This is a genomic window from Veillonella sp. ACP1 (assembly GCF_000286635.1).
In the GTDB taxonomy this organism is placed as follows: domain Bacteria; phylum Bacillota; class Negativicutes; order Veillonellales; family Veillonellaceae; genus Veillonella; species Veillonella atypica.
The window spans coordinates 115,344-173,014 of sequence record NZ_ALKL01000024.1; the positions used below are offsets into that span (position 1 = coordinate 115,344).

The window sequence follows — 57,671 nt, forward strand, 5'->3', positions numbered from 1 at the left end:
CTATACGCCTGCACTAGGGCTCATGTATGATGACCTCATCGATGGGGCGCGCCTCATGTATAAACATGGTAAGCTAGATGTATCCGCTAGCTATGGTTACTGGTGGGGTGGTGCAGGTACGTACCAAAATAAGGAAAACACTATCTCTGCAGCTATGCTAGAAGTGAAAGGTAAACTTAACAAACATGTTACCCTTGGCGGTATGTATGGCCGATTCCATAATGGTAAATTATACCAAGGTCAAGACATTGATGCGGTTACAGGTAAACAAGTTAAATCCTTTATCGATTCCCCGTACAAAAATATTTGGGGCCTTAACGCGAATATGAACTTCAACCGTTGGAACGTATTCGGCGAATGGCTTACAGCACCAGGCATATCCAATTCCCAAGCTTGGATGGCTAGTGTAGGTTATGGTAATTACAATATTAGTAAAGCGCGTACTTATAGCGTACGTGGTCAATATTACTATGAAGAAGCTAACTCGCCTGTCTTCAGTAGTGCCTTTGCACCGGCCTATAGCTTCTACAATCAACACTATGTGGATACTAAGGGCGTTGCTCATGTACGTAATGGTTTTAAAGGCTTTGTAGCTAATGTAAACTACGTACCATTCCAAAATGTATCCATCGGTGCTTACTATGGCTTCGGCAATAAAGACATGGACGGTAATAAATTAGGTGATTACTGGCGTACAGACGTGAACTTTATGTTCTAATCTCAGAACGTCCTATATATGTGGTTCCAAAATTAGTACAGGCTTGTAGTAATCTAAGAATGCCTATATATGTACTTCTAGAATTAGAACAGGCCTGTACTAATTCTAAGAAAGGATATATAGGGGTACTAAAAAATAGAACAGGCCTGTTCTATTTTTTAGAAGGGGTTGTACAAAATGTAATAAGAGGCTGTCATTATTGACAGCCTCTTTTGCTATTGTTGAGGTATATTAGGATGCATGAAATTGATGTATTTTTCGTCGAGTAAACGTATGAAATAAGCAGATCGTTGTTGGATATAGGATTCTAAAATATCTAATTTTGCATCTGTTAGTATATCTGATGGGATACGATTAAATTTAAATTCTAATAATGGTGTTAACATGGCACGGTGCGAATCGTGAAGATATAATTTTGCCAATGTATCAAAGGAGAGTCCCCAAAAACTGATGTCTTTTACAGCATCTAAATCTGAGTATTCATCATCAGTTACATTGTAGAATAATGAGTTGCCATGATCAAAGAGAGGGGCAGGTCCTAGAATACGGCTGCTTTCATTATCGATGAGGACACCAAAATTATTGAGATGTCGGTCTGTGTTATGAATGAGTGCATCAAATACCATCATATCAGAAAATGGGATAATACCGTACAAGCTAGCTATATCGTGCTGCTTATCATATAACATGAGTTCATCCCGAGAAATTGGTTCATTTAAGAGCCCAGATATAGGCATATATCCAATCTGTTCTGATGTGAATAGAGGACAAGCACTGACTAGTTGATTATGGAATGTAGTGAGTTTATATTCCACATGTGCTAAGCCCATAGCTGCTGCAATTTGACTAGCATATACTTCGTTGAGTGCCTCAAGCCCTCCATTGGCATAGCGTGGTGTTGAACCTTTATATAAATAAATGACATCATTTTCACGATGCCAACACTTACGGAGCATGCCGTTTGTTGTGTATTCTGGGGTCGTCACAATCCCTTGTATATGACTATCTTTGCCTGTGAAAGCGATGACTGCCACAATTTCGCTAAATGGATTGTCGTATAAATTAACATCTGACCATGAAATAGTGGAATGAGTCGGTTTGACCCAATATGTATCATTTAGAGATAGACCATAGGTTACATCTAAATATCGATATGGATTTTCTGTATCTGAAATGGCATCTAATAAATTCTCAACAAATGCACGATTATTTGGAATCTTACGTTGTAATAACCAATTTTTTAGTCCTTTTATGGTAGGTTGCATATTTATTGGCAATGTCGCATTATCTATGATTGTTAAATCAGAAATATCCATGCGAACCAATGTGGTTAAGTTGACAACATCTTCGTGCCTCTCTATGCAAAACTGCACGAGATGGGTATCCTTGTTGAGTAATACATACTCCATATGAATCCTCCTTTCCTTTGAGTTTTATATATGCTCATTATAGCATAAGAAAAAACCTTTCTATGGATGTAGTTACAACTCAGATTATCTGAGTTTATTAGCTTTTAGATTGGATGCTATAATAAACAATATAAAGTTGTTTACGGAGAGTAATGATAATGTATGAAATTGTAAATGAATCTAATTTAACAATAGCATTTGATATGGATACACAACTATCTCCTTTTGGAGCCTTTTGTATTTATATCAAACAAGGGAATCATTGTTGCTCAGCTATCATTGATACCGGTGATTGGTGGGGGATACATAGAGGTTATAATGAGCTTGTCGACATGAATCAAACTTGTAAAGGAAAAGCTAGTTTTCGCCATTATCTGAGTAACGGTGGCAATAAACTTATATTTACATTAGATTTCAAAGGTGGTCTTAATATCAATGTTGTTATATGTGAGTATAATTACGAGTGTAAGATGACTATTGAAAGCTTAGACCAAACGTATTTACCCAAGTTTATTGAGTTTTTCAAAGTTTTTCTTGAGCGAGAACCTAAAGAAATTTAGTTTATATTGCATAAATCAAAAAAATTATTGAAGTAGGCATATAATAGCTATATATTTTATAAATTAGTACACGCCTGTACCAATTTCAAAGTAGCTTATATATGTGGTTTCAGAATTAGAACAGGCCTGTTCTATTTTGTAGAAGGGGATGTATTCGAGCCCCTATCTCCTAATGTTCTATAATTTAGCAATTAAAAAGAGTCGCACCATATGATGCGACTCTTTTTCTGTACCCAGTTTCTATATACAATTATTTTGTAACAACTTTAAGATCTACAGGGATTTTAGCATCTACAGCTTCGCCTTTGATAACTTTTTGAGCTGTATCGATAGCGATTTTACCCATTTGGTCTGGTTGTTGAGCAATTGTTGCAGCCAATGTGCCGTCTTTAACAGCTTTGTCTGCATCAGCAGTACCGTCAAAGCCTACGATGAAGATTGTTTTGCCTGCGGATTTAGCTGCTTGGATAGCGCCCAATGCCATTTCGTCGTTATGAGCGAAGATAGCTTGTACGTCTGGGTTAGCTTGCAAGATATTTGTTGCTACGTTCAAACCTTTTGTGCGGTCGAAGTCAGCACTTTGTTTTGCTACTACTGTTAAGTCTTTGTCAGCTACGTTGTGGAAACCTTGGCCACGTTCACGAGTTGCGGAAGCACCAGGGATACCTTCGATTTCAGCTACTTTTGCAGCTTTGCCAACTTTATCAACGATTAGTTGAGCTGCCATTTCGCCGCCTTTTACGTTATCGGAAGCGATGTGAGCAACGACTTTGCCTTTGTCAGCAGAGCGGTCAACAGTGATTACAGGAATGTTTTTAGCATTTGCTGCTTCTACAGAAGTAGAGATCGCTGCAGAGTCTACAGGGTTGATGATCAATACGGATACGCCGCTTTCAATTAAGTCGGAAATATCATTTGCTTGTTTTGCAGGGTCATTTTGAGCATCAACGATTTTAACTTTAAGACCAAGCGCTTTAGCTTGAGCCTCAACGCCTTCTTTCATAGATACGAAGAATGGGTTGTTCAATGTGGAAACAGAGAAGCCGATAGTGCCGGATTTTTTGTCGCCGCCGTTATCAGCGCTTTTACCACAGCCTGCTACAAGACCGATAACCATAACGGCCATCGCCAACAGTAACAATAGTTTTTTCATAGGAACCTCCTAGGCTTTCTTACGGTCTGCAAGAACAGCCAGTAAAATAACAATACCTTTTACAACTTGTTGATAGAAACTGGAAACGTCGAGAATATTTAACCCATTGTTGAGGGTACCAATAATTAGGGCACCAATTAATGTGCCAACGATATGACCACGACCACCAGCAAGGCTTGTGCCGCCAAGAACTACTGCTGCGATAGCGTCAAGTTCGTAGCCTGCACCTGCTGTAGGTTGTGCAGAGTTAAGACGAGAAGTGATGATTGCACCAGCGATAGCACAGAGCATACCAGTCAAGGCATACACGAAGATTTTAATGCGGTCAATCTTGATACCAGCAATGTAACTAACCTTTTCGCTACCACCTACGGCGTATGTTTTACGGCCTAAGGATGTGCGGCTCAATACGAACCAGAGGATGATGAAAGCAAGGAACATTGTGATAGCTGGAACTGGAAGGCCTGCAATATCCCCTTGGCCAAAGCCGTGGAATAGAGGATCTTGTGTAAGACCAGAGATTGGGTTACCGTCTGTGAATACTAGTGTCGCACCACGGTAGATTGTCATGGTCGCCAAGGTAGCGATAAATGGAGCTACGCGGCCATAAGTAATAACGAGACCGTTAATACCGCCCAATACAAGGCCTGCACCGGCGGCTAATACAATAGCTAATACAGGGTCAGTACCAGTTACGATGAGGTTGGCCATTACTGCACTAGAGAGGGCAAGGATGGAACCAACGGATAAGTCGATACCGCCAGTTAAGATGACGAAGGTCATACCAAAGGCGATGATCGCATTGATGGATACTTGGCGCAACAAGTTACGCAAGTTAGAGAATTCAAGGAAACTGTCGTTCATGACAGAGATAATGATAAATAATAGGATAAGGCCGATGAGGGGGCCTAATTTTTTTACATATTGTAGAGCTTTGCTGTCCATTATTGTCCTCCTGTGGCTAATGTCATAATCGATTCTGGTGTTGCATCGCAGCGGTCCAAGATACCTGCTACGCGACCTTCATGAATGACCATAACGCGGTCGCTCATGCCTAGCACTTCCGGTAACTCAGAGGACACCATGATAATGGACACACCATCGTTCGTTAATTCGTTCATTAAATCATAAATATCACGTTTCGCACCGATATCGATACCACGTGTCGGTTCGTCCATGATGATGATGGATGGCTTTTTACCAACCCATTTCGCGATAACCACTTTTTGTTGGTTACCACCAGATAGGGACGATGCCGGTTCATGAATAGATTGTGTTTTAACGCCTAGCTTTTTAGATAATTCGTCAGCAAAGGAATTGAGCTTGCCCTTATCCAGCACATGAGATGGACAAATGTCGCCAAGGTTCGGCAATGTAATATTGGAACCGATGGAGAAATCGAGGATCAAGCCTTCGCTCTTTCTATTTTCTGTGATGAAAGCAATGCCAGCTTTAATGGCATCTTCTGGTTTTTTACAGTTGAGAATGGAACCGTTAACTGTTACGGTACCGCCATTATGTTTATCTACGCCGAAGATAGCGCGCATAATTTCTGTACGGCCCGCGCCCATAAGGCCTGCGACGCCGAGGATTTCGCCTTTGCGCAAGGAGAAGGAGATTTCGTTGTCGAAACCTTCTGGTTTGAGGTTATCGACGCTCATCACAACTTCGCCTGGTGTAGTTGTACGAGCAGGATAGAACTCGTCGATAGAACGACCTACCATGTGGCGTACTACTTCGTCTACAGAAATCTCAGCCGTTGGTTTTGTAATGATGGTGTGACCATCACGCATAACCGTGATGGTATCGCATTCGCTAAATACCTCTTCCATACGGTGAGAGATATATACGATAGCCACGCCGCGGGCTTTCATTTTGCGCATCATTTTGAACAATGTCGCCGTTTCACGCTCTGTTAGGGCTGCTGTCGGTTCGTCCATGATGACAACCTTTGCATCTAACATCAAGATACGAAGAATTTCCGTCATCTGTTGGTGACCGACGGAGCAAAGACCTGCTTCTGTTGTGAGCGGCAATTCGATACCTAGTTCGCGGCACGTATTTTGTGCTTCTTCGAGCATCGCTTTTTTATCGAGCATACCGAATTTATTGCGCTTTGGTCTCATTAAATATAGATTTTCTAACAATGTTAGATTTGGCCAAATGTTGAGCTCTTGGTGGATGAAAGCTACACCGTTTAGCTCGGCTTCTCTCGGGTTCGAGAAGGTCCGCTCTACGCCGTCGATGGTGATTTTACCAGCATCTGCCTTGTGAATGCCCGTAAGGATATTCATAAGGGTGGACTTGCCGGCGCCGTTTTCTCCCATCAAGGCGTGAACCTCGCCCTCCTTGAGGGTAATACTTACATCGCGCAGTACTTGGTTTGTACCAAATGCCTTTGCAATGCCTGACATAACAATTTCCATAACTACTCCTATATGACTTGTGAAAGTATCTCTTAATTTATTGCTCTAGGGACGATCGCTAAAAATACAATCGGCGCGCAAGATAATGTTCGCATAGGGAGATGCTTCACCAGTTCTAATAATGCATTTGCATTGTTTTGTTGCTTCTTTGAAAGCTTCATGGCTCGTTTCAACCCATTCGTATTGATTGGATGGGAAGGTAGACTCCAAGAAGTCATAAGCTTCAGGATTATGTTCTTTAATTTCCTTTGCCACATAAACAGCTTCGGATTTCATATGCTTAGCGATGATGGATACCACTTGCTCAAAGCTTGGTACACCAAAATCTAAGGCTAAGTCAATCTTTTGAACCCCTTCAGGTACGGGTAGACCACAATCAGAAATACAAATCGTATCGGTATGACCAAGATCTGCAAGAACCTTGGCAATATGACTATTTAAAATACCGTGTCGTTGCATATAAATTCCTTTCATTCCAATGAATGAGGCTGCTAAAGCCTCGTTCATTGTTCCTTTTATTATATAGAGGTCGAAAGTATTCGTTATTAGGTAAATGTTTGTTGGAGCTGACTAGGACTTTCAAAGCGACTTTGGCCCTGCGAAGGCCGTAGGCCGTAGTCAGACCCGGCCGGTGGAGCTTTTAAAGTCCTAGTCAGCTCCCCACTATTTATCTGATAAGAATGCGTCGACCTCATCCTTCGTAGGCATGCCACCTTGGGCGCCTAAACGTTGGATGGAGAGGGCCGCAGCTGCGTTACCGTAGTGCAATGCGTCGGCTAAGCTTTTACCATTAACGATAGCTGTTGCGAAGGCACCGTTGAAAGTATCGCCTGCACCGGTTGTATCTACTGGTTTAACCTTGAAGCCGGATACGGTGTGGATTTCGCCGTTGTCAGCATAGCCTACACCTTTACTGCCAAGAGTAACGATAATCTTGTTTTCATTAGCTAATAATGTTTCCTCTGTAGTTTTGTTAGGGTAGAGTGCCGATAATTCGTGCTCGTTTGGTGTAATATAGGTTGCTAGTTCCAACCATTCAGGATTGAGATCAGCTGCCGGAGCCGGATTTAAGAGGACTTTCACATTAGCCTCGTGACAACGACGAACGATGTATTCAATAGTTGGAATAGGAATCTCATTTTGCACCATTACGAGATCTGCTTGCTCGATAGCAGGCCAAGCATTATCGACTACAGACTGGTCTACCTTAGCATTAGCACCAGCGATGACAATAATGCTATTGTCGCCTTCAGCTAACGTGATATGAGCAGTACCTGTTGTCGTATCTGGGACAGTGACGATATAGTCCGTATTGATATGATTTTCTTTGAGGTTATCCAAAATCATTTGTCCATATGCATCTTGACCGATGCAGCCTACCATGGTAACCTCTGCGCCTAGGCGAGCGGCAGCAACCGCTTGGTTTGCACCTTTGCCACCGTGAGCGATGTGCAATTCGTTGCCCATAATTGTTTCGCCTGCTGCGGGACGTTTATCCGCGAGGACCACAATATCCATGTTGCAACTACCTATAACAACAATGCGATTCATGATATCTCCTTACCTGTTTATTAGTGTATCTTAATTCTGTTATTAGTATAGCGTAAATAACGTTGTTTATCTACATAAATAACCATAAATTTTGGGAATAAAAAAACGGTATACACTTTCTAAAAAGAAAAATGTATACCGAAGTTATTATATGTAATTATAGACCATTTATAATATTAATATTAGGTTAGTCTAATTGATGTATCCTTTTATCAATACTATTAAAAGTTTCCTCTATGGTTGTTGTACGTCCTTGAATGATATCATTTTGTCCTTCTACTAGAGCGGTTAATATTTCTAACTGGGCTTTTAATTTATTATATGTTTTACTTTCTAGGATGATTGTATCATTTGAATTTCCCATAGATATCTCCTAATATATGGTAGTTTATAAAAATGATGGTTTATCGTAGTGTGTACCCGGTTCACCCACACCAATGCTGGCACGGCTGAATGGCGTTTCATCTTCAACGTGTAGGATATCATACACGGCTTTTACCACAGCTTCTCGTGTAACTTGTGCATCATTGAAAGGAGCCCCTTCAGGGATTAATTCATAATTCGTATTTTCCATGTCATTATAAAGCCAAGGTAGACGTAAAATCGTGTAGTTTAAGTTGGATTCGCGTAATACGTTGCGCGCCTGACGTTCGCCTTGCACATAGCTAATTGGTAGACTATCGAAGGTAAATTTTTCTAAAGCTGTTGGAAATTCACCAGATAAGCCAGCCATGGATAAGCCGATGATACGACGAATGTTTTGGCGAGCAAGTGCTTTCACAATCGCTGCCATATCACTGCCCGTTTCCATAGCACTAAGGAATACGACTTCTGTATTCTTAACGGCTTCCTCTAATTTTTTAGGATTTTGAAAGGATCCTTCGATAACGGTTATCCGTTCGTGTTCTAAAATTTCCGGATGAATGCGTGTGCTCAATTGACGTCCATATAAAGTAATGTGCATATCTGTATATGTTAATAACGTCGCCGTTAAGCGTTGTGCAATTTGGCCTGCAGCGCCTAAGATTGTAATATATTTGTACATGTAGACCTCCTATGTCCTAGGCATAAGTATTTATATGCATTATATCACAACTATATGACGAGAAAGTGAGAATAACAATTTAATTAATAGCTAGAATTTCTTTTGTTGTTCTTAGTTGCGCAAATCGATTTCTCCAAATTTTTTCTTTGTAAAAGGATAAGATTTGATCGGCAGATAGATGGATGTTGTCAAAGGTTGAAATCGCATCTTCGACGATGGTGATTTTATAACCATATTCAAAGCCTACTTTCACAGATGTATCAATGCAAAATTCCACTTGCATTCCTACAAATGTTAAATCGGTAATATTTTTTCGGTTTAAATATTCCTTTAATTCAGTGTCCTTGAAGATGCTATTGTAATATTTATTGAAAATCTTTTCGTTTTCTTGAGGCTTTAATTCGTGATAGACTTGCCAATTATCGCTACCTGTTGCTAATAAACCTTCAGCTTCAGAGTGTCTGATAAAAATGACTTCTATATTTTGATCTCTGAAATGTTGAATGATTGCTTTTGTATTTATGATAAAATTTTTTGTATTGAAAGGATTTTCTTTAACTAAGCCTTCTTGTATGTCGATTACGATTAATGCTTGTGCCATGATGGATTTCCTTTATTAAAGATAAATTATATGTATTACATGGATGTAATTAGAATTTATTATATTAGTTATTAAATTATTGTCGATTTCTTCGTATATAAGTATCTATGCGCATTATATCACAAGTATATAACAAGAAAAGGAAGAAAGCAGTATCATATATGTTGATAGTAATTTGGGAAAAGCTGTAAAATTTGATGTTGAATTTACATGATAATTTAACTACAATAATAATAAGATATTTGAAAAATGAGTGTTATATTACTAAAGTTTTTTTGAGGTGATGGTATGCCGAATATAAAACCGATTTCAGATTTACGTAATTATTCTGAAGTATTGCGTGATGTTGCTATAGATAGTCCTGTATTCTTAACTAAAAATGGTAGAGGCCGATATGCAATTATGGATATTCAAGATTATGAACGTGTAATGGCTACGATAAAACTTATGGGCGCTTTAGAGACAGGTCGCAAATCTGGTGAAGAACAAGGGTGGATTTCATCAGAGCAACTAAAGAGTGAATTGGGGATTTAACTATGGATCATCAAATTAGTTATGCACCAAAAGCACGAGAAGATTTGCTTAAAATAAAATCCTTTATAGAAGAAGAAACCGGGGATATTGAGTTAGCTAAGAAAACTATTTCGGATATAGTGACTACGAATGATTCTTTAAGAGCTTTTCCAGAAATGGGACAGCGATTATTGATAAACATGGGAAGTAAAATTGAATATAGATATTTGCTTTGTCATAATTATTTAAGTTTTTACCGTTATTTAGATCGGACTATTTATATTGATAGAATATTAAATAGTAGACGTGATTATCTTAAAATACTATTGGATGAAGTACATTAGTTTTTAAAGGCACCATCATTAATAGATGGTGCTATAAAATGATTTTAATAGTAACATGAAGATGCGTGAACACTCTTTATAATTTGAATGCATTGTGATTTAATGATATAAAAGTAAGATTTTATTTAATTTTAATCTGTAATTGAAAGAGAGAAGGCATTCATTATAAAATTATTTGGAGGGAACTAACATGAAATTTCTAGATCAATTGGGAGATGCGGTAAAGGACGTAAAAGAATTAGCTAAATCCAAGGCTAGTGTTGTGAAAGATTTAACTGCTGACGCAGCGCAAGAAGTAAAGGTATTGGCTAAAGAAAAGGCGGCAGATGTAAAGGCTAAATCCGCTGATGCGGCGCAAGAAGTAAAGGGCTTAGTTAAGGAAAAGGCGGCGGATGTAAAGGCGAAATCGGCTGATGCAGCACATGATGTAAATGAATTGGTAAAAGCAAAGTCTGCAGATGTGGCAAAAGATTTAGAAGCTACCCTTAAGGTAAAGGCTGAAGAGCTAAAACAAAAGGCTAGAGAAGTAAAAGATATAACTGCTGATGCGGCTAAAGATATTACTGAAACCGTTAAAGAAAAATCTGCAGGGGCGGCAAAAGATATTAGAGCGAAAGTTGCTGAAACAACTAGCGAAGATAAAACTTCAGGAAAATAAAAATGAGAATGACTTAATATTTCTTAGTTGGGTATTAAGCCATTCTTATTCTATTTTTAACACCAAGAGAACAGGTAGATCTAGATTTTAGCTATTTAATTGATTTAGCATGTATTGATAATAGATTAAGACGAATCAGGCTATACTTGATTTGGGTATTAAGAAATCTTTCTAGGAGGACATCATGGATTTAAAAGAAGTAAACTTACTTTCAAAAGAAATAAGAAATAAATATTTTGAACTAGAAAAAGAGATACATGGTTCTGTTTGGTCGGTAGAAGAAGATGCGTTGGCATTTTTAACTGATGCGGGCTTAGTGGGGCGATTGACTATGGATAATCAAGGTCGTTGGCCTAGTGCAGACAAAGAATTGTTACCATCTAAAATCGGTGAATGTGTATGGTGGTTAGCAATCCTTGCGGAACGCATGGATCTAAGCTTTGAGGAATGTGTAGAAACGTTTCTCACTGAAAGATTAAAAAATCTGAAGTGAGTTTATATAAGTCGAGATATTACTTTTAACCGTCATGCGTGCAAAAGTCCTCGAAGAGTGATAAAATATAGATTATATATTCATTTTTAGAAAAGAGGCTATTATGGAACGGATAAAGGATCTCGTGTACACCCATGATCAGGGTGGACAGTTTAGATGGGTAACGGTGAGCACCTTAATGCTTGCGTTGGGTACAATTTTGCACTTGGTGAGCCCTAGTTTTGCAGGAATTACACCAAACTGGATGATTGCAGCGTATTGCGTAGCGATTTTGCTGACAAAGCCAAGTGTTTCTCAAACATTAGGGATTGGTTTAGTAGCGGCCTTGATTGAGGTGTTGACATCAAAATCTGGTTTCCCATATGGTAACTTGTTATCCGAACCAGCTGGTGCATTGGTGATAACATTTATTTCTCGTACCATGACATCTATGAAAATCGGTAAAATTGGTTCCTTTGAAATCACGCCGATTGTAGGTTCATTCTTTACGACTGTTGTATCTGGTGGTATTTTTGTTACGTTATTATGGCAAATTGCAGGCTTGCCTAATAATGTATATCTTTATGCTATGTGGCCTCTTGTGTTAGTGGTAGCGGCTGTAAATGCAGCGATTACACCAGTGTTGTACATTCCGGCTCAAAAGATGTTCGCTAAGCGAGGCATGTTGCCTACCGGTAATTCAGAATCTAGTAATCATAGTCATTTGGTGATCAATCCTGAACGAGAAGCGAAGATTTCCATTGAGCATTTGAACTATTACCATCCTAAGGCGACTGCGCCTACGTTAAAGAACATTAACCTCGATGTGCATGATGGTGATTTCCTTGTTGTAACAGGTCCTGCCGGTTGTGGTAAAAGTACGCTTTGCATGGCCATGGTTGGGGCGGTGCCAAAATTTTATGGCGGTCGTCTAGAAGGTATGGTATTCGTAGATGGTAAGGCTACAACGCAATTATCGATTCCTGAGTTAGCAAATCATGTTGGCGTTGTTCTTGCCGATTATGATACACAACTCGTAACGATGACGGTTCGCGAAGAAGTAGCCTTCGCTATGGAAAACCGTGGTTACGATCGAGCAACCATCGATGCTCGTTGTGCAGAGGTGTTTAAACAAGTTGGTATTGAAGGCCTTGAGGATCGTAAAATTACGAGTTTGTCAGGCGGTCAACGTCAACGTTTGGCGATTGCTTCTGTGTTGGCAACCAATCCCTCTGTCCTCATTCTTGATGAACCAACGAGTTCTCTTGACCCAGATGGGACAGCCGAACTATATCGCCTCGTTGGTGATTTAAACCGCAATCATGGTATCACTGTTGTGGTTATCGACCATGATTTGCATGCCGTATTGCCATATGCTAATCGCATGGCGCTTATGGTGGATGGTGAAATCGTATGTGATAGCGATGTGGCTACAACATTGGAATACATGTACAATCATAATATTTATGTAGAAGCATTGCCATCCGTATTTACAACGTATATGGAATTGGAAAAGGCTGGTTATCATAGCGATGAACCTTGGCTTAGTATCGAATCGGCTATTAAGGGCCTTCATCACATCGAAATGGCTAAGGCCATCGATCGTTCTCGTTATGAACATACAAGTGATGCTGGTGAAAGCCAAGTCCAATATAGTAATCATGTAGGTGAAAGTACAGGAGGTGGCGCACATGCTTAAGGTAGAAAACTTACGATTTGGCTATGTGCCTACCGTAGATATTTTTAGAAATGTAAACTTTACCATTCGTGAAGGCGAATTTATTGCCGTTGGTGGTAAAAATGGTTGTGGTAAAACGACGATTACCCGTCTCTTAGTAGGCCTCGAAAAGGCTGCTGAAGGCCACATCCGTTATAACGGCAAGGATATTACATCTATGCCACCATCTAAACGCGGCCAATTTATTGGGTATGTATTCCAACAACCAGATCGCCAAATGTTTAGACCTACTGTGGCTACAGAGGTGGCGTTTGGTCCTGAATCCTTGGGACGTTCTAAAGACGAGGTTACACACATTGTGGACGAAGTGTTAGATCGCTGTGGTATCAGTCATTTGCGTGACGAGTATCCGCCTACATTGCGTCGCGGTGAAAAGCAACGCGTTGCTATTGCATCGGCGTTGGCGATGCAGTCCAAAATCCTCATCCTCGATGAACCTACAAGTGGTCAAGATGGGAAGGAAACAAAAGAATTGTTAGCCTTGCTCCGTCAGTTGAATAGTGAAGGCATTACGATTTTATTGATTACTCATGACATGGAAATCATGGCGGCTGAATGTTCTCGTGCCATCATCATGGGCCATCGGACTGTGTCCTTTGATGGTACACCAGAAGAATTATTTTCAAAATCTACCGATGAATTACATGATCTTGGTCTTACAAAACCACCAAGTGTAGAGCTTTCACAAGCGGTACCAGGACTAGGCTACTGCAAATCGATGGATGAATTACGGACGCGCCTTATCGCGCAATTGGCAGAATAGGAGGGGACCATGGAACGATTAGTACCATTAACAAAAATTTTGATGACCCTCGCTGTATCCGTATGGGCCATTTTCTTAAGAGACTGGATGTCATTGATGGCATTGGTTGTTGTAGAATTAGTAGCGCTCTTGTTGATCGGCTTATTATGGAAACAATACAAGGCCGTATTTGCTTTAATCGTATTCGCCATATTCTTAGGCGTTGTTCAATACTTAGGTAGCGGAGACGTTGTATCTGCTGTTGTATCCGGCCTTCGCATGTTAGCCATGACGCTTGTATTTATTGCACTCTTGGCAACGACGAAGTTACAAGATTTAACAGCGGCCCTCGTAACACAATGTAAAATTCCTTATGAATATGCATTTATGTTTACTGCAGCTCTTCGCTTTGTACCTGATTTTATTGGTGAAAGCAAGGCTGTACAAGAGGCGCAATCCTGCCGAGGTCTTTCTTTAGAAGGCAATATCTTTAAACGCATGAAATCCTATGGTTCTGTTATCCAACCATTGCTGCTAAAATCCTTAGGCCGTTCTGAAACGATGGCATTGTCCTTGGAACTTAGAGGCTTTGGTGGCAAGACACATAGCTTTGCCGCATCCGTAGGCCTTAAACTATTAGACTATATAGTCATTGTTGCGTTAGTTGTAGTTACGCTTATTCTATTTGGTGTACTGTAGAGATATAATTGACTATCTTCTATTACTAGTCAGTGTTTTATATTTATGATATACTACAAATAGGTAGTGAAGCGTACAAAATTACCTACAATATAACAAAAAAAGGACGAGTTGCAGCTCGTCCTTTTTCTTGCTTATTTTTTTGTCTTATTGTTGAGCCAATAGTTATAGGTAGTTACAACTAAAGCTACAATAAGCGGGGCAAGCAAGGTACCCCAAAGCGTACAAAATAACGCCTCCAATATAACACCTCCTTTCTTCTGGAGGTTCTTTTATTATATCATTTTATAGACATAAACTGATAATTTATATAATAATATAAATTATTTTAGAGGAATATATGAGTGAATTAATAATTCGATCAATTACAAAAGATGATGTGTTTGCTTGTTTATCTATTTACAACTACGAGGTTGAACATGGCGTAGCCACCTTAGACCTCGAAGCACGCACACTAGAAGAGTGGCATGAGTGGTATAATGCTCACAGCGATGAGCATCATCCTATCATTGTAGGCACCATTGATGATGTAGTAGTAGGGTATGCATCGCTTTCACCATATCGATTAAAGGATGCTTTCAAAAGTACTGTAGAATTATCCATATATATTCACAAAGATTACCGTGGCCAAGGTGTGGCAACACAGTTGATGGAACGTATTTTAGAGACGGCCAAAGCGGATACGATGATTCATAATGTAGTATCTGTTATTACAGCAGGCAATGAAGAAAGCACAAAATTACACAATCGATTCGGCTTTACCTATTGTGGGCTTACCCCTGAAGTTGGTTTTAAACATGGAAAATATCAGGATACCGAAACTTACGCATTATTGGTATAATAATAGATATTAAATCATTCATATATTCGTGGGGTTGCGGATTATATGTTACGCATAGACAGGGGTTAAGTAAGTTATGATAAATATGAAAGCAGAACGGCAATTCATAGGCAATAGTACGTATCGTAGCCGATTGGTGGATGGTCATTTTCATACTGAATTATGTCCACATGGTAGCGGTGATAGAACGGCATTGATGATTGAAAAAGCCATTGAATTGCGCATCGAAAAGGTGTGTTTAACAGAGCATGCTCCGTTACCAAAGGCCTTTGAGGCAGAGTACGGTGGTGACAAGGTTGCTTATGACACGGCGTCTCTTAAACTCAATCAAGTGGATTCCTATCTCGAATTAGGACGTGAATTACAACGTGCCTATGGTACGCATATCGATATTTCCCTTGGCTTTGAGGTGGATTATATCCCTGGTTTTGAAAGCGACATTCAAGACTTTCTTGATCGCTATGGTCCATTAACAGATGATAATATTTTGTCTGTTCACTTTATGGATGGCGTAGGTGGCAAATACTACTGTGTTGACTATAATACAGAGGAATTTGAAAAGGGCTTTGGTCCTTGGATTTCTAATCAAAGTGAATTGTACTATAAATACTTTAGTATCATTCGCCAAGCGGTGCGTGCTGATTTGGGTGCCTATACGCCAAAACGAATCGGTCATTTTGATTTAATTAAGAAATACCAACACCATTTCGGTTTTGAACACCATTTAGATAAACGAAATGCTCAATTAGTGAGCGATATATTACATATTATGCGCGTTCAAGGTAGAGAACTAGACTATAATATGAGTGGATTCTTTAAACCTGATTGCGGTGAAATGTATCCAAGCCGTTTTATTCAAGGGATAGCTGCCATTATTGGTGTGCCCTTTGTGCTAGGATCTGATGCGCATAGCGTAGCAGATGTAGCAAAGGTTTGGGACTAGATATATTATTTGATTATGATATAATAAAGACAAGAAGAGCCAATTAACGTTGTGGAATGCGTTAGGCTCATCTCCAAAAAATAGAAAAATGAGAAATGGCCTAATGTCCCTTACGGGGTGTTAGGTCATTCTTTTTAGTAATTTATACTTCAGTATAAGTAGTAAAATATGAATATTTTATTGACTTTTTTTTCTATAAGTATTATTATAATTTCATGCTTTAGCGTGATAAAGTGATAAAATCAAAAAGAATCTATATATTTTAAATAGTAATATTAGCATGGTTTATAGAAAGGATGATCCTCATGGTACAGAAACAGTTGCCTACAGGTTTTCGTGATGATATAGGTGCTGTGGCGGAGCGCAAGGATGATGTGAGTCAATACTTACTAAGTCTTTGCCGCAATCGTCAGTATACAAAAATTTCTACACCCCTTGTAGAATACAAAGATGTGTTTAATGGTTACACATTAGGCCGTGGTCAACATATGTACGAATTCTTTGGTAGTTCTGATGCATCCGTGGTTATCCGCCCTGATTTAACCATGCCAATCGGTCGTTTCTTGGCGACTACGAATATTGAATTGCCTCGCAAGTTCTACTATCTTGGCGATGTGTTGATGAAAAATAAGCAACATCGCGGCGATATCAACCAAGTTACACAAGGTGGCATCGAAATGGTCGGCTATGAAGGTATTGATGCCGAGCTAGAATGCTTTGCCATCATTAAAGAGGTGAATGAATCACAGCTCAATAATACCTTATTATTAGAAATTGGTGATGCTCGTTTCTCCCGTGCTATCACCGATGCATTGGGCTTGACCGATGGGGAACGGGCAGATTTGCTCGATGCGTTATTTACAAAGTATTTGCCACGCTATAACGAATTGATTAGTGAATTTAAAAATAATGCATTGTATCCATTCCTTACGATTTGGCCTCGCTTATTCGGCACTGTAAATGATATTAAAAATGAGCTTAGTCAAGTCATCTTGCCTGCAGGGGCACAACGTATTTTAGATAGCCTTATGGATCTAGCGGGACAAATTGAAGCGACTGGTCAACAAGTTCGCATTGATGTGTCTACAGAACCACTTCAATCCTATTACACAGGCCTTACCTTTAGAGGTTATGTAGATGGCGTATCTCAATACATCGTCAGCGGTGGTCGCTATGATGGTCTCTTATCTGGATTTGATGGCACACCGATGCCATCCGTTGGTATGGCTTTCAACATCGATGTCCTTACAGATGTGCTTATGCAAGGTGAAAGCAACATTCAAGATAATGGTAAATTGCGAATCGCCTTGACAAAGGGGCGCGTTGAAAAGGATTTTATTCCACTCTTAGAGTCCTGTGGTATTGACTGCGAACCATTACGCAACAAAGCGCGCAAGTTGATTATTCCATTGGGGGATTCGGTAGAGGTTATCTTAGCGAAGGGCCCTGATGTAACGACATATTTGAATAATGGTGTCGTTGATTTAGGCATCGTTGGTAGTGATGTACTGGATGAACAAGACAATACATCTTATGAAATGCTAGATTTGAAAACGGGCCAATGCCAATTTATCTTGGCCTCCTTAGAAGGGTATAATCCGAAGGAAGGCCGTCGTCAACGGATTGGTACAAAATATCCAACCATTACAAAACAATATTTCGGATCCCAAGATGTAGAAATCATTAAAATCGAAGGTTCCGTTGAATTGGCGCCCCTCGTAGGTCTGGCCGATGCCATTGTAGATATTACGGAAACGGGTACAACGCTACGAGAAAATAATCTTAAAATCTATGATTGGCTCCAACCAATCTCAACGCGCCTTGTGGCGAATCCATTGGCATTAAAACAAAAAAGAAATACCATCTTTGCTTTAATTGACCAATTACAAGCTGCTATCGGTAAGAAATAAATGTACTGTATCGATAAGAAATAAATATACTATATCGAGAAAGAAATAGAAATATACTCTATCGTGATATAATGAGAAACGTTTACAATAGAAGTATAGACATACATAGTTTGAAATGAGGACATACAATGAAAATTTACAAAGAATCTCTTGATGCAATGCTTAGCATTGTCCGCCAATATACACAACAAACAACAGATATGGAAATTGAACGCCGCGTGTACGATATTATCGAAAACGTGCGTGCTAATGGCGATGCAGCACTCCGTGAATATTCTGAAAAATTCGATGGCGTAAAACTAGATGATTTCAAAGTGGATCAATCTATCATCGATGCGGCATGGGACAATTTACCAGAAGACTTGAAACACGCTTTATTGGTAGCAAAGAAAAATATTACCGAATTTCACAGCCGTGAAATAGAACAAGGCTTTGTAGATATGGATACACCGGGCATTACACGTGGTCAAAAGGTAACGCCATTGGCTCGTGTTGGTCTCTATGTTCCAGGTGGCACAGCGGCATATCCATCTACCATTATGATGACTGCATTGCCTGCAAAAATCGCTGGTGTTAAGGAAATTATCATGGTAACACCTCCTCAAAAGGATGGCATTAATCCTGCTGTGCTAGGCGCTGCAAAACTTGCTGGTATTGATGCGGTATACCAAGTGGGTGGTGCTCAAGGTGTTGCGGCTCTTGCGTATGGTACTGAACAAATTCCAAAGGTAGATAAAATCGTAGGTCCTGGTAACATTTATGTGGCCACTGCCAAGCGCCAAGTATTTGGTCAAGTTGATATCGACATGATTGCAGGTCCTAGTGAAATCGGTATCATCGCTGATGAAAGTGCTAATCCAGTACATCTTGCTGCGGATTTATTATCTCAAGCAGAACATGATCCACGAGCTCGTGCCATCATGGTTACCAATAGTGAAAAACTAGCTAACCTCGTATCTGATGAGGTAGAACGCCAACTTTCACAATTACCTCGTGAAAGCATTGCTCGTCCAGCTATCGAAAACAATAGCTATATTGCTGTTATGGATAGCGTAGAAGATATGTTTACCGTGATGAACGAAGTAGCGCCAGAACATTTGGAAATTCAATTACCGGACCCTATGGAATATATGAGTATGGTAGAAAATGCGGGCTCCGTATTCCTTGGCAGATATGCCTCTGAGCCATTGGGCGACTATGTAGGCGGTACAAATCACGTATTACCTACGAGTGGTACTGCAAAATTCTCGTCCCCACTTGGTGTGTACGATTTCGTAAAACGCATTTCCTTTACTCAATTTAGCCGTGAACGCTTACAAGAGGTGGCGAAGGATATTACTACTTTGGCTCGTACAGAAGGTCTTGAAGCACATGCTCGTGCTATTGAAGTGCGCTTTGAAAAATAATTGTATGGATGGGAACGCCTTAAAGGGCTTCCTTAATGATAAGAGGATACTATGATGAGAACAAATCGGTCAGCTACGGTAACTCGTAAAACGGGTGAAACAGATATTACAATTACACTTACCCTAGATGGAAATCAGGACATTCACATCGATACAGGCATCGGTTTTCTTGATCATATGCTCCATTTGTTGGCTAAGCATGGTCGTTTTGGCCTTGCTGTAAAAGCCGTAGGCGATACGTACGTGGATGCGCATCATACGGTAGAGGATATTGCATTGACCTTAGGGCAAGCATTGACACAGGCTCTTGGTGACAAGGCGGGTATCGAGCGTTATGGCGACGCGTGGGTGCCTATGGATGAAGCGTTGACACAGGTTGTTATCGACCTTAGTGGCCGTCCATACCTCGTGTTTAATGGTGAGTTTACGACTCCTGTATTGGGTGGTAATTTTGAAACAGAATTGGTAGAGGATTTCTTCCAAGCCTTGGCTGTGAGTGGTGCTATGAACTTACATGTGCGCAACGAATATGGTCGCAATACGCATCATATTATTGAAAGCATGTTTAAGGCTACGGGCCGTGCATTGCGTAAGGCGGTTACCATTAACCCAGACATTCAAGGTGTGAATTCTACAAAGGGTATGATTTAATAAAGCCCTTATGAATGGTGAAAGCAGGGCCACATAAGGCTCGTGAATAGAGGAGATACTATGATTTTTCCAGCTATAGATTTACAAGATGGTCGCAGTGTACGCCTATATAAGGGTGATTTTGCAAAGGAAACCATCATCAATCCAAATCCGGTTGACCAAGCATCTCAGTACGAGGCTGCTGGCGTTGGCGCTTTGCACCTCGTCGACTTAGATGGCGCAAAGGCGGGGAAACCAGTTAATGTGGATATCGTTAAACGCGTGCGCGCTGCATTTACAGGTGTGTTAGAAATCGGTGGCGGTATTCGTGATAAAGATGCGGTAGACTTATATTTAGAAATGGGTGTCAATCGCGTTATTCTCGGTTCCGTAGCCCTTAAGAATCCTGAATTGACGAAACAGGTTATCGCAGAATACGGCCCAGAACGCATCGTTATCGGTGTAGATGGTAAGAATGGTAAGGTCGCTGCGGAAGGTTGGCTCGACCAATCTGATGTACCTATGACCGACCTTATCGGTGCTATGGTGGCAGCCGGTGCTAAGTATTTTATCGTTACCGATGTGGACCGAGATGGCACTATGCAAGGTGCTAATGAAGACCTATTGGGTTCCTTACAAGATCAATTCCCTACGGCCCGTATTGTTGCATCCGGTGGTGTCCGCAATTTAGAGGATATTAAAAACCTTGAACAACGCGGTGTAGTAGACAGTATTGTAGGCAAGGCCTTGTATGAAGGCACTATTACATTAGAGGAAATTGCTGCGTTTAATAAGGAGAATGCATCATGTTAGCAAAACGGATTATTCCTTGTTTAGACGTAGATAATGGTCGCGTAAAAAAAGGTGTTAACTTTGTAAACCTCGTTGATGTAGGGAGCCCTGTTGATATTGCTGCTACCTATGAGGAGCAGGGCGCCGATGAGCTCGTATTTCTCGATATTACGGCTACGGTGGATAGACGTACGACAATGCGCGATGTGGTGACAGATATTTCAAAACATGTGTTCATGCCCCTCACCGTAGGTGGTGGCATTAAAACGGTGGATGATATGAGCGCGCTATTGAAAGCTGGCGCCGATAAGGTATCGCTTAATTCAGCGGCTTTAGCGCGTCCAGAACTCATTAGTGAAGGCGCTCAAAAGTTTGGCAACCAATGTATGGTAGTAGCCATTGATGTAAAAACGGATCCAGAGACGGGTAAATGGTATGTGTATACCCATGGTGGTCGCAAGCGTAGCGATTGGGAAGCCCTTGCGTGGGCTAAAGAAGCTGTGAGCCGTGGCGCTGGTGAGTTACTTGTAACGAGCATGGATAAGGACGGCACTAAATCCGGCTTTGATATTAAACTATATAAAGCCTTGGAAGAGGTCGTAGATGTACCAATTATCGCCTCCGGTGGTGCAGGTACGGTACAGCATTTTATCGATGTATTCACCGAAACTGGTGTTACCGGTGCGCTAGCAGCGTCTATATTCCACTTTGGTGAAATTAGCATTCCCGATTTAAAATCACAATTGAAGGCAGCGGGCATTGCTGTTAGATAGGGTAGGAGATTGTAGCATACATGAAACCAGACTTTAATAAGGGTGGCGGCCTATTACCGACGGTCGTTCAAGATAATACAACAAAAGCAGTGCTCATGGTGGCGTGGATGAACGAAGAGAGCTTTCACAAAACATTGGAGACAAAGGAAACTTGGTTCTGGTCTCGTTCTCGCCAAGAACTTTGGCATAAAGGCGGTACCAGTGGCAATGTGCAACACGTGGTGGATATGAAGCTCGATTGCGATGGCGATACATTACTGGTTCTCGTCAATGCGGAAGGGCCTGCATGTCATACAGGAGCGGTGAGCTGCTTTTTTTACGATGTAGAAGCGTAGAAATATACAAAATATGAGGTGAGATGACGCATAGGCGTTAGCTTTCACAAAGGAGAAGAACAATGGCCAATCAACAAACATTAGAAGAATTATACGCCATTATCAAAGGGCGCAAGGAAACTCCAAAGGAAGGATCCTATACGAATTACTTGTTCGACAAGGGACTCGATAAAATCTTGAAGAAGGTGGGCGAAGAAGCAACAGAAGTTGTCATCGCTGCTAAGAACGAAGACCCACAAGAACTAGTCTATGAAACAGCAGACGTACTCTATCATTTGCTCGTGCTATTAGTAGAAAAGGGCGTTCCTTACGAAGCCATCTTAGAAGAGTTGGCAAGCCGTGAAGGCGTCATCAGCAAAACACAGGAACGCAAAGCGATTACAGATTTGTAAGGAGTAGAGTATGAAGAAGATTATTGGCCAATTAAAGCCGTATGTACCAGAAGAACCGGCAGAGTCCGTTAAAGCTCGCCTCGGCGTGGAGCGCCTTGTGCGATTGTCAGCCAATGAAAATCCTTATGGTACATCGCCAAAGGTTCGCGAAGCAGTATTAGATTATGTTACGAACAATGATGCCAATCTATACCCTGATGGCAATGCATCATCCTTGCGAAGCGTCCTAGCGGATTATTGGAAGGTAGCAGAAAATCAACTTGTTATTGGCGTCGGTCTTGATGAAGTGATTTCCATGGTAAATAAAACATTTATCAATGCCGGTGATTCTATCGTCATCAGCGTTCCTGCTTTTTCTGAATACGGCCTTAACGGCCTCGTAGAAGGGGCGGTCATTCGCGAGGTGCCATGCATCGAAGCCACAGGTCAATACGATTTTAAGGCGATGCGCCAAGCCGTAGATACTACGACGCGCCTCGTATGGATTTGCAATCCAAACAATCCAACAGGGACCTATGAAACTGTTGAAGATATTCGTAACTTTATCAGTACATTGTCAAAAGATGTGTTAGTCATCATCGACGAAGCTTATATCGATTTCGTAACCTCCGTAGAGGTACCAACGGCACGAGCTTTGCTTGATGAATTTCCTAATGTATTTATTATGCGCACCTTCTCTAAGGCCTATGGCCTTGCCAACTATCGCGTAGGCTATATGATGAGTAGCGCTGAATTAGCGAACTATATTCAAACCATTCGCTTGCCATATAATTTGAATACCTTGTCCCAAGTGGCTGCTGAGGCTGCCTTTGGCGATCGTGAATTTTTGCGCAGCACCATAGAGAAGAATGCTGCAGAACGCGCCTTATGGGAACAAACGTTGGATGAAGTGGGCGGCACTTATTATAAGAGCGGTGCTAATTTTATCTTTATGTCCGTACCTAATGCGGATAGCCTTGCTGATGAATGGCTCGCTAAGGGCTATCAAGTACGTCGTGGACAACGAGATAATTGGTTGCGTGTAACATTACCACCTGCTAGTGATGGTGCTATTATGCGCGCTATTTTGAAAGAGTATATGGCTCGTCAATAATGTAGGTCATTTATATAGCGATGTACATTGCGACGTATGTTGCTATTTACATAGGCGTAAAAGAAAGGATGTCACTATGATTGCCATAATTGATTATGATGCGGGCAATACATTTAATGTACAAAAAGCATTACAACATATCGGTCTTGATGCGGTATTGACCGCTGATCGAGATACCATATTGGCTGCTGATGGTGTGATTCTACCGGGTGTCGGCGCCTATGCATCGGCTGTTTCCGTCCTTCGTGAGCGCGGTCTTATCGATGTTATTCATGAGGTGGTGGAGCGCAACATACCCTTGCTTGGTATTTGTTTAGGGATGCAGCTTTTGTTTGATGAATCTGAAGAGTATGGACCGACTCCCGGATTAGGTATTATACCGGGCACTGTGAAAGCCATTCCTAATAACCTCGGCCTTCGTGTACCTCATATGGGGTGGAATCAAAATACACTATGTCGTAAAGACAGTGCTTTTTCTGATGTATCTGATAAATATACATATTTTGTGCACTCTTATTACGTGGATACCGATTCTCAATATATTACAACAACTGCAGACTATGGGATTAAGGTACCGGGCATTGTTGAGAAGGGGAATGTCTATGGCATGCAGTTTCATCCTGAGAAAAGCGGAGCTGTAGGGCTTAATCTGCTACGAACCTTTGGAAATATCATAGTAAAAAAATAAAATAGTCTTCGATATATGCTTTTAACGAATAATGAGTATCTAGAATGAGAAAGTGTAAATTGACATATTTTTGTTTAGATATACAATGAGTATGTAAGTACTCATCAATTTATAAGCTAAAGTGGCATTGGAGACCTAATTTTATTAGAAATGTTTATTCGGCACCTCCGATGTCACGTACATTGGAGGTGTTTTTATGGTTATGAATGGTATTTACTTAGTTATAGCCTCCGCGTGTATTCTAATTTTAGCGTACCGCTTTTATGGGGCTTTCATAGCGGCCAAGGTGCTGACACTTGATCAGTATCGTCCAACGCCGGCTATGGTCCACAATGATGGTCACGATTACGTGCCAACAAACAAATGGGTAACATTTGGTCATCACTTTGCAGCGATTGCTGGTGCAGGTCCTCTTGTAGGTCCTGTTATCGCAGCTCAATTCGGGTATTTGCCTGGCGCATTATGGATTCTCATTGGTTCCGTACTCGCCGGTGCTGTGCATGACATGGTTATCTTATTTGCGTCCGTTCGTTATGATGGCAAATCCATCGCGGATATTGCCCGCGAAGAAATCAGTAAATTTGCTGGTTTCGGTGCTATGCTTGCTACATTGTTCCTATTGATTATCACACTTGCTGGTATGGCCGTAGTAGTAGCCAACGCATTGCATAACTCCCCTTGGGGTTTCTTCTCCGTATTTGCTACAATCCCAATCGCTATTTTCATTGGTATTTATTTGAAATGGTTGCGTCCTGGTAAAATTCAAGAAGCAACTGTTATTGGTGTAGCATTGATCTTCGCAGCTATCATCTACGGTCCAAACGTAGCGGCTAGCGAATATGCTTCTTGGTTTACATATGATTTGCAAACCATCGAAATCATGCTTGCAGTCTATGGCTTCTTTGCAGCAGCATTGCCAGTATGGTTATTGCTTGCTCCTCGTGACTACTTGTCCACATACCTTAAAATCGGTACAATCGGCGCATTGGCTCTTGGTATTATCATCGTAATGCCTGAAATTCAAATGCCAGCTGTTACCCCTTACATCTGGGGCGGCGGTCCTGTATTGAAAGGTTCTGTATTCCCTTACATCTTCATTACTATCGCATGTGGTGCGTTATCTGGTTTCCATACAGTAATTGCTACAGGTACAACACCTAAAATGCTTACTAATGAAAGAGAAATCTTACCTATCGGTTATGGTGCGATGTTAACAGAAGGCTTCATCGCTATGATGGCGTTGATTGCAGCCACTGCATTACATCCAGACGATTACTTTGCTATTAACTCCACAGTAGAATCCTTTAAAGCGCTCGGCCTTCAAGTTCATGAATTACCAGCATTGTCTGCAATGGTTGGTGAAGACTTGATGCACCGTCCTGGTGGCGCTGTATCCCTTGCAGTAGGTATGGCTCATATCTTCTCTAAATTGCCTAATATGGATCACTTGTTGGGTTACTGGTATCACTTCTGTATCATGTTCGAAGCCTTGTTTATCATGACTTTGATCGATGCTGGTACTCGCGTAGGTCGTTATTTGCTTCAAGAACTATTAGGTCATTTCCATCCTAAATTCAACGACCAACACTGGGCTCCTGGCGTATATGGTTGTGCAGCTTTGATTTGTATTTTGTGGGGCTATCTAGTTCTACAAGGTAACATCGGTATTATCTGGCCTCTATTCGGCGTATCTAACCAATTATTAGGTACTATGACATTGGCCGTAAGTACTACCGTTATTATGCGACTTGGCCGCAAACGTTATGCATGGGTTACAGGTATTCCTTGTATTCTAATGGCTATCGTGGCTATCGCTGCAGACTTTGAAAACGTATTTAACAGCTACATTCCTGCTGGTAAATGGATCCTAGTAGCGTTCAGTGCTGCTATGTTCCTCATGATCCTCATTGTATTGGTAGAGGCTGTACGCAGCTGGATTCGCTTGTCTAGCATGCCTCAAGATTATCGTACACAAGCTGAAATTGAAGCTGAAAGCCTTGTGAAATACGGTAAAGAAGTAAAAGCATAATTCTGATTTGCTATACTATACGAACACGCACTCACATTAGTGGGTGCGTGTTCTATTTGTTTGAGTGTCAATTAAGATACATTTGTCATTTCATATATTCTATAGAATTTATTGACATATAGTTAGAAATGCTATAGGATGTAAGTAAAGATGTATTTCAACAATAAAATAGTTAGGTAACGGTGCCTAGTTTTCAGAATATTCTGAGACTAGGTGCTTTTTTTATGAAAGGAGTCTATTATGATAGGTATCGATACAGGTAATACAGCATGGATACTCATAGCGGCTGCTATGGTGTTTTTCATGACACCAGGGCTTGCCTTATTTTATGGAGGTATGGCACGGAGTAAAAACGTACTTAGCACTATCATGCAGAGCTTCTTTCTAATCGGTGTGATTTCTGTAGAATTTATGCTCATAGGCTACACATTGATCTTTGGTGACGATGTACATGGTATTATTGGTAGCCTCAATAAAATTGGTCTTATGGGCACAGAGAATAGCATCATGGAAGGTGCGAATATTCCAGAAATGGCATTTATTGCATTTCAATGTATGTTTGCTATTATCACACCAGCCATTATGAGCGGTTCTATTACGGGACGTATGCGTTTTGCACCCTTTGTTGTATTCGCTGTGATTTGGTCCGTACTCATTTATAATCCTATGGCTCATTGGGTATGGGGCGGTGGATTTCTCGCTAATTTAGGGGCACTCGACTTTGCAGGCGGTCTCGTTATCCATGTATTATCTGGTGTATCAGGTCTCGTACTTTGTTTGCTTTTAGGTCGTCGCCGTGGTTATGGGCGTATGCCAATGTTACCACATCACTTACCAATGACCGTCCTCGGCGGTGCCATGTTATGGTTTGGTTGGTTCGGCTTCAATGCCGGTTCTGCTCTAGGGGCTGGTCCGTTAGCGGCAAATGCAGTGTTGACGACGCAAATGTCTGCTGCTATCGGTATCGTTGGTTGGGTATTGGTAGAACGATATCACCGTGGTAAACCGACCGTGTTAGGCGCTGTATCTGGCGGCGTATCGGGCCTTGTTGCGATTACGCCAGCAGCTGGTTTTGTAACACCTGTAGCGGCGATTCCAATCGGCTTTATCGGCGCCATCTGTTGCTATGTGGCCGTCGCTATTTTAAAGAGCAAGTTTGGCTATGATGATTCTCTTGATGCCTTTGGTATCCACGGTGTAGGTGGTATGTGGGGGGCCATTGCTACCGGTTTATTTGCTACGGTTAGTGTAAATCCTGATGGCGCAGATGGATTGTTCTATGGTGGTAACTTGCTCATTCCTCAATTGATTTCTCTCGTCGTAGCCATTGCCCTTGCTATTATTGGCACAGTTGTCATCTTCAAGGTGGTTAGCTACTTTATGGATATGCGCGTTAGCATTAGTGCCGAATCTTTGGGCATCGACATTAGTGAACATGGTGAAGGTGCATATAATCAATCTGAATTTAAGAGCAGTGGACGTTTTATTACCTCTGACCAACATTCCTTGGTATAAATTGTTTTTGGTGAAAGCTAGCTTTCACAGATGGTACAATAGATGTAATGAAAACGCAGATGAGGTGATACTATGAAACGGATGAAGAAAGTGGATATCATTGCTCGGGCAGAGCAATTAGAAGATTTAAAAGAAGCCTTAAACCGCATTGGCATTCAAGGGATGACGGTGTCCCAAGTGTTTGGCTGTGGATTGCAAAAAGGTCATACCGAGGTCTATCGTGGGCAAGAGTATGCGGTTAATCTCGTGCCAATGGTGAAGGTTGAAACAGTTGTATGTGACGTGCCTGTTGATCTTGTGATGGATACGGCGCGTGATACCTTGCAAACTGGCGAAGTAGGGGACGGTAAGATTTTCGTGTACGACGTAGAAGATTCCATGCGGATTAGAACCGGTACGCGCGGTACGAAGGCCGTTACTGACGATGAGGCTTAAATTTCGCTCGTACTGGAGCAAATATATACAACTATATAAGCGAGGTATACTAGGCATCATTGCATTTATTGGAATTACGGTAGTCATTATCTCCATCTTAGCTACTATTGCGAGTCGAGGCATGGGTGTTATTTTTAATGAGGTAATAGCACGTCAGACCATGATGCGAGGGACTATTACCGTCGCTAGCCTGAGCGCCACCCCATGGGGGACCATATCCTTTGAGGATTTGCAATGGGCTGATGACGATGGACATCAGTTGATGACCGTACCTTCCGGTAAGATACGCGTTAATATGTGGGATGTGATTACTCGTAATTTTAAGGCATCTGCCATACGAGGCATAGAATTAAATGATGCGGTCATTGTAGTAGATTTAGATGACGATAATCGGGTCGATTTTGTGCCTGCTTCTCCTGATATTAATAAACCCTTATCTGAAGTAGAACAGCGACCTAAAGCACCTAAAAAAACGACGCTAGAACGTCAAGAAGAGCTAGGGAAAAAGGTGCGTAACTTTAACTGGAATGGTCAACATATTGATGCGATTGTGAAGCTTTCAGACTGCCAATTGGAAATATTCCAAAAGAATCGACATTATGTGATGAATAATGTTAATGCTCGATTTGATATCGATACAAATCGTGCCATTCGCATGAATCTAACAACTGGTAAATTCGGAGGCACCGCCATTGGGGATGGCCTCACATTGGAAGGCCGTATCGATCTAAAAGATGTACTTAAGCATCGTATGCCTACGCTGAATATGAATCTAAATATTTATGGCGTAGATCCGGCATCCTTAGGATTTGGTGATAGTATTCACGATAAGATGACCTTGCTGACAGCAGTGACGGGGGATATTAATCGGCCCTTTGCATCGGGACGTGTTACCATGCCAATTCTTAGAATCCCTGCACTAACCTTTGAAAATGTGGTAGGCGATGTGACCTATCAAGATGGCATACTGGATTTTAAAGAGGTATATGCGAATGTATTTGGCGGTAAGTTAAAGGCTAAAGGTGTATATAATCTAGATACGAGGGCCTATGAATTAACGGGGGTTGCCACGGATCTAGATAGTAGCATGGCCCTAAAAACACCGGATTTTGCTGTTCCTGTATCGGCGAACCTTAACTTCTCAAGTAAGGGACAGCCTAAAGATATGGTGGCGTGGGGCGATTTTACATCTGGTACAGGTCGTTACATACTCATTCCTATACAATCTATTACGGGACGCTTTCACAATCAAGGACGTCATTTATCGTTCTTTGATGTGAAAGTACATACATCGGTAACAACTATCTCAACGGATGCATTGCATATCGATAATGGCGAATTAACATTGGGGCCATTGAATATTACATCCAATGGGGGGAGTAATTTTGCCATTTATGATGAAAGTACATTTGGCGAGCTTGGGCATACGATGGATGGTATAAAAAATGACATGGCGCAGGCAAATCAGAATATGAAACGCGCTCAAGGTAATAGTCAATCGATGAATCAAGTAGATATCAAACCACCAAGTGATGCAAAAGGCGTTTTAGATGATGCCAAAGAATCAATTAAAGGCTTATCCGATAGCTTGAAATCGATTAAGATTCGATGAAGTTTGAAAATTTTCATGTTCAGCTTATCTCCTAAGTATAAAATGCGAAATGTTATCAAAACATTTGATAACATAGTGGATTATATATGTGTTTTATTAGGAGGTTTCTTATGAGAAAAGCTAAAAAATTATCTATAACACTTATGGCGTCTGTTATGGCTTTAGGCGTTGTAGCATTTACAGCACAACCAGCTAACGCATCTTATGGCTATAAATATACTGATTCTATTCGCCCACCAGTTTTGACACCTACACCATCTACTGGTAGAGCACCTGTGGAACCTGTAGCCACTACAGTTACACCAGCTCCTGCTGCTAAAACTACAACAACAGTAGAGCCTACTAAAACGGCTGGTTCTGTAACAACAGCTAATACTACAAATAATACAGATAAAACAGCACAAGATATTCTTAGCTCTTTGCTTTCCTTGTTGCAAAACTTGTTTAACACTCTATTTAAATAATAGGGGATAAACAAAACGGCGGTCCTTATTGGAACCGCCGTTGTTGCATATACAAAAGCCCTTCGGTTGCGTCCGAAGGGCTTTACTGTTTATATTATTATTTTGTGTTTTTGTCAGTTGTTTGTGTATGTTTAACCTTGATAAGAGGTTCGTCCTTTGCAGCGGATTTTGTGTTGGATTCCACTTTAGAACTCGTTTCTACCTTGGCAGACGTATTATCTGATGGTGGCAAGAATGTACTGATTTCATTTTTGTGAGGCCCGTTCGTATTGGTTGTGGATGCTAGTTGCGCCCGTTGTGGAGCAATGAAAATTTCATCCTTCGTAATTTTTACGTCATTCAATAGTAATTTGAATGCGCTAGGACTTACGAATAATTGACCATCTATCATGCGCGGTGTAGGAAGCATAGATTCAGATGTATCAAGGTTGATGATTTGCAATTTGCCTTTTCTTACGATTTGCGCTTGATCTGGTTGGATGGCTAGTGTAGCAATGCTCATGTCTACCAATGCAGTTTTTGTTGGTGCGTCCCACGCTACCTTATAGCCTAACGCTTCCGATACTTGGCGCAATGCTACGAGCGGTTGGCCATCTACATAGGCCACGTTTTGATGGTCTTTTACAGGTTCTAATACCTTGCCATCTACATTGATGTGATGTTGTGTCGTTACAGATGCAGGTTTTTCTAAATTTTGAGCTGGCGCTGGTGTTTCCATGCCGATTGCTGCATGTGCTGGTTGTGCCATGCCTACTGTGAAAGCTAACGCACCTAGAGCGATGCTAGATAAAATAAGCTGTTTTAGTTTCATAAGGGACCTCCATAAGGTGTTATATTGTTTTGAATATATTAATATTACCAGATGTATATGAATATTTTATTATAAACTTTAATTTCATGCAATTTAAATTAAGCTAGAATAAGTTAATAGTTTGTTTTGTAGGAGTCATAGACATATACTTTGCTAAAAAAATCAACTATGTTATCCTAATGATGTATATAAAATTACTAGTGCATATAGGGTGAAGATTAGAGTCAAGAGAGAAGTAGGAATGTCTTCTAACAATAAAAATTTTTTTAAAGCTATATATATGTTTGTTGTTCTTTTTTTATTGGATGTGGCTCTTGTATACTCACTAGTTCAGTTAGGAAATGGTTCGTATCGTAAGATAGATGCTATAGTCTGTTTTGGGGCTATTAATGCGGTATTTATATATCTAAATTTTGGGGAAATAAAAGTCATTTATAGATATATAAAGGAAGGACGGTTTGGGGAAGGTATAAAAAAGGCTATACGTTTATTGAAATATAGTAAAACAAGTTATTTTACCCGTATATCAAGTATAATTATAGGTATTTGTTTTATTGGTTGGGGCATACAAGTTGAAAGTGGTATATTGATAAAACTAATCGCGTTTACTATTGGTGGTATTAATCTTTGGAGATCAATATAATCATTATTTTAGAACATCTTAAACAATTAATTACGTATATAGAAGCGTAAATATAATGAGGTTGAACCCCCTATGATATAATTAAGTATCGCATGAATTGCCCCATATATTATATTATTTTATAGAAAGAGGTTCCTTATGGCATCCGGCAGATCTGAAAAAGAGTTACAAGGCGTAACGATGTTAGGTCACAAGACCGATTATCCTACTGATTATGCACCACAGGTGTTAGAGGCGTTTGATAACAAACACCCTGATAACGATTATTTCGTTAAGTTTAATTGTCCTGAGTTCACTAGCTTGTGCCCTATGACAGGGCAACCAGACTTTGCGACCATCTATATTTCTTATGTGCCAGATAAGAAAATGGTTGAGTCCAAATCTTTGAAATTATATCTATTTAGTTTCCGCAATCACGGGGACTTTCATGAGGACTGCATTAATATTATCATGAAGGATTTGATTAAGTTGATGGAACCTAAGTACATCGAAGTATGGGGCAAGTTTACACCGCGCGGTGGTTTGTCCATCGATCCATATGCAAATTACGGCAAGCCTGGTACAGAGTGGGAAAAGACGGCGAAAGAGCGCCTTCATTTCCATGATATGCAGCCTGAACGCGTAGCGTATCGTTAAGATGAATTACGAATTTATAGCTGTCATCTCGGCAATCATATTTTGCTTTGTATTTGGCCTATTATTGTCTTTGCATCCAGCAGCGCTCGTCGTTGGTAGTCATAGTTCATTACATACATACAGCCGATGGACACGATGGAGTGCTTATATAGCGTTGATACTATTAGTATTGCGCATCGACATTACTGTAACAGACAGTATGGTGCCGTCTAGCTGGCTGTTTAGTGAATGGTTTCAGCTCGTTACCATTGTTATATTTGCTCTCGTCCTACTACAAACCTTGGGATTCGTAGATTTTACACATGGGGAACGAAATGTACAGTTTCACTATTGGCAAATTGAGCAAGGTTATGGTTCAGAGTCGCGGATGGAACGATATATACACAAGCATCATAATCAAGTAGCAGGGGCGTTGGTAAATTATTGTTATGTTTTATGGATGACATGGCGTTCTATGTGGCCTGCCATATTGATGTTATTCTGGTATAAACTTTGGGCCGTTGAAGTGAATGGCTTGCTTTCACCAATTATATCTAGAAAAGAGCATATGCCAGATGTGGTTTCTTATTTGATATTAGATCCACATATTTTAACGTATACCTTGGCTGGCTTTTTATGGGGCCATATTGTATTGCATGAAGGAAAGAACATCATCTTATATGGTAATAGTAGGGCTTTTCAGTTTGTGTTCTCTAGACTTATAGTTATCGTGGGCAGTCTTTTATGGATAGGAATTGCCGTCGCCATTATGACGGTACCTATTACGTGGGATTCGGTGATTAGCACGCTTGGAAATATACGATAAACTCAGTTATTTCCTATAAACTGCGGGCTTTAAAGACCCTCAAAATTCTTGACAGATATATTCCTAGGTGTTAGAGTAGGAATATATTTATAGAGTGTACAAATGATTATACCCAGTGTATAGTTTGGTAATTATTAAAACCGTGACTTACGCCCTTGGGAGTATCCAAGGGCGTTATATTTTTGATAGACACACTGTTCGTGTAATGAACGTAGATATGGAGTACTTATGATGCAAGGTTTGCGCGAGTTATGGGGCAAAATTCAATATAATATTAAACGCGTCATGGATTCTGACCCAGCGGCCACTAATGTATGGATGGTTATATGGACATATCCTCATATTACGGCTTTGTTCTGGCATTTCTTTGCGCATCGCCTCTATAAGGCGGGGTGGCCTACATTGGCACGCCGTATAGCACTTCATTCTCGTCATGTAACAGGCATTGAGATTCATCCGGGAGCTACCATTGGTCGAGGCTTATTTATTGACCATGGTATGGGCGTTGTTATCGGTGAAACGGCCATCGTCGGAGATAATGTGACATTGTTCCACCAAGTAACATTGGGCGGTATGTCCTCTAAGAAAACAAAACGCCATCCCACCATTGAAGATGATGTTCTCATTGGTACAGGTACAAAAATTTTAGGGGATATTACGATTGGAGCGCGCACTAAAATCGGTTGTAATCTAGTTATAAAACACGATATTCCGAAAGATATGGTTATCTTTGAAACAGATCCGGAAAATATGTATGTTCGGAAACCTAGACGAAAGAATAAAAATGGTGCATCGAATGATAGCCCATATCCTGAAAACTACATAGAATACTATATATAAATAGACTGGCTTAGACCTCTTGCTGTTAGATGCATATCTGATGGTAAGAGGTTTTTTGTTTCATAAAAAAATCATTGAAAAAATCGATAAAGTTATTGACAAGGAAAATCATTATTGTTAATATAATTATGTAATCAATATTGATTACAAATTACATAAATAAATAACAGGTTTAGAAGCCGACAAGATTTGTCCTATATTAGGATAAATTATAATTGAGAATTAAATGAAAAAGGAGTAATTATTATGAAAAACGTACAACAAGTAAATCAATATTTAGCAGATCTTTCCGTATGGAATGTAAAATTACACAATCTTCATTTCAATGTAACTGGTCCACAATTCAAATCTATCCATGAATACTTGGAATCCATTTATGATGAAGCCTTTGAATATTTTGATGCAGTAGCTGAACATGTAAAAATGCAAGGTGAATTCCCATTGGTAAACTCTGTTGAATATGCTAAATTGGCAAAAATCGGTGAATTAGGTCAAGAAGATATTCCTCAACATAAAGTTATCGAAATTTTACTTCATGACTTCAAATATATGAAAGATCAAGCGTCTGCTATCCGTGAAGCAGCTGGTGAAGAAGATAATTTCTTGCTTTCCAACATGATGGAAGACCACATTGAGTATTATGTAAAACAAATTTGGTTCATTGAATCTATGTTGAAATAATTCAATTGACAACGCCTTACTGGGTATGATATGATTACCCAGTAAAGCATGGAGGATTACTCAAGAGGCTGAAGAGGACGGTTTGCTAAATCGTTAGGGCGGGTTACCGTCGCTAGGGTTCGAATCCCTAATCCTCCGCCATGCTGAGACCTCACATCGTCTGATGTGAGGTCTTTTTTATTAACTATACAGTGTAAGGAAAGGGGATAGAGTTGACGTATTCATATCTAATTGCTTATAATAAATTGTATAAAATTTAATTTAAGGAGACATTTATGAATACACAATATACACGTCGATTAACAATGATTCGTCGCGCTCTTGGTGTGGGTGCTCTTTGTTTAGTGGCATCTTTTGGGGTGGCACATGCGGAAGACTTTGCAATTCCTAGTGCCCGTCCCGTGGTAGATGGTATGAGTACTGATGATGTTAAGGTAGTATCTGCTGCACATCCTGGTAGTGCTAACCTTATTACACCAAATGATTGGACCTATAAGGCGTTGAAGACACTGGTAAAACATGGGGCCATTACGGACACACATGGATTTACATTCGATGATAGCACTAGCTATACAAAGGATGAGTTGATGCCCTTGCTTGACGAAGTCGTAGAAAAACGGGAACAAATGAACGACAATGATCGTCAATTTGCGTTGCGTATTTACCAAGAAAACATGCGTGATGTCATGGATTATCGCATTGAACGAGATAAGAAACTCACCGAAGAACGCCGTCAAAAATTAGATGAAAAACGCGTTAAGAAATCTGGTAAAGATGTAAAGGTATCCGAAAAACAACAGGAATCTCTCGATGCGGCCACTGATGAAGTGGCTAAGCCAAAAGAACGGGCGTTAACAGATGAACAAATTAAGGAAAAAATGAAGAAATTCAAGATTGATGATTCTCGTGTAAAGACTAACGGTGATGTTCGTATTCGCTATACAGGTTCCAAGGATGGTAAATCTAAAGCAGATGCACGTGTGCAAACAGAAATGACGTTCACTCTATAATCCCTATAAGGGAATAACATGATTAATTTTCTTAAAAATAAGTTGTTTACCGTCCATCAGAATGGCAAACAACATGTTAGTGAAGTATTTAAATATATCGGACCGGGTATTATTGTAACCGTCGGATTTATCGACCCCGGTAACTGGGCGGCTAACTTAGCAGCTGGTGCTAGCTATGGTTATGAATTGCTATGGGTTGTAACATTATCTACACTTATGCTTATCTTATTGCAGCATAATGTGGCCCATCTAGGCATTGTACGGGGGCAATGTTTAGCAGAATGTGCTTATGAATTCTTACCGAAATGGTTATCTCGTACGGTGCTCAGTACAGCGGGGATTGCAGCCGTAGCCACGGCGCTGGCGGAATTTATTGGCGCTGCCATTGCATTGAAGATGCTGTTCGGCATCCCTCTCGTTATCGGTAGCGTATTAACGGCTATCGTATGCACAATTATGCTCATTACAAACTCCTATAGTAAATTAGAACGTATCATAGCTGGGTTTGTATCTCTTATCGCATTGGCCTACCTTGTGGAGGTCAATATGGTCGATGTTAATTGGGCTGCAGCGGGTATTGGCTGGGTCAATCCGAGCATACCTAACGAATCGATGCTCGTTATCCTGAGCATTTTAGGGGCCGTCGTTATGCCTCATAATTTGTTTTTGCACTCCGAGGTTATCCAAAGTCGTCAGTTCAATCGACAAGATAAGGAGATTATGCATCGCCAGTTGCGCTATGAATTCGTAGATACATTATTATCTATGGGCATTGGTTGTATGATTAACTCCGCCATGATTATACTAGCGGCGGCCGTATTTTTTAGTCATGGCATTGCTGTTACCGAATTAGAACAGGCTGAGGAATTATTGAGACCTTTAATTGGACCTGCTGCAGGTACCATCTTTGCATTGGCCTTGCTGTTTGCCGGCCTTGCATCATCGGCGACAGCTGGTATGGCTGGGGCGAGCATATTTGCGGGCATGTTTGGCGAGTCCTATGATATGAAGGACTTTCATAGTCGTTTAGGATTGGGGTTAACATATATTCCTGCACTATTATTGATCCTGTTTATTACGGATTCCTTTCAAGCCTTGCTCGTTTCGCAAATGTTCTTGAGTTTACAGTTGCCGATTACCATATTCTTACAACTATATATGACGAGTAGTCGTCGTGTTATGGGCGCTTATACGAACCGCCGATTTACGGGGATTATTCTTTGGGGCATTGGTATTATCGTAACATTGATGAATATTTACTTATTAGTTATAGGCTAATATATACCGCTTGTTTTTGCGAAAGCTTTCACAGAAATAGGCGGTATTTTATTTTGTTTAGAACCAGAACCAAATAGATTTATGAAATGTAGTTGTAGTAACGTATAAGCCTGTGAAATATGGTACAATAAAGAATAGAATTTAATTTGCTACTATAGCAGTTTATATATGTTTTTGGGAGGATTTCATGGCAACAGAAAAAGATATGAATGAATTAAATGCACCATTACAATCTGATTATAAAGAGGTTGTTCACGACATTGCAGAAGAATTATTAGCGCGTCTTAACATTGAAGAGGATGGCGCTATTATCGATATGTTCCAAACAGGATCTCTAGACCCTTGGCAATTATTTGTGTTCTTCTCCGCATTAGAACATGCACTTATGGAGTTTAGAACGGACAAACGCAAGAAAACCGTTATCGTTCATGCTCAACCAGAGGCACTCGTTGGTACAGGCCCTGTTGTAACACCTGTATCCACAATGCTTGAGCATATTTTAATGTCTCGCGTAAATGATATGAGCGAAGGTCGTTTAGAAACAGGTTTGCTTACCGTGTCTGGTGAAAGCATCGATTACGAAGGGGTTAATCTAAAAGGCCGCCATGTAGTTATCATCTGCGATATTCACGATAATGAATCACCTTATTTGGCAGAATGCGTTAAATTATGTAAAGAAATGAAAGCAAGTCACGTTGTGGCAGTCCCTCTCATGTTGTGGAACCCAGATCTTATCGACAATTTGACAGAGGAAAGCATCAAGGCGGAATTATCCCATGAAAATCGTCCTCTCTCCTAGTAAGACCAAAACGATTCCTGATACTGCAATTGCGGTCTGTGATGGTCAATTCCAGCCTCATATTACTCAAGAGATTGTAAAACATGTACAATCTCTCGACGTAGCAGCACTTGGCAAGGCTTTAAAACTAAAGGAAGATAAGGCGCAGGTGCTCTTTGATTTCTATCAAGAGTTTGAGTCTCATCCTGTAGGTTTTGCTTGTGAAAGCTACGATGGTATTGCTTTTAAATACTTGGATTGGACAGGACTATCTGATGAGGCTAAGAACTTTGGCAAAAATCACCTGGTTATAATGTCTGCGTTATATGGCGTTGTAGAGCCTACGATGGGCGTTAGAGATTATCGATTAGATATGGTCGATAAGGTGGGCATGAATCTATATGAAACTTGGCGTGAAGCGGTGGATGCATACTTTCACAAGGAAGATTGGATTCTAAACCTAGCGTCTAAAGAATATGCGAAAATGGTGAATCATCCAAAGGTGGTAACCATTGAATTTTGGGAATTACGAGGCGACACATATAAACAGATGAGTACGTCCTCTAAAATGAGTCGTGGCATGATGGCTCATGCATGTTTAACGAAACAAGTGAGGCATGTGCGTGATTTGCCGCGTGAAATTAATGGATTTATCTGCTCTACAGATATTGAGTCCATTACCATACCAAGCGAATCGATGACGGTTCGTTATGAAAGGAAGTGATTGTTTGCAAGTGCAAGATATTCTCGCAAAAGATCTCGTTGGCGATGAATGGCTAACAGAGGATGAGCTAAGATTTCTCATGTCTGTAACTGATGAAGAACAGTTGCAGTTAATATATAAAAAGGCTTATGAAGTGAAGGCGAAATATGTAAAGACTGTAGCGTACTATCGTGGCCTCATCGAGTTCTCGAACCGATGCATCAAAAACTGTAATTACTGCGGCATTCGCCGCGAAAATGATAAGACGGAACGCTTTGATATGAATCGTGAAGATATCATCAAGATGGCGCAGTGGGCTTATGACCATGAATATGGTTCTATTACGCTACAATCTGGGGAACGCTGTGATGACGTATTCGTCGATTATGTAGTCGATCTTATCCGCGACATCAAAGCTATCGGCGATGGTTCTCTAGGTATTACGATGTGCGTAGGGGAGCAAAGTGAAGAAGCGTACCGTCGTATGCGTGAAGCGGGTGCTAGCCGCTATCTATTGCGCATTGAAACGACGAATAAAGAGCTATATCACAAAATTCATCCTCGCGATGAACTACATTCCTTTGAAACTCGCGTTGAATGTTTACGCCGTTTGCGCCGCGTAGGCTTCCAAGTAGGTACAGGTGTTATGATTGGTTTGCCGGGTCAAACAGAGGAAGACCTTGTAAATGATATCTTGTTCTACCGTGATATGGATATCGATATGATCGGCATGGGACCCTATGTGGTACATCATGATACGCCATTAGGCCAAGAGGCGTTAGCAATGGGAATCGATGATGAAGCTGGTAAATTGCGCCGTATTCAACTAGGGCTCAAGATGATTGCCTTAACGCGTCTATTCTTAAAAGACGTAAATATAGCAGCTACCACGGCGTTACAAGCATTGGACCCATTGGGCCGCGAAAAAGGCCTTGCTGCAGGGGCTAATATTTTGATGCCTATCATTACCATCCCTGAACACCGTGCCAAATATTTGCTATATGATAATAAACCATGCGTGGATGATAATGCCGATAAATGTAAAGACTGCTTGACGCGTCGCGTTATGTCCATCGGCGATACTGTTGGGTGGAAGCAAAATGGGGATTCCAAGCATTACGGTAAGCGGACTGGGTCGTTTTAACTACACTGACATAGATTATCGATTAAAATATTTATAATTGTTATATTTATGTAGAAAGATAAATAAAATCCATATATAATAAAAACATAGTTTATTTTGTTTTATTATATGAGGTGATTTTATGGAAACAAAATGGTATTCTGATTTTTGGAATCTACTGACCCAACCATTTAAGGGCGGTATCGATCAAGTCGTACAGTATGGTACATTGAAAAAGGGCTTCTTAGGAACGGCGCTCTTATGGGCTATTCCTTACATTTTGATGGGCTTATTTGGGGCCTTGTTGCTCCCTTTGCTTCCTAGAAGCGAATTTTCTGCTATGGGCATGCTCCTTGGGGCTGGCGTAGGCTTCTTCTTCATTTTAGCCTATATTGCTAGTATCATTTGGTCCTTTGTTATGGTGGCTGTCGGCTCCTATGTATTTAACTGGGTAGCTGTAAAAATGGGCGGTACTGACGATGTACAGTCTGTTATGAAAGTGCAATGGTATCTACAAGGTTATGAAGTATTATTGTGTACTTGTGTGTATACAATTGTTTTCATTTTAATGGCTATCTTCGGTGGTTTGTTCGGCAGTTCTACATTAGCCAACCTTATTTCTAGTTTAGGCTCTCTAGTAATTTTTGTTTTATCTATTTGGGTAGGCCTTGAATTAATGGCAAGACAAACTATGCTGACTAAGATGAAAGTATTCATAGCCGGCATCGTAACATCTGTTATCTTCATCGTTATCACGCTTATTTTCATGGCTCTTCTTGGTGGCTGTGCATCATTAGTGGGTCGATAATTTCATTATTATAAAAAATCCTCTTTTTTCGATAAATATTTTTTCGGAAAAAGAGGATTTTTATATTATTACGTCGAAATCATATATCAAGAACTCAAAGTTTCACATAAGGAGGCGATTCCGATGAAAGAATATAGTAGTGATCAGATTCGTAATGTAGCTGTGGTGTCCCATGATGGGGCAGGGAAAACTGCTTTAGTAGAATCCTTGTTATTAACCTCTGGTGCTGTTGATTTTGTTGGCCGTGGTCAAGATAACAAACATATTATGGACTTTGAGCCAGAAGAGATTAAACGGAATGTAACGATTCAATTGGGTATGGCCCCTTGTGAATGGCATGACCATAAGGTTAACTTTATTGATACACCGGGCTACAATGAATTCCATGGTGAAGTTCGTGCCGCATTGCGTGCTTGTGATGGCATGTTAATGGTATTATCTGCTACAACTGGCGTTGAAACAGATACGGTGCGCGCTTGGGATTATGCTGTTGAATTACAAATGCCACGTATGGCATTTATCAATAAAATGGACGTTGATGGTGCTGACTTCTTCGGTACTATTGAACGTATGCGTGAACTATTTGGTAAGGCAATTATGCCGCTCCAAATTCCAATTGGCGAAGGTGCCAATTTTGAAGGCGTGATAGACGTAGCCAAAATGACTGCGTTTACTTACAAAGACGGCCAACCAACAGAGATTGCTGTACCGGCTCATCTTATCGAAAAGGCCCAAGAAATACGGGAAATGACCGTAGAGGCCGCGGCTGAAGGTAGCGATGAATTGTTGGAAAAATATTTAGAAGGCGAAGAACTTTCATTAGAAGAAATTCGTCAAGGTCTACGCGAAGGGATGATTACAGGCCGTGTGTGTCCAATCATGTGTGGCAGTGCCACATCCCGTATTGGCTTAGATCAAGTATTAGACAGAATGATTCGGTATATGCCAGATGCAGCCAAAAAAGTGATGACTGCTGAATCAGCAGACACTGGTGAACCAGTTGTGGTGCATGTGGATAAACCCCTAACCGCATTCGTGTTTAAAACCTTGCTTGACCCATTCGCAGGCAAACAAAGCTTTGTACGCATCTTCTCTGGTGAACTCAAAGAAGGTGATAAGCTGTTCAACGTTAATCAAGGAACTGAGGAAAAATGGAATAAGATGGTTACCCTTATCGGGAAGCAACAAATTCCAGTGACTGCCGCAAAAGCTGGCGATATCGTAGTGATACCGAAATTAGCTAATGCAAAAACAGGCGATACCTTAACAGCTCTTGATTTTAAGGTGAAGTACGATGCGATTCGTTTCCCTCAACCTTTATATACCGTAGCTATGGAAGCTGTGAAAAAAGGTGAAGAGGAAAAATTAGCTAGTGCTGTGTTAAAAGTAGCCGAAGAAGATCCAACTTGTGTAGTTGTGAAAAATCCGGAAGCTCGCCAATTGCAAATTGACTGTATGGGCGAAGTGCACTTAGAACATATCCTTAACAAGATGGACCGTAAATACGGCGTACAAGCGAAACTTGTAACACCATATATTCCATACCGTGAAACAATTAAAGGATCTGCAGAAACAGAATCGAAATATAAAAAACAAAGTGGCGGTCATGGTCAATATGGACATGTTAAAATTCAAGTTGATCCATTATATGATGGTCAAGAATTTGCCTTTGTAGACAAGATTTTTGGTGGTGCTGTACCAAGACAATATATACCAGCAGTGGAAAAGGGTGCCAAAGAAACCCTAGATAAAGGCTTAATTGCGGGATATCCTATGATTGGCGTGCAAGTGACACTCTTGGATGGATCTTACCATAGTGTAGACTCCTCAGAGTTAGCATTTAAAGTAGCTACGTCACAGGCTATCAAGGATGTAATTCCAAAGGCGAAACCAGTCCTATTAGAACCAATCTATGAAGTTAACGTGTTTGCACCAGATGCTTTCATGGGTGATATCATGGGCGATTTAAATAGTCGTCGAGGTCGCGTATTAGGCATGGAACAAAGTGAAAGAACTGGTATATCTGTTGTTAAAGCGCAAGTACCGTTGGCAGAAATGTCAGATTATGTTACTGTTTTGCGCTCTATGACACAAGGACAAGGCGTATTTAATCGTCAGTTCTATAGTTATGAAGAGGTTCCTCATAAGCAAGCCGATGAGATTATCGCTGCTTTTAAGGAAAAAGAGTAATATAAAATTGTCCACGTAGTTAATTCTAATATGAATTAACATGTAAGTAACAACTACATATACAATTTCATAGACAACTTCATATGTATAACAGTCTTGACGTAAGTCATAAAACTGAATAGTATTTTACAAACCCTCCATATATGTAGCGTATGGAGGGTTTATATTTATGTAATCCTATGTGGAAGCTAAGCTTTTTATGTGCTACGATAAGGGTATAAAGATCATATTGATATTGTATTTGAATATAGTATGTCTATATAGTATGGTTCTTACAGAAAGGATATAGTTATGTTTTTCTCCAGTATACATGCAGATTATACAAAAATGGGCTATCCCGCAGCCATTGTTCGAGCTCTTGATTTCTTAAAAAACACTGATTTACAAGCATTACCTGGAGGTCGTCATGCCATAGAAGGTGATATGATGTACGCCAATGTAGATGATGTAGAAACAAAATTATTTGAAACTACAAAACCAGAATCTCATAAAAATTATATAGATATACAGTTTATGGTAAAGGGTGAAGAGAATATGGGCTTTTTTGTAGATCGTGGTCGTGTAAAACCGATTGAATCTTATCCTGAACGAGATTGCTGTTTCTATCCTAATGAATCTGTCGATGAAGGGCACATCCACTGTCCAGAAGGGTATTATACGGTATTTTTCCCATCGGATATTCATCGCCCTCTTTTAGCGGTTGACGATAAGCCTATAAAAATTCGCAAGGTTGTTGTAAAGGTGCATGTGTCTCTATTAGGTGAGTAACATGATGAAACGATATGAAATTATCGGTATTATATTAACATTATTAGGCGCCACCTTATGGGGCGTGTCAGGCACATCCGTTCAATTCGTAGGTAATTTCCGCAATATGAACCTAGAATGGCTTTTGACGATGCGTCTTATTACGGCCGGCCTTTTTACCGTTCTATATGGATGGATTCGTCAAGGCAATGCGATTTTTAATGTATTTCATAATTGGAGAGATACATTAGGACTCATCGTATTCGGCGTATTTGGTATGGCGCTGTGCCAATACACCTATTTCCGTTCCATCGTCATAGCTGGTGCAGGCATTGCAACGGTGCTACAATACCTGGCACCGTCCATGATTATCATTTATTTGCTGGTGCGTTATGGCAAACGGCCTTCGACTGGAGAAATCATATCCGTTATCCTTGCCTTAGCAGGCACCATTTGCTTGATGGGTAATAATGGCTTTTCTTTTGAAAGCTTCCGCAGTGATGTATTATTCTGGGGCTTACTATCTGCTGTGGGTGTAGCAGTATATAGTGTTTCCCCTGTACGATTATTAGCAACCTATGGGACAATTCCTATTGTAGGCTTTGGTATGCTCCTCAGTGGTCTCGTGGCAGCTGCACTTTTCCATCAACCCCATTCGTATGCGACGTGGGATGCATGGACTGTAGTAGGCTGCTTTAATGTAGTCTTTCTTGGCACCATTGTGTCATTTAATGCGTACCTTGAAGGGGTTAAACGCATTGGTGCCGTCCCAGGATCGATTTTGTCATCCATCGAACCGATTTCGGCAGCTTTCTTTGGATGGGCGTTGTTGGGCAATCAATTTAACTGGATTGGTATTCTAGGGATGGCTATGATTATTGCTACTGTTATTATTATTGCCTTAGAAAAACGAGGCCAATCATCTTAAGGCCTAACTCTTTGTAATACTCATCAATCCTTATGTGGAGGGCGTATGGACGAAAAACAGTGGATAGGCATGGGCCTTGCCATTATGGGGGCACTATTTTGGGGGCTTTCAGGTACATCGGTGCAATTCCTCGAAAATGCAAAGCATTTAAATGTAGAGTGGCTGTTAGAAATGCGGTTACTTTTAGCAGGTTTATTAACAATTCTACTCGCCTATATGCAGGATGGGATACGCATTTTTGATATATTTAAACATCCAAAAGACTTTGGTAAACTCCTCATATTCGGTTTATTGGGCATTGCGTTGGCACAGTACTCGTACTTTAAAGCCATCGCCATTTCAGGTGTAGGTGTGGCTACTGTATTACAATATGTAGCACCGACGTTGCTCATTATTTATCTGTTTATACGATATTTTAAAAAGCCATCCTTACCAGAATTATACTGTGTGGCCCTCGCTATGATTGGTACGGTGTGTATTATCATGCAAAAGGGGCTAAATCTATCTGCATTTAATGGGGATGCTTTGTTTTGGGGCCTCATTTCTGCGGCGAGTATTTGTGTTTACACATTGGAACCTATTGAACTCTTAAAAAAATACAGTACATCATCCATCGTTGGCTTTGGGATGTTTATATCTGGCATTTTGGCGTGTATCGTATTCCGTCAAGTGGCATCAGAAGCTATTTGGGATGGTATGACTTGGGTTGGTTTGTTTACGATTATCATACTCGGTACAGTTGTATCCTTTAATGCGTATATCGAAGGTGTACGTCGCATCGGTGCCGTACAAGGATCGATTCTTTCATCCTTAGAACCAATCTCGGCCGCATTATTTGGATGGGCCCTTTTAGGCAATGAATTCACTTTAGTGGGCATCTTTGGTATGATTTGTATCATCGCCACAGTGTTCATCATTGCTTGGGATAGACAACGACAAATTAAGAGAGATGTATTAGAGAAACTAAATAAGAAAGAAATAATATAGACATAGAAAAACACATATGCTCGATAGTTAATTATCGTGGCATATGTGTTTTATTGTTATAGAGGTAATATATCATATTTTCTCTAATATCAATTCAAATAAATTCTCTAGTTTTTGTAAGTCTCCATATACCGTACCGTCCATGTAGGTATTATATATGATGTCATTATCGGAAACGCGGATTTGTGCTCGATATCCTTTTGATATGGCAAGTGCTCGAATTACTTCGCGTTGTGTTCGACCATTCCCTTCTCTGAAGGGGTGAAAGAAGTTTAGCGAATCTAAAATTTTAGCTAGTGAGCGAATAATACATTCTTTTGTGTTGGCCTTTTGATGATATGTATTGAGCAAATCGTTTATATATTCCGCGGCAGAGTTAAATGATTGAATCGACATAAAAGGATTTCCACTTTTAGATATATTAACTCTTCTATATTGTCCTGCCCAAGAATAAACGTCTTGGAAAAGATATTTATGAATTTTTTGTATATCATCAGTGGAATATACTAAAATAGGCTGTATGTATAAATCTGCAAGCCGCTTTGATACGTGTAGATGCTCATTATTTTTGGCTGATTTAGGGTCTAGAATATTTTGTTTATTTATTAAAACCGTTGAGTTTTTATAGGTATAGAGATTATCTAAATCTATATATTGGTAACCTTCGTATTGGTTTTTAGCCAATTTGTAGTTCCTTCCTTCTATTTACAACGTAGTTTTTTAATTCTAGAACAGATTCAGTAGTAGGTATAAAGTCCTCAATCATAGATGAACCTATGGCATACCAAACTGCATCAAAGTCTTCAAAGTTGTCAAATTGTACATCTAAAATAGTGAGTTTTTCTTTGCTTACATTTAACGTCATAGGTACCTCCTTTATTACTACTATTATATCATAGTTAGTCTTTTAATTTTATATACATACCTCACTTGGTTGACTATTTAGATATCTATTCCTATAGTAAAATGTATAGGAACAGATAGTAAGCTATATGATGGTATTTAGTATATGAGGCTACATATGATACAAAAAGAACGTTTACAAAAAGACTTTGATGCTATGGCACAATTAACTGGGCTTGGAGAAGGCGTTAATCGCCTTGCTTTCAGCGATGCAGATTGGGAAGGGCGTCAATATATTATAGATTGCATGAATGATGCGGGCCTTGATGTAGAGATAGATGGATTTGGTAATGTTATCGGTTATAAGGTTGGTACAAATCCTGATTTACCAGTTGTAATGGTTGGATCTCATACAGATAGTGTACCTAATGGCGGCAATTATGATGGTGTAGTTGGCGTTTTATCAGCCATTGAAGCAGTGCGTAGCATGATAGACGATGGTTTTGAACAGGAACATACCATTGCAGTAGTAGATTTTATGTGTGAAGAATCTAGTCGATTTGGCGCCGCTACTTTGGGGAGTAAGGCTATGCGTGGCAAATTGACAGTAAATGATTTGCATCGATTAGTCGATACACAAGGTATAACCTTATACGATGCATTGAAAGGTCGTAATTTGAATCCTGATGCTATTGAAAGTATGGCATATAATAGGCCTGTGAAAGCTTTCATAGAAATACATATTGAACAAGGCAAAGTGTTAGAACATGAACAGAAACAGATTGGCATTGTATCTGGTATTGCCGGACCGGAACGGTTTTATGTAACTATTCGTGGTAATGCAGATCATAGTGGCGCTACGCCGATGAATTTACGTCATGATGCATTGTGTGGTGCTTCAAAAATCATCCTCGGCATTGAAGAGGTAACGTCGATGCAAGAGGAGCCACCTGTGGTAGGTACTGTTGGTATTGCCAAAGTGGTGCCTGGTGCTATGAATGTGATCCCTGGAGCTGTAAAACTAGGAGTAGACATTCGAAGTATTTCAAAGGTAGCTCGAGATTCTGTAGTATTTCTTATTAAAGAATTAATCGATGTTATTGCAGAAAAAAGAGGTCTATCTTATACTATTGAGCCTATTTCAACGGACCATCCAGTATCTATGCATCCGCTTATGGTTAAGGAGATTGAAAGAGCCGTTGCATCTCTACAGTTAGAATACATGATTATGCCTAGCGGAGCTGGCCATGATGCGATGCATTGGGCTGAGGTGGCGCCTACCGGAATGATATTTATTCCTTGCCGTGATGGAATTAGTCATAATTCAGCAGAGTTTGCTGCTATAGATGATATAGTAGCCGGTGCAGAAGTATTAGAAAATGTGATAAAGAATATAAGTCTAGTTGGCAATGCCTTAGATTAATATAAAAAACCTTCAACAATGATGATCGTCGATGTAGTTATAACATCTATTCTCATATGTTGAAGGTTTTGTTATATGAATTATTTTAGTTTAAAGGCAATCCATAGGGCACTGAGGATGAATAATCCACCACTTACCCAGAATAGTGTAGTGAAACCTAGTAGAGCCATAAGACTAGAGCCACCGATGGCACCAAGGAAATAGCCAAAGAACAAACAAGATTGGTTATAGGAGAAAACTTGTCCCGTAAATTCTCTAGGTGTTTTGGAGGATAGATATGTATTTAATGCAGGAAGCATACCGCCTAAACCAAAGCCCTGTAGGAATCTAATGAATGCGAGCTGGTAAACGTCCGTTACATACGCTTGAGGAATGTTGAATAAACCTACATAGATAAGCGACACGACGAGAACCTTTCGTGGCCCTACCTTATCGACGAGTTTCCCTAAAGGTGAACTACTCATAAGTTGAGCAATCCCCATAGCAGAGAATACGGCACCTGCAATAAATGCTAAATTCTCGGTATTGCTCGGTACAATGCCCTTAATATATACGGAGATAACAGGTTGTAAGGACATGATGCAGATAGCATAGATAAAGGAGGCCACACATAGTGCTACGATACTACTGAATTCAGGAATTTGTTCCTTTAATTTACTAATAGAAAGTTTTTCTATATTAGGCTTTGGTACATAGTTTTCATGGATAAATGATGTGGCTAATACACCTGCTAAGCCCATGAGGATGCCGACGATGATAAAATCATTGCGAATACCTACAGTATCTGCAATGTATCCGCCTAATAACGGTCCAATGAGCGATCCTGCTAGATTGGCCGATGCCAATAGACCTAAAGCCCAGCCAGTCCGTTCAATTGGTGATTCTGAGGCAATTAATGTAATGCTTGCCGAGTAAAAACCACTGACTAAACCTTGGATTAATCGAATTAAAACAACCCCTTCTGGCGTTGTTTGAAAGGCGATTAATACATTACAGAGAGCCATACCAAAGCTAGAACGAATTAATGTAATTTTGCGCCCTTTTCTATCTGCAAGACGGCCCCAAAATGGTGCAGCCAAGCAAACAATAAGAAATGTAATCCCTGTAGCTAAGCCAGACCATAAGGACATCCCTTCTGGTGTGTTGACACCTAGATCATGAAAATAGAGGGGGAGAATTGGACCTAATTGGCTAACCCCAAAGGATGTACAGAATACACAGACTAAACTGATGTATACCGTTCGTTTCCACGTTTCCATAAAAACTCCTAAATCGATAAATGAATACTAGTATGTAATTTATAGTATAACGTGATATAACTTGTTATGCATTATAAATATTAGAAAAATAATATATAATCAGATATAATTGTAATACAAGTAATACGGATTAAAGAGAGTGGATAGAATTAATTTAATACTATGATTTTGGAGGTGAGCATATGGCAACGATTTCATTACGTATTAGTTCAGATGAAGAAAAACTATTACAAACCTATTTAGCCGCACATAACTTAAATATTTCATCGTTCATTAGACAAGTCGTGTTTGATAAAATTGAAGATGACTTAGCACTAGATGAAAAGCGTATTTTGAGGGCTCGTAATCGGATTAATAAAGAAAAACACTACTCCCATGAGGAAGTTTGGAAAGAACTGGGGGTATAGAACATGTACGAGGTTATATTTACTGATTCGGCATTAAAAGAATTGAAGAAGTTAGATAAACCGGTAGTACGAGTTATAAAAAACTGGGTTGTTAAGAACCTTGTTGATTGTGTTGATCCGAGAATACATGGAAAACCATTAAAAGGCAATCTTAAAGGTGTTTGGCGCTATCGTGTAGGGGATTATCGGCTCTTTGCAGATATTCAAGATGATAAACTTGTTATCTTTTTATTTGAAGTAGCACATAGGAAAGAAATCTACAAATAAGTTTAGAAATTATAATGTTAGTTGAGATTTTTCTTGACTTTCATTCTATAGAAACATTATAATCAGATTATAATTTTATACTCGCCTAAAAGAAACCGATGAGGTGGAGATAAAAATAGGAAATGCACTCACAGAGAGCGGGATTAGCTGAGAACCCGTAGTACGCAGCTTATTAAATGGACCACCGAGGGCGCATGGAACAGAATGAATTTTCATTCCTAGTATGGTGCGACGTCACACGAGCGTTAGTCGTGAGGGATATGTTAGTATCCTGCGAAAGGGGAATGCGCTGCATTCAAACAAGGTGGTACCGCGATTTATAGCACATACAATCATATTGTAATAATAGAACTATAGACTCGTCCTTGACGTTACATTGTCATGGGCGAGTTTTTTTATTGGCAAATGCCAGATGGAGGTTCTCATGATTTTTCCTAGTCTTGACCGTGTGAAAGCTATCGCACCGGGCTACGATATCGTGCCTGTATATATGGAAATTTTATCCGACGTACGCACACCGATTAGTGTGTTGAAAGCGTTAAAACAAGTGAGTAGTCATACGTACTTGCTTGAAAGTGCGGATAATAGTAATCATTGGGGCCGTTACTCCTTCTTAGGCTACGATCCTAAGATTGAGCTCTTTTGCAAAAACCATAAAATGACTATCAAAGACGGTACAACGCGTACTTTTGAATGCTCTGACCCAGCTGCAGAGATTCGCAATATTTTGAGCCAATATAAAAGCCCTCGCTTAGAAGAGCTACCAACCTTTACAGGCGGCTTTGTAGGGTACTTTGCTTGCGAATACATTCGCTACATCGAGTCAACATTGGATTTCCCAACACCAGACGATGACTCCGCCATGGTAAACGATGTAGACCTTATGCTCTTTGATAAGGTAATCGCCTTTGACCATTATAAAAATAAAATCTACTTAATTGCTAACATCAGCACAAATGATTTAGAACGTAACTACAATAAGGCTGAGCTTGAACTTAAAGCATTAGCTGATCTCGTAGTAAACGGGAAAGAGGCAGATGTTCCAAAAGGTATTCTTAAAACAGAGTTTACCTCTGAATTTACAAAGGATGAGTTTGAAGCAGTTGTTAAAAAGACACAGCATTACATCAAAGAAGGGGATATCTTCCAATGTGTTGTATCTAATCGCCGTGAAGCTGAGTTCGATGGCAGCTTGTTAAATGCGTACCGCGTATTGCGTACGTTGAACCCATCTCCATATATGTTCTACCTATCTGGTGGCGATGTAGAGCTTACAGGTGCTTCTCCAGAAACATTGGTAAAATTGACGGATGGTAAAATGTACACCTTCCCAATTGCAGGTACTATGCGCCGCGGTAAAACCGAAGCAGAGGACTTCGCTATTGAGGAAAAACTCATTAATGACGAAAAAGAGTTGGCTGAACATAACATGCTCGTTGACCTTGGCCGTAACGACTTAGGTAAAATTGCTAAATTCGGTTCCGTACAAGTAGAGGCGTTACACATGTTGCAACGTTTCTCCCACGTAATTCACATTACATCTACTGTAAGCGGTGATATTCAAGACGGTAAAGATGCTCTCGATGCCATCGGTGCTACATTGCCAGCAGGTACTTTGTCCGGAGCTCCTAAAATTCGTGCTATCGAGATTTTACACGAACTTGAAAAAAGTCCACGCGGCGTATACGGCGGTGCTGTAGGCTACATCGATTTCTCCGGTAACATGGACGTATGTATCGGTATTCGCATGGCTATGAATAAAGGCGGTAAGGTTTATGTTCGCGCTGGTGCTGGTATCGTTCGCGATAGCATACCTGCTAGTGAATACAATGAAACATTGATCAAAGGCCAATCCATGATTTCCGCAATTACAGATGCACAGGAGGTAGAATAATGGTACTCCTTATAGATAATTACGATAGCTTCTCCTTCAATTTATACCAATTAGTAGGTTCTATCGATCCAGATATTAAAGTCATCCGTAGCGATGAATTAACAGTTGAAGAAATTCGTGCGTTGAAACCAGATTACGTGATACTTTCACCAGGACCTGGCAGACCAGCTGATGCAGGTGTATACGAAGACCTATTGCGTGAATGCAAAGGCGAATTCCCAATCCTCGGCGTATGCCTTGGTCACCAAGCCATCGGCGAAGTATTCGGCGGCACCGTTTCCTATGCAAAACAAGTTATGCACGGCAAACAAAGCGTAGCCAAACAAGTACACCCATCCAAAATCCTTAAAGGCATACCTGAACAATTTGAAGTAGCACGCTACCACTCCTTGGCAATCATTGACGAAACCATGCCAAGCGAACTCATCGTTACATCCATTACAGACGACGGTGAAGTAATGAGCGTAGAACACAAAGACTACCCAATCTACGGTGTGCAATTCCATCCGGAATCCATCATGACACCAAATGGGGAACAAATGATTCGCAATTTCTTAAGTCGCTGATATAGCGGACGATAGGGGCACCCAAGCCGACACGCTACTGCGCTTCGCGGAGCCTGAAGTCGTTTGGGCACCCCTATCGTCCTATCATCGTAGGACTTTAGAAATATACGAATCATTTGTTTCCCTAAACGTAAAAGGAAGAAAACGGCATCGCCGTTTTCCTTCCCAGCGCCGCAGAAACAATTTTAAATATTTAATTGTTGTTCATTTTGATGGCCGTGTAAGCAGGTAGTAGGGCATATAGAGGACTAAATGTCGTAGTGTTATTGTGGATTCACAGGGTTCTAGTCCCGACTTTGGCCCTGCGAAGGCCGCAGGCCGAAGTCAGACCCGGCCGGTGGAGGGAATAGGTCCCTGTGAATCCACAAGCGATATGAATGAGAGTCTATGCCCTATTACCGTTGAACAGAAGCAAAATGAACAACAAGTAAGGAGTTATAAATGATCCAAGAAGCATTATATAAAGTAACCCATGGTCAAGATTTATCTTATGACCTTGCAAAGGATACAATGAACAAGATTATGAGCGGAGATGTAGCCGAAGTCCCTATGGCTGGTTTCTTATGTGCTCTAGCAGCGAAAGGCCCTACTGTAGATGAGGTTACAGCTTTTGCTGATGTTATGCGTGAAAAGGCTGGTTCTGTTCCGCACGAGCAAACAGTAGTTGAAATTGTAGGTACTGGTGGCGATGAAGCGAATACATTCAACATTTCTACTACATCTGGCTTTATCATTTCTGCAGCAGGTATTCCTGTAGCGAAACATGGTAACCGCAGTGTATCTAGTAAATGTGGTGCTGCTGATTTGATCGAAGCATTAGGCGCTAAATTAGAGCTTAATGGTGAACAAAACGAGGCAGTTCTCAATAAAGCCAATATGTGCTTCATGTTTGCTCCTGTATATCACCAAGCTATGAAATATGCAGGCCCTGTACGTAAAGCGTTAGGCGTTCGTACGGTATTCAACATCCTTGGACCGTTGGCGAACCCAGCAGGCGCTACGGTTGAGTTGATGGGCGTTTACGATAAATCCTTGGTAGAACCATTGGCTCGCGTATTGGCTAACCTCGGTGTGAAACGCGGTGCTGTGGTACACGGCTTCGATGGCCTTGATGAAATTACGGCTACCAACAAAACGTACGTATGCGAAATTAATAATGGTACTTTCACAAGCTACGAATTCGATCCTAAGGACTATGGTTTCGAATATGCTGATAAAACTGAGCTCGAAGGTGGCGATGCAACAGTAAATGCTGAGATTACTCGCCGCGTTCTCGGTGGTGAGCAAGGCGGCAAACGCACGGCAGTTCTTCTCAACGCTGGTATGGCGATTTACCTTGCAAAAGATGGCATTACTTTAGCAGAGGGTATTGAAGAGGCAAAATATATGATCGATTCTGGCAAGGCTCTTGCTACAATGGAACAATTTGTGAAAGCAACACAAGAGGTATAACCATTGATTTTAGATACAATTGTAGAGGCTACCAAAATTCGGGTAGCCCAAGAAAAACAGGTGGAATCACCTGAGGCTGTAAAAGCCGCGGCGTTGGCGTTACCATCTGATACAGGATTTCCTTTTGAAGCAGCCCTTCGTCAACAAGACTTTAACTTCATTTGCGAAGTAAAGAAGGCATCTCCGTCTAAGGGAATTATTGCTGAGCACTTTCCCTATTTAGACATCGCCAAAGAATATGAAGTGGCTGGTGCTGCGGCTATCTCTGTTTTGACGGAGCCAGACTTCTTTAAAGGTGATAAAAAATATTTGCAAGAAATTGCAAGCACTGTCAAAATCCCTGTACTTCGTAAGGACTTCATCATCGATGAGTACCAAATCTACCAAGCAAAGGTATGGGGCGCTAGTGCGATTCTCCTAATCTGTGCATGTTTAGATGTGCCTACGTTGACCAAGTTCCGTGAGTTAGCGGACTCTCTTGGCTTATCCTCTTTGGTAGAGGCTCATGACGAAAACGAAGTACAAATGGCTATCGATTGCGGTGCCCGTATTATTGGCGTTAATAACCGCAATTTGAAAGACTTCACCGTAGATGTACAAAACAGTGTGCGCTTGCGTAATCTCGTTCAAGACGATGTGATCTTTGTATCTGAAAGCGGTCTAGAAACGCCAGAGGATATCCAAGTATTGCGGGATAACAATATCGGTGTCGCCTTGATGGGTGAAACTTTCATGCGTTCCCCCAATAAGGTTGAAAAGTTAGCCTATCTCTATGGCCCAACCTATTACACACCAAAGGTTAAGATGTGTGGCATCTCTAAAGTAGAAACAATCCCTGCAGTAGTAGAGGCAAAGCCGGACTATATGGGCCTTGTATTTGCACCGAGCAAACGACAAGTCACAGTGGAGCAAGCTAAAATATTGATTGAAGAACTACACAGAGGATATGCCAAAAAATATGGCTCAGATACAGAACATGATAAGAATGATACAATAAAAACTGTCGGTGTTTTTGTAAATGAAACAGTAGACAATCTCGTTACCATTGCTAATGAAGCCAATCTAGATGCTGTGCAATTGCATGGCGATGAAGATGAGACTTTCATCCAATCCTTAAAAGAACGTACTAATGTAGAGGTTTGGAAAGCGATTCAAATCCGCACTGCTGCAGATACAGAAAAATGGATTGATAGCAGTGTAGATATGCTTCTCTTTGATGCATATCATAAAGATGAGAGGGGCGGTACAGGAGAAGTATTCGACTGGTCCTCTTTAGATGCCTTTGAACGTCCATTCATGTTGGCTGGAGGTATCGACAGTACAAATGTGGCGCGTGCGATTCGCACCGTTCGCCCATATGGTATTGATATTAGCAGTGGTATTGAAACAAATGGAGTGAAGGACGATGAGAAGATTACAGCTTTCACCAAGATTGTGAAGAGTATAGGAAGGTAAAGTTATATGAGTGAAGAAAGACATGGCTATTTTGGCGCCTTCGGTGGTCAATTTATGCCAGAAACATTGATGAATGCAGTCATCGAATTGGAAGAAGCGTACAATAAGTACAAAGATGATCCAGAGTTCGTGCGCGAACTTGAGGATTTACATAAAAAATATACAGGTCGTCCATCCCTTTTGTATTATGCAGACCGCATGACAAAAGACCTAGGCGGTGCTAAAATTTATCTGAAACGTGAAGATTTAAACCATACTGGTTCTCACAAATTGAATAACGTAATTGGCCAAATGTTGTTGGCAAAACGAATGGGTAAAACACGCGTAATCGCTGAAACTGGGGCTGGTCAACACGGTGTAGCAACAGCTACGGTAGCCGCATTGATGGGCATGGAATGTGAAGTATTCATGGGTGCTGAGGACTGTGAACGCCAAGCGCTCAACGTATATCGCATGGAATTGTTGGGCGCAAAGGTACATCCTGTAACAACAGGTACTAGCACATTGAAAGATGCTGTATCCGAAGCGATGCGCGAATGGACAAACCGTATGTCCGATACACACTATGTGTTGGGCTCCGTTATGGGCGCGCATCCATTCCCTATGATCGTTCGCGATTTCCAATCTATCATCAGCCGTGAAGCGCGTGAACAAATTCTCGAAGCGGAAGGTAAGTTGCCAACAGCTGTTATGGCCTGTGTTGGTGGCGGCTCCAATGCGATGGGGATGTTCTATAACTTCATTCCTGATGAAGGTGTACGCCTCATTGGTTGTGAAGCAGCTGGTCACGGCGTAGATACAGATATGAATGCTGCTACGATGGCAAATGGTACAGTAGGTATCTTCCATGGCATGAAATCCTACTTCTGCCAAGATGAAGATGGTCAAATCGCACCGGTATATTCCATTTCTGCAGGCCTTGATTATCCTGGCATCGGACCTGAACATGCGTACTTGCGCGACAGTGGCCGTGCTGAATACGTACCTGTTACAGATGATGAAGCAGTAGATGCGTTTGAATATCTATCCCGCTTAGAAGGAATTATTCCTGCTATTGAAAGTGCTCATGCGGTGGCACATGCACGTAAAATTGCTCCTACCATGAGTAAGGACGATATTATTATTATTTGTTTATCTGGTCGTGGCGATAAGGACGTTGCGGCTATGGCGAAATACAGAGGGGTGGATCTTCATGAGTAAAATTAAAGACGCTTTCACAAAGGGCAAGGCATTCATCCCATTTATTAGTGCTGGTGACCATGGTATTGAGAATACGGAACGGTATATTCGCATCATGGTGAAAGCTGGCGCTGATATGGTGGAAATTGGTATTCCGTTCTCGGACCCGACAGCGGAAGGCCCAGTTATCCAAGAGGCAAGCACGCGTGCATTGTCTACAGGTGTAAAAATTCACGATATCTTCGATATGGTACGCCGTTTGCGCAGTGGTGATGATGCGGTGACAGTGCCACTCGTATTCATGACCTATTTAAATCCTATCTATGTATTCGGTCGTGAAAAATTCTTTACCCTCTGTGAAGAGGTTGGCATTTCTGGTGTTATTGTGCCGGATATGCCGTTTGAAGAAAAAGGTGAACTTGGAACAATTGCTCATAAGCATAGTGTTGAAGTAGTATCCTTGATTGCCCCAACATCTGAAAATCGCATCGAAATGATCGCAAAAGAAGCAGAAGGTTTCGTGTATTGTGTATCGTCCTTGGGGGTTACCGGTATGCGTAGCGAAATCAAGACGGATATTAAATCCATCGTTGAAACCATTCGTAAATACACAGATATTCCTGTGGCCGTTGGCTTCGGTATTTCCAAGCCAGAACAAGCGGAGGCTATGGCTCGCGTATCTGATGGTGCTATCGTAGGGTCTGCTATTGTAAAAATCGTGGCAGAACATGGCGAACATGCAGACCAAGCACTATTTGACTATGTACAATCTATGAAACAAGCCGTTTCAAAGGCTGGTGCATAATATAGTTGCCCTGTCGTTTGAGAAAAAGGATGTTTAATGATACGACAATTAGTAATTGATACAATAAAAGATAATATTATAGATCGGTATTGTGATTTTTCTGGCACCATTTCTCGGGGCGCATTTTGGCGATTTATGCTCGTTGAACATTTGATTGTTGGTATTTGCTTTGCCGTGCTAGGTTTACTGTCCCTGTATAGTGCCCTATTTATATATACAATAGGCATAGTTTTTGCGCTGTGGTTTATTTCGATTATGGCCCTTACATTGCCTAATTTGGGTGCTATGGTACGTCGCTTACATGATACAAATAATAGCGAATGGCTTTTGCTGTTAGGCTTTATTCCCTATATAGGCATTCTAATCGTTATCGTATTATTGCTGCGAGGTACAAAGAAACATCCTATTATTGAAAGCTCAGTTGAATCCTTTGAAGAAATAGATTTATTTAGCGATAACGCGGTGGATAATTTGCAAAACCTAGATACATCAAGCAATGCATCTCATACATCATATGGGAAAATAAGTATTATTGCTGCTATTTTTCTTACTATTGTTAGTTGGGGAATTGGCATCTATAGTTTTTCCTCTGCTGCAGATAAGGAAATCGATGCGTATTTACAGATGCAACCTGGTGCGTTTATGATTATGGCACAAAAGACTTTA

General features: G+C 40.6%; 63 protein-coding genes and 1 tRNA gene (2 of these 64 cut by a window edge). 51 read left to right on the plus strand and 13 right to left on the minus strand.

Annotation, left to right across the window (positions count from 1 at the left end):
- Positions 1-718, plus strand: partial view of an S-layer homology domain-containing protein gene (locus HMPREF1151_RS08635; RefSeq protein ID WP_009661760.1) — the 3' portion only. The gene continues 611 nt to the left of window position 1, outside the view; only the last 718 of its 1,329 coding nucleotides appear in the window; the start codon falls outside the window, past its left edge; the stop codon is at positions 716-718.
- A gap of 215 nt (positions 719-933) precedes the next feature.
- On the opposite strand, the gene HMPREF1151_RS08640 is transcribed toward HMPREF1151_RS08635, so the two are convergent.
- Positions 934-2,127 (minus strand): protein kinase, encoded by a 1,194-nt coding sequence (locus tag HMPREF1151_RS08640; RefSeq protein ID WP_009661762.1) that lies wholly within the window; start codon positions 2,125-2,127, stop codon positions 934-936.
- Positions 2,128-2,285: 158 nt separating this feature from the next.
- Here HMPREF1151_RS08640 and HMPREF1151_RS08645 point away from each other — a divergent pair, with 158 nt between their 5' ends.
- A complete protein-coding gene (locus tag HMPREF1151_RS08645; protein WP_038141571.1) occupies positions 2,286-2,687 on the plus strand; it encodes a hypothetical protein in 402 nt (133 codons plus the stop codon).
- A gap of 250 nt (positions 2,688-2,937) precedes the next feature.
- Here HMPREF1151_RS08645 and rbsB read toward each other — a convergent pair whose 3' ends face one another.
- The 8 genes from rbsB to HMPREF1151_RS08685 all read right to left on the minus strand — a co-directional run bounded on the left by rbsB (position 2,938) and on the right by HMPREF1151_RS08685 (position 9,463).
- Positions 2,938-3,840 (minus strand): ribose ABC transporter substrate-binding protein RbsB, encoded by a 903-nt coding sequence (gene rbsB / locus HMPREF1151_RS08650; protein ID WP_009661879.1) that lies wholly within the window; start codon positions 3,838-3,840, stop codon positions 2,938-2,940.
- Between the two features lie 9 nt (positions 3,841-3,849).
- Positions 3,850-4,785 (minus strand): ribose ABC transporter permease, encoded by a 936-nt coding sequence (gene rbsC, locus HMPREF1151_RS08655; RefSeq protein WP_009661706.1) that lies wholly within the window; start codon positions 4,783-4,785, stop codon positions 3,850-3,852.
- Positions 4,785-6,266: a sugar ABC transporter ATP-binding protein gene (locus HMPREF1151_RS08660; protein ID WP_009661806.1), complete on the minus strand. Its 1,482-nt coding sequence runs from the start codon at positions 6,264-6,266 to the stop codon at positions 4,785-4,787. Before HMPREF1151_RS08660 ends, rbsC begins: the two co-directional genes overlap by 1 nt.
- Before the next feature lie 45 nt (positions 6,267-6,311).
- The gene (gene rbsD, locus HMPREF1151_RS08665) at positions 6,312-6,725 is read right to left on the minus strand and encodes a D-ribose pyranase (protein ID WP_009661732.1); all 414 of its coding nucleotides are present in this window, start codon (positions 6,723-6,725) and stop codon (positions 6,312-6,314) included.
- Between the two features lie 204 nt (positions 6,726-6,929).
- Positions 6,930-7,817, minus strand: a complete 888-nt coding sequence (gene rbsK, locus HMPREF1151_RS08670; protein WP_009661829.1) for a ribokinase — start codon at positions 7,815-7,817, stop codon at positions 6,930-6,932.
- Between the two features lie 187 nt (positions 7,818-8,004).
- A complete protein-coding gene (locus tag HMPREF1151_RS08675) occupies positions 8,005-8,181 on the minus strand; it encodes a hypothetical protein (RefSeq protein WP_009661851.1) in 177 nt (58 codons plus the stop codon).
- A 24-nt stretch (positions 8,182-8,205) separates the two neighbouring features.
- A complete protein-coding gene (locus tag HMPREF1151_RS08680; protein WP_005381558.1) occupies positions 8,206-8,862 on the minus strand; it encodes an NAD(P)H-binding protein in 657 nt (218 codons plus the stop codon).
- 79 nt (positions 8,863-8,941) lie between these two features.
- Entirely contained in the window at positions 8,942-9,463 is a 522-nt protein-coding gene (locus tag HMPREF1151_RS08685) for a cysteine hydrolase family protein (RefSeq protein WP_005384462.1), read from the minus strand.
- A 288-nt stretch (positions 9,464-9,751) separates the two neighbouring features.
- Here HMPREF1151_RS08685 and HMPREF1151_RS08690 point away from each other — a divergent pair, with 288 nt between their 5' ends.
- The 23 genes from HMPREF1151_RS08690 to HMPREF1151_RS08800 all read left to right on the plus strand — a co-directional run bounded on the left by HMPREF1151_RS08690 (position 9,752) and on the right by HMPREF1151_RS08800 (position 30,487).
- The gene (locus HMPREF1151_RS08690; protein ID WP_005381552.1) at positions 9,752-9,997 is read left to right on the plus strand and encodes a type II toxin-antitoxin system prevent-host-death family antitoxin; all 246 of its coding nucleotides are present in this window, start codon (positions 9,752-9,754) and stop codon (positions 9,995-9,997) included.
- 2 nt (positions 9,998-9,999) lie between these two features.
- Positions 10,000-10,320, plus strand: a complete 321-nt coding sequence (locus tag HMPREF1151_RS08695) for a type II toxin-antitoxin system RelE/ParE family toxin (protein WP_005381530.1) — start codon at positions 10,000-10,002, stop codon at positions 10,318-10,320.
- A gap of 190 nt (positions 10,321-10,510) precedes the next feature.
- The gene (locus tag HMPREF1151_RS08700; RefSeq protein ID WP_009661825.1) at positions 10,511-10,978 is read left to right on the plus strand and encodes a hypothetical protein; all 468 of its coding nucleotides are present in this window, start codon (positions 10,511-10,513) and stop codon (positions 10,976-10,978) included.
- Positions 10,979-11,162: 184 nt separating this feature from the next.
- Positions 11,163-11,471 (plus strand): MazG-like protein, encoded by a 309-nt coding sequence (locus HMPREF1151_RS08705; RefSeq protein WP_009661758.1) that lies wholly within the window; start codon positions 11,163-11,165, stop codon positions 11,469-11,471.
- Positions 11,472-11,574: 103 nt separating this feature from the next.
- Positions 11,575-13,149, plus strand: a complete 1,575-nt coding sequence (locus HMPREF1151_RS08710; RefSeq protein ID WP_009661753.1) for a tryptophan transporter — start codon at positions 11,575-11,577, stop codon at positions 13,147-13,149.
- Positions 13,142-13,951, plus strand: coding sequence for an energy-coupling factor ABC transporter ATP-binding protein (locus HMPREF1151_RS08715; RefSeq protein ID WP_009661873.1), 810 nt, complete (start codon positions 13,142-13,144; stop codon positions 13,949-13,951). Before HMPREF1151_RS08710 ends, HMPREF1151_RS08715 begins: the two co-directional genes overlap by 8 nt.
- 9 nt (positions 13,952-13,960) lie before the next feature.
- Positions 13,961-14,629 carry an energy-coupling factor transporter transmembrane component T gene (locus HMPREF1151_RS08720; protein ID WP_009661785.1) on the plus strand — a complete coding sequence of 223 codons (669 nt, stop codon included), beginning with the start codon at positions 13,961-13,963 and terminating at the stop codon, positions 14,627-14,629.
- Positions 14,630-14,969: 340 nt separating this feature from the next.
- Positions 14,970-15,470: a GNAT family N-acetyltransferase gene (locus HMPREF1151_RS08725; protein ID WP_009661819.1), complete on the plus strand. Its 501-nt coding sequence runs from the start codon at positions 14,970-14,972 to the stop codon at positions 15,468-15,470.
- Between the two features lie 76 nt (positions 15,471-15,546).
- Positions 15,547-16,413, plus strand: coding sequence for a histidinol-phosphatase HisJ (hisJ, locus tag HMPREF1151_RS08730; protein WP_005384476.1), 867 nt, complete (start codon positions 15,547-15,549; stop codon positions 16,411-16,413).
- Between the two features lie 305 nt (positions 16,414-16,718).
- Positions 16,719-18,323, plus strand: coding sequence for an ATP phosphoribosyltransferase (gene hisG / locus HMPREF1151_RS08735; protein ID WP_009661836.1), 1,605 nt, complete (start codon positions 16,719-16,721; stop codon positions 18,321-18,323).
- A gap of 128 nt (positions 18,324-18,451) precedes the next feature.
- Entirely contained in the window at positions 18,452-19,729 is a 1,278-nt protein-coding gene (gene hisD / locus HMPREF1151_RS08740; protein WP_009661769.1) for a histidinol dehydrogenase, read from the plus strand.
- A gap of 51 nt (positions 19,730-19,780) precedes the next feature.
- Positions 19,781-20,380 carry an imidazoleglycerol-phosphate dehydratase HisB gene (gene hisB, locus HMPREF1151_RS08745; protein WP_009661866.1) on the plus strand — a complete coding sequence of 200 codons (600 nt, stop codon included), beginning with the start codon at positions 19,781-19,783 and terminating at the stop codon, positions 20,378-20,380.
- 60 nt (positions 20,381-20,440) lie between these two features.
- Positions 20,441-21,172 carry a 1-(5-phosphoribosyl)-5-[(5-phosphoribosylamino)methylideneamino]imidazole-4-carboxamide isomerase gene (gene hisA, locus HMPREF1151_RS08750; RefSeq protein ID WP_009661834.1) on the plus strand — a complete coding sequence of 244 codons (732 nt, stop codon included), beginning with the start codon at positions 20,441-20,443 and terminating at the stop codon, positions 21,170-21,172.
- Positions 21,166-21,924 carry an imidazole glycerol phosphate synthase subunit HisF gene (gene hisF / locus HMPREF1151_RS08755; RefSeq protein WP_005381416.1) on the plus strand — a complete coding sequence of 253 codons (759 nt, stop codon included), beginning with the start codon at positions 21,166-21,168 and terminating at the stop codon, positions 21,922-21,924. The genes hisA and hisF overlap by 7 nt, the downstream gene beginning before the upstream one ends.
- Before the next feature lie 20 nt (positions 21,925-21,944).
- Positions 21,945-22,259, plus strand: a complete 315-nt coding sequence (hisI, locus tag HMPREF1151_RS08760; protein WP_009661708.1) for a phosphoribosyl-AMP cyclohydrolase — start codon at positions 21,945-21,947, stop codon at positions 22,257-22,259.
- A gap of 62 nt (positions 22,260-22,321) precedes the next feature.
- Entirely contained in the window at positions 22,322-22,651 is a 330-nt protein-coding gene (gene hisE / locus HMPREF1151_RS08765) for a phosphoribosyl-ATP diphosphatase (protein ID WP_005375442.1), read from the plus strand.
- A 10-nt stretch (positions 22,652-22,661) separates the two neighbouring features.
- Complete coding sequence (gene hisC / locus HMPREF1151_RS08770; protein ID WP_009661804.1) at positions 22,662-23,744, plus strand: histidinol-phosphate transaminase; 1,083 nt, start codon at positions 22,662-22,664, stop codon at positions 23,742-23,744.
- A gap of 76 nt (positions 23,745-23,820) precedes the next feature.
- Positions 23,821-24,432: an imidazole glycerol phosphate synthase subunit HisH gene (gene hisH, locus HMPREF1151_RS08775; protein WP_009661847.1), complete on the plus strand. Its 612-nt coding sequence runs from the start codon at positions 23,821-23,823 to the stop codon at positions 24,430-24,432.
- 196 nt (positions 24,433-24,628) lie between these two features.
- Complete coding sequence (locus tag HMPREF1151_RS08780) at positions 24,629-26,461, plus strand: carbon starvation protein A (protein ID WP_009661740.1); 1,833 nt, start codon at positions 24,629-24,631, stop codon at positions 26,459-26,461.
- Between the two features lie 240 nt (positions 26,462-26,701).
- On the plus strand, positions 26,702-27,976 hold the full coding sequence (locus HMPREF1151_RS08785) for an ammonium transporter (protein WP_009661792.1): 1,275 nt from the start codon (positions 26,702-26,704) through the stop codon (positions 27,974-27,976).
- A 72-nt stretch (positions 27,977-28,048) separates the two neighbouring features.
- Complete coding sequence (locus HMPREF1151_RS08790; RefSeq protein ID WP_005375366.1) at positions 28,049-28,411, plus strand: P-II family nitrogen regulator; 363 nt, start codon at positions 28,049-28,051, stop codon at positions 28,409-28,411.
- A complete protein-coding gene (locus HMPREF1151_RS08795; protein ID WP_038141573.1) occupies positions 28,401-30,023 on the plus strand; it encodes a membrane biogenesis protein AsmA in 1,623 nt (540 codons plus the stop codon). Before HMPREF1151_RS08790 ends, HMPREF1151_RS08795 begins: the two co-directional genes overlap by 11 nt.
- Positions 30,024-30,133: 110 nt before the next feature.
- A complete protein-coding gene (locus HMPREF1151_RS08800) occupies positions 30,134-30,487 on the plus strand; it encodes a hypothetical protein (protein ID WP_009661717.1) in 354 nt (117 codons plus the stop codon).
- A gap of 97 nt (positions 30,488-30,584) precedes the next feature.
- Here the strand turns inward: HMPREF1151_RS08800 and HMPREF1151_RS08805 are convergent, their stop codons facing one another.
- Positions 30,585-31,298, minus strand: coding sequence for a copper amine oxidase N-terminal domain-containing protein (locus tag HMPREF1151_RS08805; protein WP_009661861.1), 714 nt, complete (start codon positions 31,296-31,298; stop codon positions 30,585-30,587).
- 241 nt (positions 31,299-31,539) lie between these two features.
- On the opposite strand from HMPREF1151_RS08805, the gene HMPREF1151_RS08810 reads away from it, so the two are divergent.
- The 16 genes from HMPREF1151_RS08810 to HMPREF1151_RS08885 all read left to right on the plus strand — a co-directional run bounded on the left by HMPREF1151_RS08810 (position 31,540) and on the right by HMPREF1151_RS08885 (position 45,455).
- Positions 31,540-31,941 (plus strand): hypothetical protein, encoded by a 402-nt coding sequence (locus HMPREF1151_RS08810; RefSeq protein WP_009661858.1) that lies wholly within the window; start codon positions 31,540-31,542, stop codon positions 31,939-31,941.
- 138 nt (positions 31,942-32,079) lie between these two features.
- Positions 32,080-32,577 (plus strand): preQ(1) synthase, encoded by a 498-nt coding sequence (queF, locus tag HMPREF1151_RS08815; protein WP_005375471.1) that lies wholly within the window; start codon positions 32,080-32,082, stop codon positions 32,575-32,577.
- A 1-nt stretch (position 32,578) separates the two neighbouring features.
- Positions 32,579-33,382 carry a hypothetical protein gene (locus tag HMPREF1151_RS08820; protein ID WP_009661848.1) on the plus strand — a complete coding sequence of 268 codons (804 nt, stop codon included), beginning with the start codon at positions 32,579-32,581 and terminating at the stop codon, positions 33,380-33,382.
- Positions 33,383-33,610: 228 nt separating this feature from the next.
- Positions 33,611-34,222: a serine O-acetyltransferase EpsC gene (gene epsC / locus HMPREF1151_RS08825; RefSeq protein ID WP_009661741.1), complete on the plus strand. Its 612-nt coding sequence runs from the start codon at positions 33,611-33,613 to the stop codon at positions 34,220-34,222.
- Between the two features lie 246 nt (positions 34,223-34,468).
- Positions 34,469-34,903, plus strand: coding sequence for a DNA starvation/stationary phase protection protein (locus HMPREF1151_RS08830; protein ID WP_009661701.1), 435 nt, complete (start codon positions 34,469-34,471; stop codon positions 34,901-34,903).
- Positions 34,904-34,953: 50 nt separating this feature from the next.
- A tRNA-Ser gene (locus HMPREF1151_RS08835) sits at positions 34,954-35,044 on the plus strand.
- A gap of 134 nt (positions 35,045-35,178) precedes the next feature.
- Positions 35,179-35,913 (plus strand): hypothetical protein, encoded by a 735-nt coding sequence (locus tag HMPREF1151_RS08840; protein ID WP_009661818.1) that lies wholly within the window; start codon positions 35,179-35,181, stop codon positions 35,911-35,913.
- A gap of 18 nt (positions 35,914-35,931) precedes the next feature.
- Complete coding sequence (locus HMPREF1151_RS08845; protein WP_009661856.1) at positions 35,932-37,191, plus strand: Nramp family divalent metal transporter; 1,260 nt, start codon at positions 35,932-35,934, stop codon at positions 37,189-37,191.
- A gap of 187 nt (positions 37,192-37,378) precedes the next feature.
- Complete coding sequence (locus HMPREF1151_RS08850; protein ID WP_009661791.1) at positions 37,379-37,990, plus strand: hypothetical protein; 612 nt, start codon at positions 37,379-37,381, stop codon at positions 37,988-37,990.
- Positions 37,968-38,693, plus strand: a complete 726-nt coding sequence (locus tag HMPREF1151_RS08855) for a YaaA family protein (RefSeq protein WP_009661711.1) — start codon at positions 37,968-37,970, stop codon at positions 38,691-38,693. Before HMPREF1151_RS08850 ends, HMPREF1151_RS08855 begins: the two co-directional genes overlap by 23 nt.
- Entirely contained in the window at positions 38,680-39,816 is a 1,137-nt protein-coding gene (gene hydE / locus HMPREF1151_RS08860; protein WP_232198027.1) for a [FeFe] hydrogenase H-cluster radical SAM maturase HydE, read from the plus strand. The genes HMPREF1151_RS08855 and hydE overlap by 14 nt, the downstream gene beginning before the upstream one ends.
- A gap of 121 nt (positions 39,817-39,937) precedes the next feature.
- On the plus strand, positions 39,938-40,603 hold the full coding sequence (locus tag HMPREF1151_RS08865) for a hypothetical protein (RefSeq protein WP_009661794.1): 666 nt from the start codon (positions 39,938-39,940) through the stop codon (positions 40,601-40,603).
- 123 nt (positions 40,604-40,726) lie between these two features.
- Complete coding sequence (gene fusA / locus HMPREF1151_RS08870; protein ID WP_009661833.1) at positions 40,727-42,793, plus strand: elongation factor G; 2,067 nt, start codon at positions 40,727-40,729, stop codon at positions 42,791-42,793.
- A 291-nt stretch (positions 42,794-43,084) separates the two neighbouring features.
- The gene (locus HMPREF1151_RS08875) at positions 43,085-43,561 is read left to right on the plus strand and encodes a YhcH/YjgK/YiaL family protein (protein ID WP_009661808.1); all 477 of its coding nucleotides are present in this window, start codon (positions 43,085-43,087) and stop codon (positions 43,559-43,561) included.
- A gap of 1 nt (position 43,562) precedes the next feature.
- The gene (locus HMPREF1151_RS08880; protein WP_009661859.1) at positions 43,563-44,468 is read left to right on the plus strand and encodes a DMT family transporter; all 906 of its coding nucleotides are present in this window, start codon (positions 43,563-43,565) and stop codon (positions 44,466-44,468) included.
- A gap of 45 nt (positions 44,469-44,513) precedes the next feature.
- On the plus strand, positions 44,514-45,455 hold the full coding sequence (locus tag HMPREF1151_RS08885; RefSeq protein WP_009661778.1) for a DMT family transporter: 942 nt from the start codon (positions 44,514-44,516) through the stop codon (positions 45,453-45,455).
- A gap of 72 nt (positions 45,456-45,527) precedes the next feature.
- Here HMPREF1151_RS08885 and HMPREF1151_RS08890 read toward each other — a convergent pair whose 3' ends face one another.
- Both HMPREF1151_RS08890 and HMPREF1151_RS08895 read right to left on the minus strand, forming a co-directional pair.
- On the minus strand, positions 45,528-46,139 hold the full coding sequence (locus HMPREF1151_RS08890) for a Fic family protein (protein ID WP_005381617.1): 612 nt from the start codon (positions 46,137-46,139) through the stop codon (positions 45,528-45,530).
- Positions 46,132-46,320, minus strand: a complete 189-nt coding sequence (locus HMPREF1151_RS08895; protein WP_005381626.1) for a hypothetical protein — start codon at positions 46,318-46,320, stop codon at positions 46,132-46,134. Before HMPREF1151_RS08895 ends, HMPREF1151_RS08890 begins: the two co-directional genes overlap by 8 nt.
- Positions 46,321-46,476: 156 nt before the next feature.
- Here HMPREF1151_RS08895 and HMPREF1151_RS08900 point away from each other — a divergent pair, with 156 nt between their 5' ends.
- Positions 46,477-47,721 (plus strand): M20 family metallo-hydrolase, encoded by a 1,245-nt coding sequence (locus tag HMPREF1151_RS08900; protein WP_009661761.1) that lies wholly within the window; start codon positions 46,477-46,479, stop codon positions 47,719-47,721.
- Between the two features lie 80 nt (positions 47,722-47,801).
- Here HMPREF1151_RS08900 and HMPREF1151_RS08905 read toward each other — a convergent pair whose 3' ends face one another.
- Complete coding sequence (locus HMPREF1151_RS08905) at positions 47,802-48,980, minus strand: MFS transporter (protein ID WP_009661868.1); 1,179 nt, start codon at positions 48,978-48,980, stop codon at positions 47,802-47,804.
- A 182-nt stretch (positions 48,981-49,162) separates the two neighbouring features.
- On the opposite strand from HMPREF1151_RS08905, the gene relB reads away from it, so the two are divergent.
- From relB to HMPREF1151_RS08950, 9 genes are all read left to right on the plus strand, one after another.
- Positions 49,163-49,387, plus strand: a complete 225-nt coding sequence (gene relB / locus HMPREF1151_RS08910) for a type II toxin-antitoxin system RelB family antitoxin (RefSeq protein WP_005375493.1) — start codon at positions 49,163-49,165, stop codon at positions 49,385-49,387.
- Positions 49,388-49,390: 3 nt separating this feature from the next.
- A complete protein-coding gene (locus HMPREF1151_RS08915; RefSeq protein ID WP_005375480.1) occupies positions 49,391-49,654 on the plus strand; it encodes a type II toxin-antitoxin system RelE/ParE family toxin in 264 nt (87 codons plus the stop codon).
- A gap of 424 nt (positions 49,655-50,078) precedes the next feature.
- The gene (locus tag HMPREF1151_RS08920; protein WP_009661709.1) at positions 50,079-51,548 is read left to right on the plus strand and encodes an anthranilate synthase component I; all 1,470 of its coding nucleotides are present in this window, start codon (positions 50,079-50,081) and stop codon (positions 51,546-51,548) included.
- Complete coding sequence (locus HMPREF1151_RS08925) at positions 51,548-52,114, plus strand: aminodeoxychorismate/anthranilate synthase component II (RefSeq protein ID WP_009661771.1); 567 nt, start codon at positions 51,548-51,550, stop codon at positions 52,112-52,114. The genes HMPREF1151_RS08920 and HMPREF1151_RS08925 overlap by 1 nt, the downstream gene beginning before the upstream one ends.
- Positions 52,115-52,555: 441 nt before the next feature.
- On the plus strand, positions 52,556-53,566 hold the full coding sequence (gene trpD / locus HMPREF1151_RS08930) for an anthranilate phosphoribosyltransferase (RefSeq protein ID WP_009661852.1): 1,011 nt from the start codon (positions 52,556-52,558) through the stop codon (positions 53,564-53,566).
- A gap of 3 nt (positions 53,567-53,569) precedes the next feature.
- Positions 53,570-55,021, plus strand: a complete 1,452-nt coding sequence (trpCF, locus tag HMPREF1151_RS08935) for a bifunctional indole-3-glycerol-phosphate synthase TrpC/phosphoribosylanthranilate isomerase TrpF (protein WP_009661742.1) — start codon at positions 53,570-53,572, stop codon at positions 55,019-55,021.
- 6 nt (positions 55,022-55,027) lie between these two features.
- On the plus strand, positions 55,028-56,221 hold the full coding sequence (gene trpB / locus HMPREF1151_RS08940) for a tryptophan synthase subunit beta (RefSeq protein WP_009661830.1): 1,194 nt from the start codon (positions 55,028-55,030) through the stop codon (positions 56,219-56,221).
- Positions 56,214-57,005, plus strand: coding sequence for a tryptophan synthase subunit alpha (gene trpA / locus HMPREF1151_RS08945; protein ID WP_009661854.1), 792 nt, complete (start codon positions 56,214-56,216; stop codon positions 57,003-57,005). The genes trpB and trpA overlap by 8 nt, the downstream gene beginning before the upstream one ends.
- Before the next feature lie 36 nt (positions 57,006-57,041).
- On the plus strand, positions 57,042-57,671 hold the 5' portion of the coding sequence (locus HMPREF1151_RS08950; protein ID WP_009661816.1) for a DUF805 domain-containing protein. It continues 354 nt past the right edge of the window; 630 of the gene's 984 nt are visible here — the first part of the coding sequence; its start codon is at positions 57,042-57,044; its stop codon lies beyond the right edge, outside the window.

Coding starts and splice junctions, on each gene's coding strand:
- HMPREF1151_RS08640 (WP_009661762.1), bottom strand. CDS start 2,127: ATGGAGTATGTATTACTCAACAAGGATACCCATCTCGTGCAGTTTTGC.
- HMPREF1151_RS08645 (WP_038141571.1), top strand. CDS start 2,286: ATGTATGAAATTGTAAATGAATCTAATTTAACAATAGCATTTGATATG.
- rbsB (WP_009661879.1), bottom strand. CDS start 3,840: ATGAAAAAACTATTGTTACTGTTGGCGATGGCCGTTATGGTTATCGGT.
- rbsC (WP_009661706.1), bottom strand. CDS start 4,785: ATGGACAGCAAAGCTCTACAATATGTAAAAAAATTAGGCCCCCTCATC.
- HMPREF1151_RS08660 (WP_009661806.1), bottom strand. CDS start 6,266: ATGGAAATTGTTATGTCAGGCATTGCAAAGGCATTTGGTACAAACCAA.
- rbsD (WP_009661732.1), bottom strand. CDS start 6,725: ATGCAACGACACGGTATTTTAAATAGTCATATTGCCAAGGTTCTTGCA.
- rbsK (WP_009661829.1), bottom strand. CDS start 7,817: ATGAATCGCATTGTTGTTATAGGTAGTTGCAACATGGATATTGTGGTC.
- HMPREF1151_RS08675 (WP_009661851.1), bottom strand. CDS start 8,181: ATGGGAAATTCAAATGATACAATCATCCTAGAAAGTAAAACATATAAT.
- HMPREF1151_RS08680 (WP_005381558.1), bottom strand. CDS start 8,862: ATGTACAAATATATTACAATCTTAGGCGCTGCAGGCCAAATTGCACAA.
- HMPREF1151_RS08685 (WP_005384462.1), bottom strand. CDS start 9,463: ATGGCACAAGCATTAATCGTAATCGACATACAAGAAGGCTTAGTTAAA.
- HMPREF1151_RS08690 (WP_005381552.1), top strand. CDS start 9,752: ATGCCGAATATAAAACCGATTTCAGATTTACGTAATTATTCTGAAGTA.
- HMPREF1151_RS08695 (WP_005381530.1), top strand. CDS start 10,000: ATGGATCATCAAATTAGTTATGCACCAAAAGCACGAGAAGATTTGCTT.
- HMPREF1151_RS08700 (WP_009661825.1), top strand. CDS start 10,511: ATGAAATTTCTAGATCAATTGGGAGATGCGGTAAAGGACGTAAAAGAA.
- HMPREF1151_RS08705 (WP_009661758.1), top strand. CDS start 11,163: ATGGATTTAAAAGAAGTAAACTTACTTTCAAAAGAAATAAGAAATAAA.
- HMPREF1151_RS08710 (WP_009661753.1), top strand. CDS start 11,575: ATGGAACGGATAAAGGATCTCGTGTACACCCATGATCAGGGTGGACAG.
- HMPREF1151_RS08715 (WP_009661873.1), top strand. CDS start 13,142: ATGCTTAAGGTAGAAAACTTACGATTTGGCTATGTGCCTACCGTAGAT.
- HMPREF1151_RS08720 (WP_009661785.1), top strand. CDS start 13,961: ATGGAACGATTAGTACCATTAACAAAAATTTTGATGACCCTCGCTGTA.
- HMPREF1151_RS08725 (WP_009661819.1), top strand. CDS start 14,970: ATGAGTGAATTAATAATTCGATCAATTACAAAAGATGATGTGTTTGCT.
- hisJ (WP_005384476.1), top strand. CDS start 15,547: ATGATAAATATGAAAGCAGAACGGCAATTCATAGGCAATAGTACGTAT.
- hisG (WP_009661836.1), top strand. CDS start 16,719: ATGGTACAGAAACAGTTGCCTACAGGTTTTCGTGATGATATAGGTGCT.
- hisD (WP_009661769.1), top strand. CDS start 18,452: ATGAAAATTTACAAAGAATCTCTTGATGCAATGCTTAGCATTGTCCGC.
- hisB (WP_009661866.1), top strand. CDS start 19,781: ATGATGAGAACAAATCGGTCAGCTACGGTAACTCGTAAAACGGGTGAA.
- hisA (WP_009661834.1), top strand. CDS start 20,441: ATGATTTTTCCAGCTATAGATTTACAAGATGGTCGCAGTGTACGCCTA.
- hisF (WP_005381416.1), top strand. CDS start 21,166: ATGTTAGCAAAACGGATTATTCCTTGTTTAGACGTAGATAATGGTCGC.
- hisI (WP_009661708.1), top strand. CDS start 21,945: ATGAAACCAGACTTTAATAAGGGTGGCGGCCTATTACCGACGGTCGTT.
- hisE (WP_005375442.1), top strand. CDS start 22,322: ATGGCCAATCAACAAACATTAGAAGAATTATACGCCATTATCAAAGGG.
- hisC (WP_009661804.1), top strand. CDS start 22,662: ATGAAGAAGATTATTGGCCAATTAAAGCCGTATGTACCAGAAGAACCG.
- hisH (WP_009661847.1), top strand. CDS start 23,821: ATGATTGCCATAATTGATTATGATGCGGGCAATACATTTAATGTACAA.
- HMPREF1151_RS08780 (WP_009661740.1), top strand. CDS start 24,629: ATGGTTATGAATGGTATTTACTTAGTTATAGCCTCCGCGTGTATTCTA.
- HMPREF1151_RS08785 (WP_009661792.1), top strand. CDS start 26,702: ATGATAGGTATCGATACAGGTAATACAGCATGGATACTCATAGCGGCT.
- HMPREF1151_RS08790 (WP_005375366.1), top strand. CDS start 28,049: ATGAAACGGATGAAGAAAGTGGATATCATTGCTCGGGCAGAGCAATTA.
- HMPREF1151_RS08795 (WP_038141573.1), top strand. CDS start 28,401: ATGAGGCTTAAATTTCGCTCGTACTGGAGCAAATATATACAACTATAT.
- HMPREF1151_RS08800 (WP_009661717.1), top strand. CDS start 30,134: ATGAGAAAAGCTAAAAAATTATCTATAACACTTATGGCGTCTGTTATG.
- HMPREF1151_RS08805 (WP_009661861.1), bottom strand. CDS start 31,298: ATGAAACTAAAACAGCTTATTTTATCTAGCATCGCTCTAGGTGCGTTA.
- HMPREF1151_RS08810 (WP_009661858.1), top strand. CDS start 31,540: ATGTCTTCTAACAATAAAAATTTTTTTAAAGCTATATATATGTTTGTT.
- queF (WP_005375471.1), top strand. CDS start 32,080: ATGGCATCCGGCAGATCTGAAAAAGAGTTACAAGGCGTAACGATGTTA.
- HMPREF1151_RS08820 (WP_009661848.1), top strand. CDS start 32,579: ATGAATTACGAATTTATAGCTGTCATCTCGGCAATCATATTTTGCTTT.
- epsC (WP_009661741.1), top strand. CDS start 33,611: ATGATGCAAGGTTTGCGCGAGTTATGGGGCAAAATTCAATATAATATT.
- HMPREF1151_RS08830 (WP_009661701.1), top strand. CDS start 34,469: ATGAAAAACGTACAACAAGTAAATCAATATTTAGCAGATCTTTCCGTA.
- HMPREF1151_RS08840 (WP_009661818.1), top strand. CDS start 35,179: ATGAATACACAATATACACGTCGATTAACAATGATTCGTCGCGCTCTT.
- HMPREF1151_RS08845 (WP_009661856.1), top strand. CDS start 35,932: ATGATTAATTTTCTTAAAAATAAGTTGTTTACCGTCCATCAGAATGGC.
- HMPREF1151_RS08850 (WP_009661791.1), top strand. CDS start 37,379: ATGGCAACAGAAAAAGATATGAATGAATTAAATGCACCATTACAATCT.
- HMPREF1151_RS08855 (WP_009661711.1), top strand. CDS start 37,968: ATGAAAATCGTCCTCTCTCCTAGTAAGACCAAAACGATTCCTGATACT.
- hydE (WP_232198027.1), top strand. CDS start 38,680: ATGAAAGGAAGTGATTGTTTGCAAGTGCAAGATATTCTCGCAAAAGAT.
- HMPREF1151_RS08865 (WP_009661794.1), top strand. CDS start 39,938: ATGGAAACAAAATGGTATTCTGATTTTTGGAATCTACTGACCCAACCA.
- fusA (WP_009661833.1), top strand. CDS start 40,727: ATGAAAGAATATAGTAGTGATCAGATTCGTAATGTAGCTGTGGTGTCC.
- HMPREF1151_RS08875 (WP_009661808.1), top strand. CDS start 43,085: ATGTTTTTCTCCAGTATACATGCAGATTATACAAAAATGGGCTATCCC.
- HMPREF1151_RS08880 (WP_009661859.1), top strand. CDS start 43,563: ATGATGAAACGATATGAAATTATCGGTATTATATTAACATTATTAGGC.
- HMPREF1151_RS08885 (WP_009661778.1), top strand. CDS start 44,514: ATGGACGAAAAACAGTGGATAGGCATGGGCCTTGCCATTATGGGGGCA.
- HMPREF1151_RS08895 (WP_005381626.1), bottom strand. CDS start 46,320: ATGACGTTAAATGTAAGCAAAGAAAAACTCACTATTTTAGATGTACAA.
- HMPREF1151_RS08900 (WP_009661761.1), top strand. CDS start 46,477: ATGATACAAAAAGAACGTTTACAAAAAGACTTTGATGCTATGGCACAA.
- HMPREF1151_RS08905 (WP_009661868.1), bottom strand. CDS start 48,980: ATGGAAACGTGGAAACGAACGGTATACATCAGTTTAGTCTGTGTATTC.
- relB (WP_005375493.1), top strand. CDS start 49,163: ATGGCAACGATTTCATTACGTATTAGTTCAGATGAAGAAAAACTATTA.
- HMPREF1151_RS08915 (WP_005375480.1), top strand. CDS start 49,391: ATGTACGAGGTTATATTTACTGATTCGGCATTAAAAGAATTGAAGAAG.
- HMPREF1151_RS08920 (WP_009661709.1), top strand. CDS start 50,079: ATGATTTTTCCTAGTCTTGACCGTGTGAAAGCTATCGCACCGGGCTAC.
- HMPREF1151_RS08925 (WP_009661771.1), top strand. CDS start 51,548: ATGGTACTCCTTATAGATAATTACGATAGCTTCTCCTTCAATTTATAC.
- trpD (WP_009661852.1), top strand. CDS start 52,556: ATGATCCAAGAAGCATTATATAAAGTAACCCATGGTCAAGATTTATCT.
- trpB (WP_009661830.1), top strand. CDS start 55,028: ATGAGTGAAGAAAGACATGGCTATTTTGGCGCCTTCGGTGGTCAATTT.
- trpA (WP_009661854.1), top strand. CDS start 56,214: ATGAGTAAAATTAAAGACGCTTTCACAAAGGGCAAGGCATTCATCCCA.